The sequence below is a fragment of the Nocardia brasiliensis genome, assembly GCF_042691675.1.
In the GTDB taxonomy this organism is placed as follows: domain Bacteria; phylum Actinomycetota; class Actinomycetes; order Mycobacteriales; family Mycobacteriaceae; genus Nocardia; species Nocardia brasiliensis_D.
On record NZ_CP170507.1, the window covers coordinates 2556703 to 2614373 of the forward strand.

A 57671-nucleotide genomic window follows, 5' to 3' on the forward strand; every position below is an offset into this window, starting at 1 on the left:
GGTGTCGATCCGGCTATCACCGGGGAGCCTTCGGAAGAACAGCGCGTGCTACCCGCTCGGTGGCGCCGCTCAGTAGAACCGAACGGGTGAGCCCGTCACAGCTCGCAATGAGAGGTTCGGCAGCTCAGGCCGGACAAGCGGGGTGGTACCGCGGTTTCGGCGCACCGGGCGTCGGCATCGTCCCCGTGCCAACGAAGACGGCACGAGGAGACGCATCCGCGATGGCGGACCAAACTTCCAGCAACAGCGGGTACCCGCGGGTCGACCTTGGTGTCGGCTCGGGATCGTCGTTCCCCGATCTGGAGCGCCGCGTACTCGACGCGTGGGCGGCCGCCGACACCTTCCGCGCGAGCATCGAAAACCGTTCCGGGGCAGCGGAGTTCGTCTTCTACGACGGACCGCCCTTTGCCAACGGTCTGCCACATTATGGGCATTTGCTCACCGGATACGTCAAGGATCTGGTACCGCGTTTCCAGACGATGCGCGGCAAGCGTGTCGACCGGCGTTTCGGCTGGGACTGTCACGGATTGCCCGCGGAAATCGAGGCGGAAAAGCAGCTCGGTATCACGGACAAATCACAGATCGACGCAATGGGCCTCGCCGAATTCAACGCGGCCTGCAAATCTTCGGTACTGCGCTACACCGGTGAATGGCGCGATTACGTGACGCGTCAGGCCCGCTGGGTCGACTTCGACAACGACTACAAGACACTCGATCTCGACTTCATGGAGTCGGTGATGTGGGCGTTCAAGTCGCTGCACGAGAAGGGTTTGATCTACCAAGGCTTCCGGGTGCTGCCCTACAGCTGGTACGAGCAGACGCCGCTGTCGAATCAGGAAACCCGCCTCGATGATGCGTACAAGATGCGTCAGGACCCGGCGGTCACCGTCGACATGGTGCTGCGCGTGCCCGCCGAGCATCCGCTGCACGAGCTGGACGGCGCCAACGCGCTGATCTGGACCACCACCCCGTGGACCCTGCCGTCGAACCTGGCGATCGCGGTGCACCCCGACATCCGCTACGTGCAGCTGCGCGCCGCCGACGGTAAGCGCTATCTGCTGGCGGCCGAACGCGTGTCGCACTACACCCGCGAATTCGGCGAGCAGCCCGAGGTACTCGGCGAGTACGACGGCGCGGCGCTGACCGATCTGTCGTACGAGCCGCCGTTCGACTTCTTCGCTGGCCACCCCAACGCGCACCGCGTGCTGAACGCCGACTACGTGACCACCGACTCCGGTACCGGAATCGTCCACCTCGCACCGGCTTTCGGTGAGGAGGACATGGATGTCGCCACCGCGAACGGCATCGAGATCGTGCAACCGCTCGACGCGGGCGGCAAGTTCACCTCGATGGTGCCGCCGTACGAGGGCCTGATGGTGTTCGACGCGAACCCGGTGATCATCAAGGACCTCAAGGCCGCGGGAAAGCTGTTGCGGCACGAGACGATCGAGCACTCCTACCCGCACAGCTGGCGTTCCGGTCAGCCGCTGATCTACATGGCGGTGCCGTCCTGGTTCGTCGCGGTCACCAAGTTCCGCGACCGGATGGTCGAGCTGAACAAGCAGATCACCTGGGTGCCCGAACACATCCGCGACGGCCAGTTCGGCAAGTGGCTGGAAGGCGCGCGGGACTGGAACATCAGCCGGAACCGCTACTGGGGCAGCCCGATCCCGGTGTGGGTTTCCGACGACCCGGCCTACCCGCGGATGGACGTGTACGGCTCGCTCGACGAGCTGGAGCGCGACTTCGGCGTGCGCCCGGACGACCTGCACCGGCCGATGATCGATGAGCTGACCCGGCCGAATCCGGATGACCCGACCGGCAAGTCGACCATGCGCCGGGTGCCCGAGGTGCTCGACTGCTGGTTCGAGTCGGGCTCGATGCCGTATGCGCAGGTGCACTACCCGTTCGACAACAAGGAGTGGTTCGACAGCCACTTCCCGGGCGATTTCATCGTCGAGTACAACGGGCAGACCCGCGGCTGGTTCTACACCCTGCACGTGCTCGCCACCGCGCTGTTCGACAGCCCGGCCTTCAAAACCGTTGCCGCGCACGGCATCGTGCTCGGTGACGACGGCCTGAAGATGAGCAAGTCCAAGGGCAACTACCCGGACGTGAACCAGGTGTTCGACCGGGACGGCTCCGACGCCATGCGCTGGTTCCTGATGAGTTCGCCGATCCTGCGTGGTGGCAATCTCATCGTCACCGAGCGCGGCATCCGCGAGGGCGTCAGCCATGCGCTGCGGCCGCTGTGGAACGCGTGGACATTCCTGCAGCTGTATGCCTCGAAATCCGGTACCTGGCGCACGGATTCGCCGAATGTGCTGGATCGCTACATCTTGGCAAAGCTCGCGGAGACCCGGGACGCGATGACCGAGGCGCTCGAGGTCTACGACATCGCGGGCGCCTGCGAACAGCTGCGCGGGTTCGCCGACGCGCTCACCAATTGGTATGTGCGCCGGTCGCGTTCGCGCTTCTGGAGCGAGGACCCCGATGCGGTGGACACCCTGCACACCGTGCTCGAGGTGGTCACCAGGCTGGCCGCGCCGCTGCTGCCGCTGATCACCGAGGTGATCTGGCGTGGGCTCACCGGCGGCGAGTCGGTGCACCTGACCGACTGGCCGAAAGACGCCGAGCTGCCCGCCGATCCGGAGCTGGTCGCCGCGATGGACGAGGCCCGGGTGGTTTGCTCCACGGTGCTGAGCCTGCGCAAGGCGCAGAACCTGCGGGTGCGCCTGCCGCTGGCCGAGGTCACCATCGCCGCGGCCGACGCCGAGCGGTTGGCCCCGTACGCCGACATCATCGCCGACGAGGTCAACGTCAAGAAGGTCGATCTGACCACCGACGTCGCCGTGCACGGCCGCTTCGAACTGGTCGTCAACGCCCGTGCCGCGGGTCCGCGCCTCGGCAAGGACGTGCAGACGGTGATCAAGGCGGTCAAGGCGGGCGAATGGTCCGAGGACGCCGACGGCCTCGTCACCGCCGCCGGAATCGCCCTGCTCCCTGAGGAATACACCCAGCGCCTGGTCGCCGCCGAGCCCGAGTCCACCGCCGCGCTGCCCGGCAATGCGGGCCTGGTGGTGTTGAACTCGGTGGTCACCGAGGAACTGGAGGCCGAGGGCTGGGCCCGCGACCTGATCCGTGATCTGCAGGAAACTCGAAAGTCCTTGGGGCTGGACGTCTCCGACCGGATCACGGTGGTGCTCGAGGTGCCCGCCGATCGGGCCGGGTGGGCCGAAACCCACCGCGACCTGATCGCGGGCGAAATCCTCGCCACCACCCTCACCTTCGGCGACGCGGGCGCCGAGGCCGCCGAGCTGGTGGGTGGCGTGCGGGCACAGGTCACCAAGGCCTGACACCGCTGCGGGGCGGGACCAGCGGGTCCCGCCCCGATTCGGCTACCCCCGGACCCGGCTCTGTCCGTTCTGGCCGGTTCTCGCCGGTGTGGCCGACACGCAACTCCCGAGCGGCGGCAACAGATACTCCGCCGTGCCTTCTCGGCGCTCGTCGCGCCGCTCCCACCGCTCCGCCGCGGCCCCGCGCTTGGCCGCCTTGTAGGCCCCCATCAGACCGGCGCCGTCAACTGCTGGACGATCGAGGCCGTATCCAGCCAGACATTCTCCCGGCTGATCTTGTCGTCGCGGACCTCGCAGACGTGCAGTATCCGGAAGTCGATCGGCCGGTTGCCGCCGGGGATCCCGAGGAATGTGCCGGTCGCCCGGCCGTACCAATGGGATTCGTCGACGAAGAAGTCCTCGCCGTAGTACCGGTGCACGCTCTCCATCTTGTCTTCGCTGATCGCGTCGAAAAGGTCGCGGTAGCGCTGGGCGATCGCGACCGGGTCGCGCAGCGTGCCTTGTGGATCGCCGACCGCATCGTGCTCGACGTCGTCGGTCAGGGTCGCCATGATCGCGTCCACATCGTTGGCCGCCTCGGCCGCGCAGTGTCGCTCGAACAGCTCGTCCATCTCTTCGTGGGTCATCGCCACGCCCTCCTGAAAATGAGAATCTGCTATCGTGGTGAGATGACTTTCTCACGGCGAGACGAGATTCTCAATAGTGGTCGCGCGACGAATCAGAAGATGCGCACCAGGCAGGCGCTGATCAACGCCGGGCTCGAGCTCGCCCGCAACGGTCATGCGCCCTCGATCGCCGAGGTCGCCGAGGCCGCGAAGGTCTCCACCGCCACCGCCTACCGGTACTTCCCCAATCCGCAGTCGCTGTGGTCGGACATGGCCACCCGGCAGGCGAACTTCGTCGGCGGCTATCCGAATTTCCTGGACGACCTGCCCGAAGGCGCGGAGGAGCGCATCGACAAAGTGGTGCGCGAGTGCTGCGCCTTCCAGTTCGCGGACGAGGTGGTGTGGCGCGGTGTACTGCGGGCGACCCTCGAACGCTGGTTCAGTCAGGTCGATGTCGCTGAGGCGGATCGGGTTCCGGTGCGCGGGGTGACCCGGCTGGAGATGGCGCGGGTCGCGTTGGCGCCGCTGGCGGACACGCTCTCGCCGGAGCGGCTGGAACGTTTGGTGAATGCGGTCGTCCTGGTATTCGGTGTCGAGGCGCTGGTCTCCACCCGTGATACCTGCGGCCTCGATCCCGCCGCGGCCACCGAGACGATGAGCTGGGCGGCCCGCGCTTTGGTTCGGGCCGCCGTGGCCGAAGCCGAGACCGGCTAGTCGGTGTGTGATATAGATCACATGCTAGTTATTTGCTGAACCGTCTCCGGAGGTCCGGAGTGCGCGGCAGAATCGGCAGTGGTGCTGTTGTTGCGGAGATCGACTCCTGTGGCAGCAGTGAGTTCGTGGATTGTCCTAACTGCATTGAGCTGCGCTCGGGTATGCGTTCGCCGGGCGCGGCGGCTGCGGCTCCTTCTGGATGACGCTGCTCGAGCCGGGCGTCAGCCGGGGCCGCCGGATGGTTGCCCGGCTGCCGGGCAACCGGAAGGGACGAGCACGTGAACAGAAAACCCTTGCGCCGGATCGCCTTCGGATTTCTCCTGGCGACCGCCGCGACGCTGATTCTGGCGGGTCCCGTCTGGTCGGATACCGGTAGTGCCACCGGCAGCGCCGACTCCGCCTCGGCCGCCGGATCGGCCGCGATTCCCCTGCCCAGCTCACACGGTGTCGGTGCGCTGGCGGCGGCCGTCACCCAGACCGGCAAGCCGTACCAATGGGGCGGCACCGGACCATTCGCCTGGGACTGCTCCGGCCTGGTCCAGTGGGCGTTCCGGCAGGTCGGCGTCCACATTCCGCGCACGACCTGGGAGCAGGCCCGGGCCGGCGCGCCCGTCCCGTTCTACGCGCTCTCACCCGGCGACGTGGTGGTGTTGAACACCGACGGTTCGCATGTCGGGATCTACGCCGGTTTCGGCCAGATCTTCAACGCCTACGACTGGGGTGTCCCGGTCGGACTCAGCCCGCTGCGGCAGTTCGACATCTACGCCATCCGCCGCTTCTGACCCTGGGGCGCAAGCCGTTCGGCTGTCCCGGGTGGTTCAGTCGCCGGTCTCCTCGGCGAGGGTGCGCAGGAGCGGACCGTACTGCGGGTTCGCGAGCGCGGACGCGAACTGGGCGACCAGGTAGTCGGCCGGATTGCCGGTGTCGTACCAGCGGCCACGGATCACCTGGCCGAAGACCGGGTTGTCGGCGGCGTGCACGTTGATCGCGTCGGTCAGGTAGACCTCGCCGGTGCGGTGCTTGTACCAGGCCTTGGTCTGGGTGCGCAGCTCGTCGATGATGCCGGGGGTGACCACGTAGCCACCGATCGCGGCGAAGTTCGACGGAGCGTCTTCGGGCTTGGGCTTTTCCCGTAGGCCGGTGATGCGCAGCAGTCCGTTGCCCTGGTCGTCGGCGACCACCGGGACGCCGTAGCGCTGCGATTCGGCCGGGTCCATCGGCATCAGCGCGAGCACCGGAGCGCCGGTGGCCTCGTAGGCGTCGATCAACTGCTGGGCGCGCGGGATTTCGGCGACGAACACGTCGTCGGGCCACAGCACCAGCATCGACTCGTCGCCGAGATTGCGGGCCGCGTTCAGGACCGGGGTGCCGTTGCCGTACGGGCCGTGCTGGTCGAGGTAGGTGATGTGCCCGAGCCGGGACAGTTCGCCGACCTCTTCGACCGCGTCGGCGTATGCCGTCTTCCCATCCGAGCGCAGTTGCGCCACCAGGGCGGGGTTGGGTCGGAAGTGGTCCTGGATCAACGACTTTCCGCTGCTGACCACGATGGTGATGTCGGTGATGCCCGACGCGACGAGTTCGCGGACCGTGTGCTCGATGACCGGCTTGTCGCCGACCGGCAGCATCTCCTTCGGGATGGCCTTGGTCAGCGGGAGAAGCCGGGAACCGATACCGGCGGCCGGGATCACGGCCTTGCGGATCTTCATAGGTCCGATCATCACATATGAAGGCGGCCGGTAAGGCCGGTCCCCGCGCTTCGCCGACTGTTCACCGAAACCGTGTAGTGCGCGGATGCGGCTGATATTCGCCCAGCTCATCGCTGGTCGAGAGGTGCGAGGGACGCTCGCCGCCGGGCAGGGTGGGCCCGGCGACCCTCCCGGGAAACCAACAGCTAGTGGCCAGCGATCACCCAGCGTTCGGCAGCTGTCCGGATTTGTCGGTGGGCGGGCGTAGATTTCCCGTCGTGTGTACGGACGAGGCGACTGACGTGCTTCCGCCGCGGGTAGCCGAGTTCGGGGGACCCGCGGCGAAGTCACGGTGAGCGAACAGCATCCACTCGCGCGCGCCGACGCGCAGAGCACCGCCCGGCGCTGGGTGCTGCACATCGATATGGATGCGTTCTTCGCCTCCGCCGAACAGTTGACGCGTCCCACCTTGCGCGGTCGGCCGGTCCTGGTCGGCGGCATCGGCGGGCGCGGCGTCGTCGCGGGCGCCAGTTACGAGGCGCGGGTGTACGGCGCGCGTTCGGCGATGCCGATGCATCAGGCGCGCCGGCTGGTCGGCGTCAACGCGGTGGTGGTGCCGCCACGCGGCGCCGTGTACGGCGTGCTCAGCGGGCAGGTGTTCGACGCGCTGCGCAGCCGCATCCCGGTGCTGGAGACGCTGTCGTTCGACGAGGCATTCGGCGAACCCGCCGAACTGGCCGGCGCGACGGTGGCGCGAGTGCACGAATTCTGCGAGGAGCTGCGCACGATGGTGCGCGAACGCACCGGGCTCACCGCATCGGTCGGTGCGGGCACCGGCAAGCAGCTGGCCAAGATCGCCTCCGGGCTCGCCAAACCCGATGGGATACGGGTGGTTTCGCCGGTCGAGCAGCAACAGCTGCTGGCCGCGCTGCCGGTGCGCAAGCTGTGGGGGATCGGCCCGGTGGCGGAGCACAAGCTGCGCTCGCTCGGCATCGAGACCGTCGGCGCGTTCGCCGCGCTGCCCGAATCCGAGGCGGTGTCGACACTGGGCGGTGCGGTCGGCGCCGCGCTGCACCGGCTGGCGCGCGGCATCGATGAGCGCCCGGTCGCCGAACGCGCCGAGGCCAAGCAGATCAGCGCCGAGACCACCTACGAGACCGACATCGTCACGCTCGCGCAACTCCGTCCGGCCATCGAGGCGATGGCGGCGGCGGCACATCGCCGCCTGCTCGACGACGGGCGCGCCGCCCGCACCGTGGTACTCAAATTGAAGAAGTCCGACATGAGCATCGTGACGCGCTCCTTCACCCTGCCGTATGCGACCGAGGACCTCAGCACGCTGTCCACCGCCGCCCAGCGCTCCGCGATCGACCCGACCGAGCTCGGCCCGATCCGGCTGGTCGGTGTCGGCTACGGCGGGTTGTCCATGGTGCGACAAGAATCCCTGTTCCCCGAGCTGGATCAGGCGCCGGTCGGCGCGGACGGCGGGTGGGAAGGCGCCGAGCACGAACCGGCCGCCCCGCCGCCGGGCGAAGCCGAGCCGCCGGAAGGGGCGGCCGCACCCGCCCTCTCCATCCCGCTCTGGCACCGGGGCATGGATGTCGAACATCCCGACTACGGCCACGGCTGGGTGCAGGGCGGCGGATACGGCGTCGTGACGGTCCGATTCGAGACCCGCTCGACCGGTCCCGGCCCGGCCCGCACCTTCGCCGCCGACGACCCGAGCCTGACCAGAGCCGATCCGCTGCGCAGTCTGCGGTGACCACGCCCCGGCGAACGGCTCGACATCGCCGATTCCACCGCGTACGTTCGCTGCCGACGACATCAGTCAGTCCCGTGTGGGTCCACGCGGTGGTCTTCTGTGCCGGTAGCCTGGGAGCTCGTGCAGCGCCGCCGGCTCGGGTGGAGGCTGCCATTGCTGGACATGACACGGACCTACTCGAACGCAAAGGACGAGCAGTTGAAGCTTCGTAAGACTGGACGCATCGCGATCGCCGGCCTGGCCATCGTTGCCGCGCTGGGCATGACCGCGTGCGGCGACGACAAGGACAGCAAGCCGGCCGCCAAGACGACGACCAGCGCCGCGGCGTCGGCGTCGGCCAGCGCCGCGAACCTGCCGCCGGTCCCGACCGTCGCGGAGCTGAACACCGCTCTGGCCCGCGCGCTGGACCCGGCGGTCCCGGCGGCGGAGAAGCTGGACGGCGTCCAGGGCGCCGAGGCCGACCCGACCCTGCCGGACCGCCTCTCCCAGGCAGCCAAGGGTGCGGACGTGAAGATCGAGGTCACCGACGTCACCAGCTTCGGCGACAGCGTCAACGCCAAGGCCAAGTTCGTCGTCAACGGCCAGGAGAACATCGTCGACGTGCCCTTCGTCGCCGACAACGGCAAGTGGAAGATCCAGAAGTCCTGGGCCTGCGCCATGCTGACCAACCTCGGCCAGACCTCGACGGCCTGCAGCTGATTCGTACCGCCGCGGCCGGCTCCCCGCGAGTCGGCCGCGACGAACCACCCCGGCGCGGTGCTTCCGCGCCGGGTGCTCGAACGACGCAGTCGGCGTATGCGATTCGAGTGCCGATAGCTGGGACTCTGTGTCATCCAATGATTTCGCGCTAGCATCCACCGTCGTGACTGTCAGTGACGCTGTGCGCGAATCCGCTCAACCGCCGGCACAGCGGGGAGATCAGCACGATCCGGGCGTGCACCTCGCCGGGGTCGCTTCTCGTCGAATCAGGTTGCTGGCAGTCGTCAGTGGACTCCTCGCGTTCCTCACCGCGGTGTCGCTGCCGTTCCTGCCGGTCCGGCAGGACCAATCCAGTGTGGTGTGGCCGCAGACGGCCGCGGTGACATCGGTGACGGCGCCGCTGATCACCTACGCCCCGACGAATCTCACTGCCCAGATCCCGTGCACTGCCTTCGGCGCGCTCGCGGATTCGGGCGGTGTCGTGGTGTCGACGATTCCGCGGCAGTCACCCGATCTGGAGCGCTACGGCTTCGTGGTGAAGGTCGTCCCCGATACGGCGGATCGCGCGGGCCGGGTCGACGTGGTGTCGCGCAACACGCTGCTGTGGTCGGCGCCGCTGAGCGCCGTCCGCGATCGGTCCTGTTCGGTCGACATCGAGATGAACACGCAGCGCAGCACGGTATCGGCACCAGGTCTCGCGGATTCGGACAAGGTGTTCACGACCGATATCCGCCCGCAGGTGGTCGGTGTCTTCAGCGAGCTGTCCGGCGCGGCGCCGTCGGGGTTGCACGTGAATGTGCAAGTGGATTCCCGTTTTTCGACTTCGCCGACCCCGCTGAAGCTGGCCGCCATGGTGCTGGCCGCGCTGGCCACACTTGTCGCGCTGATCGCGCTGTATCGCTTGGACGGCCTGGACGGCCGGAAGTCGCGGCGGTTCCTGCCTGCCCGGTGGTGGCGGTTGCGACCGGCGGACTATCTGGTTTTCGCCACCCTGCTGGTGTGGCACTTCATCGGTGCCAACACCTCCGATGACGGCTATATCCTCGGGATGGCCCGCGCCGCGCGCAGTTCCGGGTTCATGTCGAATTACTACCGATGGTTCAGTGTCGACGAGGGGCCGTTCTACACGCCGTACACCGACATGATCGGGTTGCTCACCCACGTGTCGTCGGTGAGTCCCTGGGTTCGGCTGCCCACCTTGCTCGTCGGCGTCATCGCCTGGTGGGTGATCAGCCGCGAGCTACTACCCCGGCTCGGCGCCGCCCTGCGCGACAACGCGATTGTCGTATGGACCAGTGCGCTGGTGTTCCTCGCGTTCTGGCTGCCCTACAACAACGGCTTGCGCGCCGAACCCTTTGTGGCGGTGGGTGTGATCCTCACCTGGGCCTCGGTCGAACGGGCCATCGCGACCCGGCGGCTGCTGCCCTACGCATTCGCGATCATGATCGCGGCGCTGACCTTGACCGCCGCGCCCTCGGGCCTGATCTGTGTCGGCGCGTTGGCCGCCGGAGCACGCACGATGACCGCGGTGATCATGCAGCGGGCGAAGCGCACCGGATATCTGGCGCTGCTGTTGCCCCTACTGGCTTCCGGTGTGGCGGTGCTGACCGTGGTCTTCGCGGACCGGACCTTCGCCGGCGTGCGCGAGTTCTTCTACGTGCACAACCGGATCGGTCCCGGTGAGTCGTGGTTCTTCGAGTTCCTGCGCTACCAATATCTGCTACAGCCCAGCGGTGACGGCTGGCTCACCCGGCGTTTCGGCATGTTCCTGCTGCTGCTGACCTTGGTCGTCTGCGTGGTGACGATGCTGCGCCGCGGCGGGCACATTCCCGGTACCGCCGTCGGGCCGTCCCGACGACTCATCGGCATCACCTTCGCCGCCATGGTGTTGATGATGTTCTCGCCGACGAAGTGGATCCATCAGTTCGGCGTCTTCGCCGGACTTGCTGCCTGCGTCGCGGCGCTCACCGCCGTCGCGATCAGCCCCCGGGTCACCCGTCCGCTGCGCAACCGGGCACTGTTCGCCGCAGCCGTATTCTTCGTCCTGGCCCTGACTTTCATCGGCGCCAACGGCTACTGGTGGGTGTCGGCCTGGGGAGTCCCTTGGTGGGACAAGGCACCGATGATCGCCGGTTTCGGGTTCTCGACCTTCGCGGCGGGCCTGTCGGTTCTCGCGCTCGCCGTGGCGGCCTGGTTCCATATTCGCCCGGATACCCAGCCGCGTCCCGACTCGGTACCCGGTCGGGTCGCGCGCGTTCCCGTGCTGGTCGTCGTCGCGGCCGCCATGGTGCTGTTCGAAGTGCTGTCGATGGCGAAAGCGGCAGTGGCGCAGTATCCGTCGTATTCGGTCGCCCAATCGAACGTCACCGCGGCCTTCGCCGGTGGCTGCGGCCTCGCGGACCAAGTGCTGGTCGAGACCGATCCCAACGCATCGGTGCTGAGCCCGCTGACCGGCGATGCCGCCACGGCGCTGGCCGGTGCCGACTCGACCGGATTCACCCCGAACGGCGTGGCGGCCGACCTCACCTCCGATGAGATCGAATCCACTACGGGCAAGGCGAATTCGGTCGCCAGCACCGATACCGATGAGCCCGCGGATCCGAAGGCCGGATCGAAGTCACCGGGTTCGGAGACCGGCACATCCAAGGGCGCCGGAGTCAACGGCAGCAGTGTTCCGCTGCCCTTCGGCCTGGATCCGGCAACCATCCCCGTGCTCGGCAGCTATCGGGAAGGCACCCAGGAGCCCGCCGAACTCACGACCGGGTGGTATCGACTTCCCAAGGACAGCAATGGAAGTCGTGGCCCGATCATCTCGATCGCGGTCGCCGGTCGGATCCGGCACGTCGACAGCGACGGCATCGTCCACCCGGGTCAGGACTTGCGCCTGGAGTACGGCCGCGCGGCAGCCGACGGCACGGCCGTCGCGCTCGGCAGTGTCGACCCGATCGACATCGGCCCGTCCCCGTCGTGGCGCAATATGCGCGTTCCGTTCGACTGGTTGCCGGGCGACGCGGACGTGGTCCGGATCGTCGCGAGCGACAAGGATCTAGGCAAGGATCAGTGGCTCGCGGTGACCCCGCCGCGCGTGCCGCAGACGAAAACCCTGACCGACCTGGTCGGTTCGCGGACGCCGGTGCTGCTGGACTGGGAGGTCGCCATGACCTACCCCTGCCAGAACCTGGTCGCTACCCACGCCGGCGTCGGTGACCTGCCCGGCTACCGCATCCTGCCCGATCGCAACGGGGCGACCATCACCAACCTCTGGCAGGCGCACGACGGCGGCGGCCCGCTCGGCTGGACCCAGCTGCTGTTCACCGCCCGCGCCCTGCCCGCCTATCTGAACAACGACTGGGACCGCGATTGGGGATCGATCGAGCAATACCTGCCACTCGATCCGAACGCCCACCCTGCAACCGTCCGGATCGACCGAACCCAACGCTGGGGCACCTGGACCCCCGGCCACATCAACACCGCCTGGTAGCTCCAGCGGCGGCGCTGCGGGCGTCCAGGTGGGTGCGGCGGGCGCGGAGCAGGGCGTGGGTGGTGAAGATGGCGAGGGCGATCCAGATGAGGGCGAAGCCCGCCCAGCGGGATGCAGGCATCGGTTCGTGGGCGACGGCGACGCCCCAGGCCATCTGGAGTGCGGGGGTGAGGTATTGGAGCAGGCCCATGGTGGATAGCGGAACCCGTTGGGCGGCAACGGCGAACAGCAGCAGCGGGACGAGGGTGACCGGGCCGGTGGCCATCATGAGTGCGGCATGCCCTGCGCCGGAACCGAATTCGCTGCGCCCCGTGACGGCGAGCACGATGACGAAGGCGAGCGCGAACGGCGCGGCGACCACGCCCTCGGCGGCGATGCCGCGCAGCGCGTCCAGCGGGATCACCTTCTTCACCAGCCCGTAGGTCGCGAACGAGCAGGCGAGCACCAGCGCGATGACCGGCGGCCTGCCGTAGTCGATGGTGAGCACCGCCACAGCCGCGGCGCCGAGCCCGAGCGCGGCCCACTGCGCCTTCGCCAGCCGCTCACGGAAAATGAGCACCCCGAACGCCACAGTGACCAGCGGGTTGATGAAGTACCCCAGCGCGCACTCCACCACATGCCCCGAGGTGACGCCGTACACGTAGACGCCCCAGTTGATCGCGATCGCCGCCGAGGCCACCGCGGCCAGCCGCCAGATCCGCGCGCCGATGCCGAGCAACTCCCGTAGCCGCCCGCGCACCGCCAGGACCACGAGCACCACCACCAGGGTCCAGAGAATCCGCTGCGCTACCACCTCGGTCGCACTGGCGAACGCCAGCAAACCGAAGAACGCGGGGAACAACCCCCACAGGAAAAAGGCACTCGTACCGAACACAACACCCGGGATAGACCTGCTCTGCCGCACGCTTCCGACGCTACTTCTCACGTAGCCTTGCGGTCATGTCGACTACCGTGCAGGCATCGCGCGCCACCGGACTGACCACGGCGGAGGTCGAGCAACGTCGCCGCGACGGGCTCAGCAACGACGTGCCGGACCGGGCCAGCCGCTCGGTCCGCGACATCATCCGGGCGAACGTCTTCACCCGGATCAACGCCATCCTCGGCGTGCTGTTCATCCTGGTACTGGCCACCGGATCGATCATCGACGGCATGTTCGGCCTGCTGATCGTCGCCAACAGCGCCGTCGGCATCATCCAGGAGGTCCGCGCCAAGCGCACCCTGGACCAGCTGGCCATCGTCAGCCAGGCCAAGCCCACCGTGCGCCGTGACGGCAAGGCGGTCGAGGTGGCGCCGCGCGAGGTGGTGCTCGACGACCTGATCGAGCTCGGCCCCGGCGACCAGATCGTGGTCGACGGCGAGGTCGAGGAGGCCTCGCTGCTGGAGATCGACGAATCGCTGCTCACCGGCGAGGCCGATCCGATCGACAAGCAGATCGGCGACCAGGTGATGTCGGGCAGCTACGTGGTCTCCGGCGGCGGCTGCTACCGCGCCACCAAGGTCGGCAAGGACGCCTACGCCGCGAAGCTGGCCGAGGAGGCCAGCAAGTTCACGCTGGTGAAGTCGGAGCTGCGCAGCGGCATCGACACCATCCTCAAGGTGATCACCTACCTGCTGATCCCGGCGGGTCTGCTGAGCATCTACAACCAGCTGGTTTCCAGCAAGGAGTCGTGGCGGCCCGCGGTGACCGGCATGGTCGCGGCGCTGGTGCCGATGGTGCCGGAGGGTCTGGTGCTGATGACTTCGGTCGCCTTCGCGGTCGGTGTGGTCCGGCTCGGGCGACGCAAGTGCCTGGTGCAGGAGTTGCCCGCCATCGAGGGCCTGGCCCGGGTGGACGTGGTGTGCGCGGACAAGACCGGCACGCTCACCGAGAACGGCATGCGGGTCTCCGATATCAAGACGCTGAATTCCTTCGAGGACAACGAGGTTCGGCAGGCGCTCGCCGCGCTGGCGGCCGACGATCCACGGCCGAACGCGAGCGTGCAGGCGATCGCGGAGGCGCTGCCGGACGGTCCCGGCTGGCAGCGGACCGCCGTCGCGCCGTTCTCCTCGGCCAAGAAGTGGAGCGGGTGCTCCTACGGCGAGCACGGCGACTGGCTGCTCGGCGCGCCCGACGTGCTGCTCGACGCGCACTCCGACGACGCCAGGATGGCAGAGGAACTCGGCTCCTCGGGCCTGCGCATCCTGTTGCTCGCTCGCGGCGATCGGCCGGTCGACGCCGCGGACGCGCCGGGCACCGTCCGGCCCGCCGCGTTGGTCGTGCTCGAGCAACGCGTCCGGCCGGACGCCAAGGAGACCCTCGAATACTTTGCCAGTCAGCATGTTTCGATCAAGGTGATCTCCGGTGACAATGCCGTCTCGGTGGGTGCGGTGGCGTCCTCGCTCGACCTGACCGGCGGCGACCACGCGGTCGACGCGCGCGGATTGCCCGAGGACCGTGAGCAACTCGCCGATGTGCTCGACCACGAGACCACCTTCGGCCGGGTGCGCCCGGACCAGAAGCGGGCCATGGTGGCCGCACTGCAATCGCGCGGCCACACCGTCGCGATGACCGGTGACGGCGTGAACGATGTGCTCGCGCTCAAGGATGCCGACATCGGTGTGGCGATGGGCGCGGGCAGCCCGGCCACCCGCGCGGTGGCGCAAATCGTGTTGCTGGACAACAAGTTCGCCACTTTGCCGTATGTGGTGGGCGAGGGCCGCCGGGTCATCGGCAATATCGAGCGGGTCTCGAATCTGTTCCTCACCAAGACCGTCTACTCGGTGCTGCTCGCCTTCCTGGTCGGTATCGCGGGCGTCGGTTCGCAGATCTTCGGTTACGACCCGATCGGGTATCCGTTCCTGCCGCGGCACGTCACGATCGCCGCCTGGTTCACCATCGGCATCCCGGCGTTCATCCTCTCGCTCGCCCCCAACAACGAGCGCGCGCGTAGCGGATTCGTCCGGCGCGTCATGCGTTTGGCCATCCCGTCCGGCGTGGTGATCGGTATCGCCACCTTCGTGGCCTACCTGATCGCCTATGCCGGTCCCGAGGCGAGCGCGCAGCAGAAGGAGCAGGCGGGCACCACCGCGTTGATCACTTTGATCATGATCGCGGTGTGGGTGCTGGCCATCGTGGCGCGGCCGTACGTGTGGTGGAAGGTGGTGCTGATCGCGACGTCCGTCGCCGCCTACCTGCTGTTGTTTACCGTCCCGTTCACCAGGGAATTCTTCAAGCTCGACCCCTCCAACGTGGCACTCACCACCGCCGCGGTGATCTGTGGCGCCATCGGCATCGTGCTCGTGGAGGTCGCCTGGTGGATCAGCGCGTCGCTGCTCGGCGAGAAGGGGCAGCTGTTCCCGACGCCGGCGGGCGGCGCCGACGACGAACTGGACACCTGACCCGGCGCGCCGCGAGAAGCCTTGTGCGAGGCGATCATTCAGTGTTGGAGTACCTTCTCCGAATATGGAGGTACTGCTGCACCAGATCGACGCGTTTGCCGACGCACCGTTCTCGGGCAACCCGGCCGCGGTGATGCCGCTCCCGTCGTGGCTCCCGGATTCGTTGCTGCAACACCTGGCCGAGGAGAACAACCTGGCCGAAACCGCCTTCTACACCGCGGAATTACCGCCGGAGGCAGGTGCGCCGCCGGGAGACTGGCCCGCCTTCCACCTCCGCTGGTTCACCCCCCTGGTCGAGGTCGACATGTGCGGGCACGCCACGGTGGCCAGTGCCGCACAGATTTTGGAGGATATGCACCCCGGCGCGGACCGAGTGAGCTTCTTCACACGCAGCGGTTGGTTACACGTCGACCGCACCGATGACGACGAATTCGTCCTCGATCTGCCCGCGGTGCCCGCCACCGCGGTGGAACCCGACATCACGCTGGTCGCCGCGCTCGGCGTGCGCCCCGTCCGCGCCTACACCGGTGCCGACGAGGTCATCGTGGTGGCCACCGAACAGGAAGTCCGCGACACCGCGCCGATCTTCACCGCGTTCCCTCCGGTGGCCCGCGGCGTCATCGTTACCGCGCGCGGCGAAACCGCCGACTTCGTCTCGCGGTTCTTCGCCCCCGGTGTCGGCGTCCTGGAGGACCCGGTCACCGGATCGGCACATGCCCAACTGGTTCCGCTCTGGGCCGACGAACTCGGCCGTACCGAACTCACCGCTCGCCAGCTGTCCCGGCGGGGCGGCAGCCTGCGTTGCGAGCTCGCCGGTGACCGGGTGCTGCTCGTCGGCCGGTGCCGCCGCTATCTGGACGGCGTTGTGCGCCTTCCGGATTGACCCGAACCATCGCGACTCGCGCGTGCGGCCACAAGGTCTCGCGCGCCGAGTCGCGCTTTGTCACCGCGCCGCAACGAACCACCTGTGCGGCGTGGTGATCTCAGGCCTCCGCCGGGATGAAGCGGGGTTGAATCATCCCGGCGGAGGCCTGTCCCGCCGGCACCGCAACGGCGGGCGACGAGTGACGATGGTGTGCCACTCGTGCCCGCGCGTCCAGGGCTCGAGGATTACTGGTCGGGGATGGGGCCGTCGTCCGGTCCGGGGAGGACGACGTCGTGTTGATCCGGGGTGAGCGGGACTACGGCGAAGCGGCCCGCCACGGCGTCGGCGGGGAGGGCTTCTACCGCGCGGATGCCGGAGTGGGCGGCGAGGTTTCGGAGTCCGGTGAGTGGGCCGCGCAGTACCAGGCCGACGGTGCAGGCGCAGCCGGAGCGGAGGCGGGCGGCGGTGCGGGCGGCGATTCGGGCGGAGCGTTCGTCGGGGGTGGTGCGGGGGAGTGACCATGCGGCCGATTCCGCGGAGGAGATCGCGGCGGCGTCGCCCGCGGGCACCGGGACGGCGATCAACGGAGTTTGCACGCGGGGGATCGAAACCTGGTAGAGCACTTGGGATATCCGCATGCCACCGCTGTGTGGCGGGATCTGTTCCGGCACCAGGGGTTCGGTGAACGAGACGAGCGCCCAGTGGTCGGCGGTGTCCGTGCCGTTCAGTGAATCCTTGGCTCGCGCAAGGTAATCCGAAACCTGCTCGCCGCGCTCCGGACCGAGTCGGTCGGTGAAGACACCTGCCTTGCGCGGCGGGTTCAGTACCCCGAGCAGCACGATGACGACAACCAGCGCGACGGCCGCCGCCGCGAGGCCGAGCACCCGAGACAGCGCCCGCCGGTCAGGCATTGCGCAGGACGTCCAGCGCGTGCTTCAGGTCGTCCGGGTACTCGCTGGTGATCTCCAGCCAGCGGCCGTCCGCGGGGTGGTTGAAGCCGAGCGAACGGGCATGCAGCCATTGCCTTTCCAGCCCGAGCCGGTCGGCCAGCCGCGGGTCGGCGCCGTAGGTGAGATCGCCACAGCATGGGTGCCGGATCGCGGAGAAGTGCACCCGGATCTGGTGCGTGCGGCCGGTTTCCAGATGGATGTCGAGCAGGCTCGCGGCCTGGAACGCCTCGACGGTGTCGTAGTGCGTGATGCTCGGTCGCCCGTCCGCGGTGACCGCGAACTTCCAGTCGTTGCCGCGGGCCCGCCCGATCGGGGCATCGATCGTGCCGCTGCTCGGGTCCGGATGTCCTTGCACCAGCGCGTGATACCGCTTGTCCACGGTGCGCTGCTTGAACGCGCGCTTGAGCACCGTGTACGCGTGCTCGGACTGCGCGACCACCATTACCCCGGAGGTGCCCACGTCGAGCCGGTGCACGATGCCCTGTCGTTCGTGCGCGCCGGAGGTGGAGATGCGGTACCCGGCCGCGGCCAGTCCACCGATCACGGTCGGTCCGGACCAGCCGACGCCGGTGTGCGCCGCGACGCCGACCGGCTTGTCCACCGCGACGATGTCGTCGTCGGCGTAGAGGATCCGCATCCCCTCGACCGGTGCGACCTCGATGGACAGTTCCCGCTTCGGCTCCGGGAAAATCACCTCGAGCCAGGCGCCCGCGGCGAGCCGATCGGATTTGCCCGCAGCGACGCCGTCGAGCTGCACGGCGCCCTCCTCGGCGAGCGCGGCGACGGCGGTGCGGGACAGGCCGAGCAACCGGGACAGGCCCGCGTCGACCCGCATGCCATCGAGCCCGTCGGGAACGGGCATGGTTCGTGTTTCCCTCATGCCGCGTTCCCCTCGCTGGTGGACTTCTTGGCGGTGGTCTCGGCCGCGGCGTCGGTGCTGTCGGGCTCGCCACGCCCGGTGCGCGTCCCGTTCGGCTCGAAGCCGAACACGGTCAACACCACCAGCAGGATCGCGCCGCAGACGATCGACGAGTCCGCCACGTTGAACACCGGCCACCAGCCGATCGCGATGAAGTCGACCACGTGCCCCTGCAACGGTCCCGGCGCACGGAAGAGGCGGTCCACCAGATTGCCGAGCGCACCGCCGAGCACCATGCCGAGCCCGATGGCCCACCACAGCGACCGCAGCGTGCGCCCGATCCGCACCACGCCGATCACCACGGCCGTCGCGACCAGCGTCAGCAGCCAGGTCATGCCGGTCGCCATCGAGAAGGCGGCACCGGGATTGCGCACCAGGCTCAGCCGGGCGAAGTCGCCGATGATCGACACCGGCTGGCCCGGTTTCAGGTTCGCCACGACGATGCTCTTGGTGAGCAGGTCGAGTCCGAGCAGGATTACCGCGATGACGAGTAAGGTTCGCAGCCGCTGGGGCGGAGTCGCTGGTTTCGCCTCCTCGGCGGTGTTTGCTGGGTTCTCCTCGGGCGGCGGGTCATCACTCACACGCACCATCATCTCTCGAGCTACGCGACACCTTGTGCGGTGGTCACCCGCAAGTCCCAGCTGACACTCAGGAACCGGTCGTACTCTGTTGCTCGTGACGGTGTTGTCTTCCCACCACATCCCCAGGATCGCGCGCTCGGGTGTGTTGCTCTTAGTGCTCGCGGTCGGGCTGACCGCGTTCGGAACCGGTTGCAGCGACGGCGCCGAGTCGCGTTCGGAGTCCGACAGCACCGAGCCGCTCGGCATCGGCAAAGAGGTGACCGTGCCGATCCCGGCCGCGATCACCACCGTCGTGTCGCCGGGCGCCGACCCGCGCTCGCTGCTGCGGCCCGACTATCCGGCGGGCACCGTGCAGCAGGTGACGCTGCATACCTCGCATCGGATCGAGCAGCAGATCAACGATCAGCCCGCCCGCGACTTCTCCGCGCCCGACCTGTCGATCCCGATGACCGCGCACACCGACGCGGATGGCATCGATCTCACGCTCGGCACCGTCACCACCCCGGACCCGTCGCTGGCCAAGGCGCTCACCAAGACCGGTGGTTCGCATGCCGGATTCGATCTGAGCGACCTCGGCGCCATCACCGCGCTGCGGCTCGAACCTTCCCCGGACACCTCCAACCCGGCCAGGGCCGCGCTGGAACAGGCCTTCTATCAAGCGGTCTACCGCTCGATCGCGTTCCCCGACCAGCCGGTCGGCGAGGGCGCGGTGTGGACGGTGCGCCAGGAAGTCAGCGGCGGGGTCACCCTCGAGCAGATCACCACGGCGACGCTGACCAAGCGCGAGGGTGACCGGCTGACCATCGAATTGGACGTCACGCAGCAGCCGAAGTCCGCGGTGTGGAACCTGCCCAACAACGCGGGCAAGCTCGACATCCAGGATTACGTCATGCAGGGCACCGGCACCATCACCGTCGATCTCGGGTTGCCGCTGCCGGTCTCCGGGACCATCACGGTGGGCGGACATCAGGGCTATCGCGATCCGCGCAGCTCGAGCGTGCTGCAGCAGACGATCGACACGCAGGTGTCGTGGACGGAGTGACCCGCGGCCGCGGCCTGTTGCTGGCCGTCGCGACCGCCGCGTTCGCCGCGTTCGCCGCGGCATGCGGGTCGTCGGACTCGGCGGCCCCCGATTCGGCGGAGTTGCCGCCGCTCGGCCCGGTCACGGCCGCGGCGCCGGTGACCGGGACACCGATCGCCGACGCCGGTCGGTTACGCGAGCAACTGCTGATGGCAGCGAACCTGCCGCCGAACTTCACCGCGCTACCCGCCCGCGCCGATGCGCCCGCGGGTGTCCAGCAGGCAGCGCCGACCGATCCGGCGGAATGCGCGAAAGTGCTGACGCCGCTGGGCGCGCAGCGGTCCGGCGCGCTGGCCACGGCCGCCGTTCAGTACGCGGGGCCGAGTTTCTCCAGCATCGACATCGATGCGGCGAGTTTCCCGAATGACGCGGTGGCGTCCGTGTTTTCGGACGTGCAGGCGACATTGCGCCGCTGCACCCACTATTCCGGTGCCGACGCCACCGATATTCCGGTCGACTACCGCGTCGGTGGTTTCGCGCCACCCCAGGCCGGGGACGCGGTCACCGCCTTCGAGGTGCGCGCCAGCAGCGATGGGCTGACGCTGCATTCCGCGGTCGCGATCGTGCAGGTCGGCAGCACGCTGGCCCAGGTGGCGGTGACCGCGCCGGAACCGGTCGATGCCAAGGTGCTCAGCGATCTCACCGCCGCGCAGGTGCGTCGCTTGCACGGTGTTTCGGGGCCTTGATCAGGGCGGATTCGCCATGCTCGGCCATCCGGCGGGGCTACGCTCGACAAGGTCCGACACATCGCCTCGACGGAGGTTCCTCATGTCTGATGTCAAGCCCGTTCCCGACGGGTATCCGGTGGTGTCACCGGGACTCGCGATCGACGGCGCCGCGGCCGCGATCGATTTCTACAAGCACGTGTTCGGCGCATCGGAGCGGATGCGTATGCCGGGGCCGGACGGCAAGGTCGCGCACTGCGAGTTGATGTTCGGAAATTCGCTGGTCATGGTCGGCGATCCGTCCGAGGAGATGGATTTCCTCGACCCGAAGCGGTTCGGTGGGACTCCGGTCAACCTGTACGTGTACGTCGAGGACGCGGATGCCGCGTTTTCCGCCGCACTCAGCGCCGGGGCCAGGGAACTCACCCCGATGACCACGCAGTTCTACGGCGACCGCAGCGGCGCCTTCGAGGACCCGTGGGGTCATCGCTGGACCGTGGCCACCCACATCGAGGACGTCCCGCCGGACGAGATGGATCGGCGGATGGCGGAACTGTTCGGCTAGCCCGCCTGCACCGAATCACCCACGACTCGAACAGCTTTCGAGGGCAGCGGCTTGGTCGCCGGGCCGTTCGAGACCGAACCGTCCAGGCGGAACCTGCTGCCGTGGCAGGGACAGTTGACGGTGCCGTCGGACACCGAGGTCACCTTGCAACCGGCATGCGTGCAGACCGCGGACAGGCCGATGAACGTGCCTGCGTGCGGCTGGGTCACCACGGTGTCGCCGACGATCACCCCGCCACCGACCGGGATGTCGGCGGTCTTGGCGAGCGTTTTGCCGCCGGTCCGGTCGGTTGTCGCCGATGTGCCGTTCGGCGTGGGAGTCGCTGGGGCAGTGGAGTTCTCCTTGCCGTTGGTGGTGCAAGCGGCCAGCGCCGCCGCCGCGACAACGGCGCCCGCGCCTGCCGCGACCACACCGCGGCGGGTGCGAACCGATTCGTCGTGCGTCATGGGGTCTCCTCGATGTGCGGCCGTCGACCTACCGGCCGAAGCGATCCCCGAGCTCCACGCTGCGCCGGTACCGCTCTTCGCATTGTCGAACGGGGCAGCGCACCTATCGGTTCGAACCGACATTCCCGACACCCGCGAATCGGCGTGTCGACGCACGAATTCCGCGCGCGAATAATGCGGTGGACGAGCGGGCACACTCTCCGCTAGCGTCTGGCCCATGTCCAGTCCAGAGGCGTCCAGACACTAGCCACCGGTTCTTCGGTGGCTATTTGTGATCACATTCGCGCCGCCGAATCACCGTCGCACGGACTGTCTTTCCGCGATTTCCGCTATGCCGGTCTCGCGTTCCGCTATGCGGTTACCTCCGCACGCCCCGCCTGGATCCGCTGTGTAAGCAGCCGGTGCCCGGTCGTTGCGGCGTGCCAGTGATCGCACACCACTGCGACCGTGGAGTTCTGCTCATGCCTTTTGTCATCTATATCCTGGGACTGGCGGTATTCGCCCAGGGAACGTCCGAATTCATGCTGTCCGGCCTGGTGCCCGACATCGCCGCCGAACTGAATGTCTCCGTCCCCGCCGCGGGCGCGCTGACCTCGGCCTTCGCCGTGGGGATGATCGTCGGGGCGCCGCTGATGGCGGTGCTGTCCTTGCGCTGGCCGCGGCGACGAGCACTGCTCGTCTTCCTGCTCGGGTTTCTGATCGTGCACGTCGTCGGTGCGGTCAGCACCAGCTTCGCCGTGCTCGTCACGACCAGAGTCCTCGGCGCATTGGCCAACGCCGGCTTCCTCGCCGTCGGCCTGGCGACGGCGACCAGCATGGTCGAGCCGAACGCGAAGGGGCGGGCCACCTCGGTGCTGTTGAGCGGCATCACGCTCGCCTGTGTCGCCGGTGTGCCCGCGGGCGCCGTGCTCGGCCAGGCGTTCGGGTGGCGTTCGGCGTTCTGGGCGGTGGCCGTCGTCTCCGCACCGGCCGCCTACGGCATCCTGCGATCGGTGCCGAACACCGTCCCGGCCAGCGGCACCGCGGCAGCTCCCAGCGCACGCCGGGAATCACGGGTCCTGCGCCGTCCTCGACTGCTGGTCCTGCTGCTCTGCGGTGCCCTGGTCAATGCGGGCACCTTCTGCACGTTCACCTATCTGGCGCCACTCGTGACCGAGGTCAGTGGACTCACCCCGGCGTGGGTACCGGCCGCGCTGGCGCTGTTCGGGCTCGGGTCGTTCGCCGGTGTGACCGTCGGCGGTCGGATGGCGGACTCGCGGCCGCTGCGGCTGCTGATTCCCGGCGGCATCGTGCTGCTCGCCGGGTGGCTGCTCGGCACCGTGGCCGCGGGCAGCGCGAGTGTGGTGTTCCCGCTGGTCTTCGTTCAGGGAGCGCTGTCGTTCGCCGTCGGATCGACGCTCATCGCGCAGGTGCTGTATGCGGCGACCGAGGCGCCGTCGCTGGGTGGTGCCTTCGCGACCGCCGCGCTGAATGTCGGCGCGGCGGTCGGCCCCGCCCTCGGCGGTCTGGCCATCGGTGCCGGGTTGGGCTTCCGCTCTCCGTTGGGGGTCAGCGCGTTGCTGGTGGCGGCGGCATTCGTCGCGGCAGGCGCGGCCGAGGTGCTCCGGCGGATCAGGTCGAGTTCCGCTGACCAGGTGCTGATCTCGCGCTGAGCTACGCCGAGGCGGTGGTACCCGCTGACTCGGCGGCCAGCGTATGGGCTTCCAGCACCGTCATTTTCGATCCCGCGGTGTGTGCCGAGGCGAAGGCGGTGTCGCCGAGCGCCGCCCGGACAGCCGCGGTCGGGCGGTCGATGTCCGGGCGTTCCGCGGGCAGCAAGGGTATGCCATTGGCCGCACGGGCCGCCTCGGCCGCACCGAGCAACCGTGCGGCGGTGTCGAATTCGTCGAGTGCCGCGGCGGCTGCGGCAAGTCCGGCCAGGGCGAAGGCGGTATCGCGCGGTGCTTCGATGCGCAGGGCTCCGTCGAGGGCGGTCAGGTGCATGGCGAGGGCGGCGGCGGGCTCGCCGCGTTGTTCGAGGAGGTAGCCGAGTTCGACTTGGACCATGGGGAGGAACAGCGGGGTTTCCTCGGCCGCGGGCCCGACGAAGGCCAGTAGCTCGTGCAGGATCTGTTCGGCGACATCGGGATTGCCGGTGCGGCGAGCGGTGAAGGCGAGGACGACCGAGGCGAACAAGCGGGCGGGACCGTAGCCGTGTTCGGCGGCAACCTGCATGGCCTGTTCGCCGAGGGACTGAGCGCGATCGAACTCGGTGTGCTGCATGGCGATCCAGCCCAGCCAGCACAGGTGAGTGCACACCTGGCCCCACAGCTCCAGCTCCTGCGCCAAACCCAAGGCCTCGGCGTGGATGTCGGCGGCACCGGACAGATCGCCGATCAATTCGGCGAGGCCGCCGAGCCATTCGGCGGCTTGCAGTCGGCCCCAGCGGTCATCGATCTCGGCGAACAGTCGCGCGGCTGCGCGAGCGTGCTGCTCGAGCGCCACCAGATCGACCCGGCTGTGCGAAGCCTTCGCCAAAGCGACGTGCCCGAGCGCGACACCCCAGCGATCGCCGAGTCGCTCGCACACCGGAAGTGCCTGGCGCACCAGGGCTTCCAACTCGGGCAGGTCGCCGGACTCGAGCGCCGAGAAGGCGAGGAACAGCTCGGCCCGCGCCCGGCCTGCCGGATCGTCGACGGTGTCGTACATCGCCGCGATCTCGCTCCGCCTGGCCGCGCCGTCGGTGAATTCCCCCTGTTGAAATGTGAACCCGAGGCGCCAGGCGAAGGCGGGCGCGCGCCGCGACGGCGAACCACCCAGTGCCAGCGCGGCATCGAACCAGCGCCGCGCCTCGGTCAATCGGCCACGCAACAGCCAGTACCAGGCGAGCGCGTTCACCAGCCGCAAGGCCTCGTCGGCGGCACCGGCTCGGACGAATCCAGCCAGCGCCGCACGCAGATTCGCGGCCTCGGCATCCAGCCGACGCAACCACCGCTGCTGATCCGCCCCGTGCAGTTCGGGCGCTGCCCGCTCGGCCAGCCCCAGGTAATACCGATGATGCGCCCGATACACGGCCTCGAACTCACCCGCTTCGGCCAGCCGATCCAGACTGAACGCCGCCACCGACTCGAGCAGCCGATACCGTCGCCCCGCCGCCTGCACGAGGGACCGATCCACCAGCCGCGCAACAATATCGGCGACGGTGGACGAGTCCAGCTCCGCTGTGCCGCAGACGTCTTCAGCGGCCGCCAACGTGCAGCCACCCGCGTGCACCGCGAGTCTGCGCAGCACGACCTGCTCGGCCTCGTCGAGCAGACCCCAGCTCCAGTCGATCATCGCGGTCAGCGTCTGCTGGCGGGGCGGCGCGCCACGGTGACCGGTCGCGAGCAGCCGGAATCGGTCGTCGAGGCGGGCGACCATCTCGTGGACGCCGAGCGCGCGCACGCGAGTCGCCGCCAATTCCAGGGCGAGCGGGATGCCGTCGAGTCTGCGGCACAGGGTCGCGACCGGTTCCGCGGTGTCGGCGTCGAGGACGAAGTCGCGGGCGCTCGCGCGGGCGCGGGTGACGAAAAGCTGTACCGCGCTGGCCTGTTCGAGGGCGGCGACGTCCGCATCGGGGGGCGGTACCGCCAGTGGTCGCACCTCGACGACGTCCTCGCCCGGCAGCCGCAGCTGCTCCTGGCTGGTGGCCAGGATGTGCAGGTTCGGTGCCGCGCCGAGCAGCAATTCAGCGAGATCGGCGGCGTGCTCGACGACGTGTTCGCAGTTGTCCAGAACCAGCAGCACGTCCTGCTCGGCGAGCACCTCGCACAGCAACTCGGCCGGGTCGGCGCCGTCGGTGGCTCGGATACCGAGCACTTGCGACACCGCCTCGACGAGGAAGGTCGCCCCGTCGGCGGCGGTAGGTCGCAGTGGTGCCAGCTCGACTAGCCAGGTGCCCTGCGGGAATCGGTCGCTCGAGGCCGCGGCGGCGGCCAAGGCGAGCCGGGTCTTGCCGACGCCGCCGGGGCCGGTCAGCGTGACGAGCCGGGCCGCACCGATGGCACGACGGAGCTCGGCGAGATCCACCTCGCGGCCGATGAGTTCGGTGCGTTGCGCGGGAATGTTCGAACTACGCCGCCGCAGCACGGTTTCCGGTCGAGGCGCGGCCAGTTCCAGGTCCTGACCGAGGATCGACCGGTGCAACGCCACCAGCTCGGGACTCGGGTCGAGGCCGAGCTCGTCGGCCAGTTGCCTGCGCAGGTCTTCGTAGCTGTCGAGCGCCGCCGCCTGCCGGCCCGCGCCGTACAGCGCGCGCAATTGGGCGGCGCGAAGTCGTTCGCGCAGTGGATGTTCGGCGACTACGGTGGCGAGATCACTGGCGACGTCACGGTATTCACCCAACGAAAGGCGCGTCTCGGCGAGCTCTTCCACCGCGACGAGACGTTGTTCCTCCAGTTGCGCGATGGCGGGCTGAGCGAAGGCGGCGTCGCGGAAGTCGGCGAACGCGGGACCGCGCCACAGGCTCAACGCTTCGGTAAGTGCGCGGGCCCGGTCGGTCGGCTCGGGTGTCTCGCGTGCGGTCGCCACGAGTGCGCGAAACCGCAGCGCGTCGAGTTCGGTGGTGGCGAGCCGGTAGCCGGGCGGTGGCGAGACCACCAGATCGCGGCCGCCGGGTTCGGCGTCTTCCAGCGCCCGGCGCAGCTGGGATGCCTTGGCGGCGAGGGTGCCCGCCGGATTGCCGGGCGGATCGTCGGCCCAGATGTCATCGATGAGCCGGTCTCCCGATACCGGCTGCCCGGCGCTGACCAGCAGGTCGGCCAACAGCGCGCGCACCTTGGCGCCGGGGATCGGCACGACGGTGCCCGAGTCCGTCCAGACCGTCAACGGACCGAGCACACCGAAACGCATACGGGCAGCTTAGCGACGCTGCGACCGAGTGGAATCGGACCGTAAACAAACCGGAAGGTGCCCCGGCCAGAGTTGGTCACAACGCGGAACCAACCCCCCACAAGGAGCATCGACATGAAACTCACCACCGTCTTCGCCGCCGCCGCACTCGCCGCGACCGCCCTGCTGTCCGGCTGCGGATCCGCCGACGACACCACGCGGTCCGAGCCCGCCACGCCCGGCGCCTACGCCGACGTGAACGGCCTGCACATGTACTACGAGGTGCACGGCGGCCCGACCCAGCAGCCGCCGCTGGTTCTGCTGCACGGCGCGCTGTCCGGCATCGGCACCGACTTCGGCCAGCTCATCCCGGAACTGTCCAAGACCCGCCAGGTGATCGCCGTGGAACAGCAGGCGCACGGCCGCACCGCCGACATCGACCGACCGCTGCGCACCCCGCAGATGGCCGAGGACACCGTGGCGCTGCTGCGCACCCTCGGCGTGCAGCGCGCCGACGTGCTCGGCTACAGCATGGGGGCCGGTGTCGCCCTGCAGATTTCGCTCAACCATCCGGACCTGGTGCGCAAGCAGATCCTGGCCGCGGGTGGGCTCGACGCGAGCGCGATGCATCCCGGTCTGCTGGACGGCATCGCCGACCTGAAGCCCGAACACCTGCACGGGTCGCCGTTCCACGACGACTACCTGAAGAACGCGCCACGCCCGGAAGACTTCCCGCGCCTGGTCGAGCGGGTTCGAGAGCACGACCAGAACGCGATTCCGGCGGTGTCCGCGGATGCGGCGCGCCAGCTCGAGGCGCCGACGCTGACCGTGATCGGTGATTCCGACATCGTCCGGCCCGAGCACGCGGTCGAGATGTTCCGGCTGTTCGGCGGCGGCATCATGGGCGACACCCCGGAAGGCCTGCCGAATTCCCAACTGGCCATCCTGCCCGGCACCTCGCACATCACCCTGGTGCACCGTCCCGAATTGCTGCTGCCGATGATCCCGGCCTTCCTCGACGCCCCGATCAAGGACGCCCGATGACCGACGACCGATTGCGGGTGGCGCTGATCGTCGGCAGCACCCGCACCGGGCGGTTCGGGCCGACCGTGGCCGATTGGTTCGCCGGTCGGCTGCGGCGCCGCGATCTCGACCTGGACCGCATCGACCTCGCAACCGCCGGACTGCCCGACCAGCTGACCGGACACGACGAACCGGCCCCCGCCGCCGTGCGGGAACTCGGCGACCGGCTGATCGCGGCCGACGCTTTCGTCGTGGTCACCCCCGAATACAACCGCAGCTTCCCAGCGGCGGTGAAGAACGCCATCGACTGGTTCGACAACGAATGGGCAGCCAAACCGGTCACCGTCGTCGGCTACGGCAGCGACGCCGACGGTGGTCACGCCGCCGCCCAATTACGTCAGGTATTCGGCGAACTGAACGCCGTCCCCATCCGCCGCACCGTCACCATCGCCAAGGCCTGGCAGCGCTTCGCCGCCGACGGCAGCTGGCCCCGCCACGACCCCGAACTGGAAGAAGCCGTCAACGGCCTACTCGACCAACTCCTCTGGTGGGCCACAGCCCTACGCACCGCCCGCACCACCACCCCCTTCGTGCGGTAACGGAAGGCCTGGTAGGCCACGTCAGCCAGGTCATTGCTACACCTGTAGCGAAGCGCTACAGTCGTAGCATGACAGCTCTGCCCGCCCGTGATCTCCGCAATCACACAGCGGAGATCCTCCGACGGGTCGAAGCCGGAGAAGAGATCGAAATCCTGAAAGACAATCGTCCGGTGGCGAAGATCATCCCGCTACCTCGGCGGAGGCAATGGATTCCGGCGTCGGAAATAGTCAAGGAACTGGTCCGGCTCGGACCGGACAGCACAGGCCTCAGCGAAGAGTTGCGCGAAACCCTGACCGAGACGACGGATGACCTGCGGTGGTGAACACGGAACAGGCGCTGGCTGATACCTCTGTATTCATCGGCTTGGAAGCACAACGCTTCGATCCGGCGCTGATCGAGGGATATGAGTGGGGTGTCTCGGTGATCACCTTGGGTGAACTGCGCCTGGGCGTTCTGCATGCGACCGATCCGGAGTCGGCGGCGCGACGGCTGTCGACATATCAGCTGGCGCAACGGTTTCAGCCGTTGGAAGTCGACGAAACAGTCGCCGAGCACTGGGCGTTGCTCGTCTCGCGTTTGCGGGCCGCCGGACGCAAAGTGCCGATAAACGACAGCTGGATCGCGGCCACGGCAATGGCCTACAACATTCCCATCGTGACCCAGGACGGCGATTACGCTGCCATGACGGATTTGCGGATCATCAACCTCTGACAGGTGTTCGGCAGGCGGCGGACCCGGTCCCCCTCATCGTTGCGGTGGCCGGGTCCGCCGATGTGGGGTTACCCCTTGGTGATTGGTCGGGAAACCTCGGGGTGGGGCGGGGGATCTTGTGGGGCGCTGCGGGTTCGGTGCGGGGCTAGCAGGCTTGGTGGGGTGGGGTCATGCGGTGGGCGAGTAGGAATCGCATCAGGTTGCGTTGGATTTCGATGCCGATATCCCGCTGGACCAGGGCTGCGCCGATGGCGTGCTCGGCGAGCAGGGGGGTAGTGAACTGGGCCAGTTCACAGCCTCGCGGGCTGGCGTAGTGCTCGACGGTGAGTGGGATCGGTAAGCCCTCGCCGGGAACGAGAACCTGCACGCCGGTCGGCAGTGTCGGCGCCGAACCCGGATCGGCGAGATTGTCGGCCTCGAGCCACTGGTTGAGGTTCGCCCGCCCGATCACGATCGTGCTGATCTGGTCGAAGAGGGTTTGCAGGAAGTAGGTGGGCATCGGACGGGCGCGTGGGCCCATCGCGTCGATGATGACCTGGCCGTCGAGTTCGGTTCGGTACGGTGCGCCCGCCATCGGTGCGATCGCCGCGTACAGGTCCGGGTAGGTGGCGCCGAGGTTGGTCGTGGTCGCGCCGCCCGCGGAGTACCCACCGAGATAGACGCGGGAACGATCGAGTCCCAGCTCGTCGATCACCGTGCTGGTGATGCCCGCGATAATGGACGGCTCGCCCTGGCCGCGCTCGCGATGCTCGGGTTTGTCCCAGTTCCAGCACAGTTGCTTGTTCGACGCCCGGTCTTGCAGCGGATACGCGAGGACGAAACCCATCTCGTCGGCGACCCTGGTGAGCGAGAAGCCGGTTGGCTCGGGGTAGGCGATCAAATCGTCGCACCCGTGCAGGTACACCATCAAGGGTCTGCCCGCGGCCCCGCCGGGCGGCAGATGCAGGTAGTAGCAGCGGGTGCCCGCGGCATTGGTGTAGCAGCGCCTGTCGAGCTGCGCTTGCGCCTGCGGCGCGCCGGACAGCAGACAGGCGGCAATCAGCAGGGCAGCGCCGAGGACGGCGGAGAGGCGGAGCGCGGTGACTCGCACGCTGGCAGCATAACCGCCCATCGATCCGGCGGACATGCCCTCGATTCCCTGGGCGACGGACCCGTCCCCTCATCGCCATTACGGGTGGCCGGGTCCGTCGCGGGGCGGGAGTTACCCGCGGGCGATGGCCTCGAAGACCCTGGGATCCACCAGAGTCGAGGTATCGCCCAGTTCCCGGCCTTCGGCGATGTCGCGGAGCAGGCGGCGCATGATCTTGCCGCTGCGCGTTTTCGGCAGCTCCGGGACGATATGAATTTCGCGAGGACGGGCGATGGGGCTGATCTCCTGGGAGACAGCGGTTTTCAGCTCGGTGACGAGGGCGTCTCCGGTGTCCGACGCGCCTGCGGTAAGGATGACGAAGGCGACGATGGCCTGACCGGTGGTGGCATCGCTGGCACCCACGACCGCGGCCTCGGCGACCGCGCTGTGTCCGACTAGGGCGGATTCGACTTCGGCGGTGGAGATTCGGTGGCCGGACACGTTCATCACGTCGTCGACCCGGCCGAGTACCCACAGGTCGCCGTCGTCGTCGAGTTTGGCGCCGTCGCCGGCGAAATACCAGCCCGCACCGGCGAACCGGTCCCAGTAGGTCTCCCGGAACCGCTGCGGGTCGCCCCAGATGCCGCGCAGCATCGACGGCCACGGCTGGTCCAGCACCAGCAATCCGGCGGCGCCCCGGTCGAGTTCGGCGCCGTCGTCGTCGACCACCTTCGCCGAGATGCCGGGCAGCGCGGCCATGGCCGCCCCGGGCTTGGTCGCGGTGACACCCGGCAGCGGGGAGATCATGATGGCGCCGGTCTCGGTCTGCCACCAGGTATCGACGATCGGAGTGCGGTTGCCACCGATGACTTCTCGATACCAGCGCCAGGCTTCCGGGTTGATCGGCTCACCCACACTGCCGAGCAGACGCAGTGAGGACAGATCGTGGGCATCGGGGATCTCGCGGCCCCACTTCATGAACGTGCGCACCAGCGTCGGCGCGGTGTAATAGATGCTGACGCCGTACTTTTCGATGATCTGGAAGTGCCTGTGCTCGTCGGGCGCATTGGGCGTGCCCTCGTAGACGACCTGGGTGGCCCGATTGGCGAGCGGGCCGTAGACGATGTAGCTGTGCCCCGTCACCCAGCCGATGTCGGCGGTGCACCAGTAGACATCTTGTCCCGCTTTGTGATCGAAGACGTTGTGGTGCGTGTATGCGGCCTGCGTGAGGTAGCCGCCCGAAGTGTGCAGGATGCCCTTGGGCTTCCCGGTGGTGCCGGAGGTGTAGAGGATGAACAGCGGATGCTCGGCATCGAATGGCTGCGCCTGGTGCTCCGGCGAGGCGTCGGTGACGGTGTCGTGCCACCACAGGTCGCGGCCCTCGGTCCAGGGCACGTCGATATTGGTGCGGCGCACCACGAGTACGTGTTCGACGGTCGCGTGCACACCGCCCAGCGCCTCGTCGACGGCCGCCTTGAGCGGTGCCGCGGTGCCGCGCCGCCACTGCCCGTCGGTGGTGATCACCAGCCGCGCCCCGGCGTCGTCCACCCGCTGACGCAGGGCGGTGGGGGAGAAGCCGGCGAACACCACCGAATGGGTGAGCCCCAGCCGGGCGCAGGCCAGCATCGACACGATGGCCTCGGGCACCATCGGCATGTAGATGGCGACCCGGTCACCCGCTCGAAGTCCCAGCTCGGTCAGATAGTTTGCCGCCCTGGAGACTTCGTCCCGAAGTTCGCCGTAGGTGATATCGCGTGAATCGCCCGGCTCGCCTTCCCAGTGGATGGCGATCTGGTCGCCGTGCCCGTCGAGCACGTGCCGGTCCACACAGTTGTAGGCGACATTGAGCTTGCCGCCGACGAACCAGTTCGCCACCGGCGCGGTACTCCAGTCCAGCACCTGCGTCCACGGCTGTGCCCAGTGCAGCCTGCGCGCCTGCTCGGCCCAGAACGCCAGCCGATCGGCCGCCGCCAGGTCGTACAGTGTCGCATCGGCGTTCGCCATGGCGACGAAGGACTCGCCGGGCGGGTAGGCCACCGGTGCGGTGGTGTCGCGGGAATCGGTGGTTGCGCTGGTCACGCGATATCTCCTAACGAGAGAACAAAGGGACTGAAATCATCGGGGCGGGTGACTACCCGGCAGCGATCAGTGCACCACCGCCTTCTCGGCGCCGACACCGGTCAGCGAACGGACCTCCATCTCGGCGGCCTTGGCCGGGTTCACGTCGGCCTTGCCGAGCAGCGTTCCGACGATGCCGAGCGCGAAAGCCAGTGGAATGGACACGATTCCGGGGTTGGACAGCGGGAACCAGTCGAAATCGAAGCTGGACAGCATCGAGGTCTTGGTGCCCGACACCGCGGGGGAGAAGACGATCAGTACGATGGTGGAAATGAGCCCGCCGTACATGGAGAACAGCGCGCCGGTGGTGTTGAACCGCTTCCAGAACAGCGAGTACACGATCGTCGGCAGGTTCGCCGCCGCCGCCACCGCGAACGCCAGCGCCACCAGGAACGCGATGTTCTGGCCGTTGGCGAGGATGCCGAGGCCGATCGCGAGCGCGCCGATCACCAGCGCGGTGATCCGGGAAACCCGCACCTGTTTGGCGTCATCGACCTTGCCCCGCTTGATGACTCCGGCATAGATGTCGTGCGCGAACGAGGTCGCCGCGGTGATGGTGAGCCCGGCGACCACCGCGAGGATGGTCGCGAACGCGACCGCGGAAATGATGCCGAGCAGGATCACGCCGCCGAGTTCGAACGCCAGCAGCGGTGCCGCCGAGTTCTGTCCGCCTGCCGCGGCCAGAATCCGGTCCGGGCCGACGATCGCGGCGGCACCGTAGCCGAGCACCAGAGTGAACAGGTAGAACGCACCGATCAGCCCGATCGCCCACACAACTGATCGGCGCGCCTCCTTCGCGGTCGGCACGGTGTAGAAGCGCATCAGCACGTGCGGGAGACCCGCGGTGCCGAGCACCAGCGCCAGACCGAGAGACAGGAAGTTGATCTTCGAGGTGGCGCTGCCGCCGTACTGCGCGCCGGGCGCGAGCACATCACGGGCGGCCACGCCCTTGTTCGTCGACTCGGACACGTGCTGCTGCGCCGAGCCGAGAATGTCGGAGAGGTTGAAGCCGAATTTGGCGAACACCATGACCGTCATCAGTCCGGCCCCCGCGATCAGCAGCACGGCCTTGATGATCTGCACCCACGTGGTGCCCTTCATGCCGCCGACCAGCACATACACGATCATCAGCACGCCGACCACGGCGATCACGATGGACTGCCCGGTCTTGTCGGAGATGTCGAGCAGCAGCGCGACCAGGCCACCGGCGCCCGCCATCTGCGCCAGCAGATAGAACAGCGACACCGCGAGGGTGGTGAGCGCCGCGGCGGTGCGCACCGGCCCCTGCTTGAGCCGGAAGCTCAGCACATCGGCCATGGTGAATTTGCCGGTGTTCCTGAGCATTTCGGCGACGAGCAGCAACGCGACCAGCCAGGCGATCAGGAACCCGATGGAGTACAGGAACCCGTCGTAGCCGTACACCGCGATGGCGCCCGCGATGCCGAGAAAGCTTGCGGCGGAGAGGTAGTCGCCCGCGATGGCGATGCCGTTCTGCGGGCCGGAGAAGCCGCGTCCGCCGGTGAAGAAGTCGGCGGCGGTGGCATTGCTGCGGCTGGCCCGGATCACCACGACCATGGTGATCGCGACGAAGACGCCGAAGATGGCCATGTTGGCCACCGGATTGCCGACGGCCGCGCCCGCGGCGTAAATGCTGACGTGATTCACGCCTGGCCTCCCTCTAGCCGGTTACGAATGGCCGCCGCGCGCGGATCCAGCTCGCGATTGGCGAACCGGACGTAGAGCGCGGTGATGGCGAAGGTGGAGACGAACTGGCCGAGGCCGAGCAACAATCCGACATTGATGTTGCCGAAGACCTTGTGCGCCATGAAGTCGTGCGCGTAGGCGCCGAGCAGCACATAGCTGACGTACCACAGCAGGAACAGCGCGGTCATCGGAAATACGAAGCGGCGCAGCCGCGTTCGCAGCTCCTGAAACTCCGGGCTGGCCTGCACTTCGACGAATTCGTCGGCACTCGGCGTGCGCCGCGGGGCGCTGCCGTCGAGTTCTGTACTTGTCATGGTCGTCCTAGCTTGTGACATGGCTTACTTGCTGAGCACCGTAGCCAGGGCCGCATGCGGAAATGCTGCTGTGGTGTGGGTCACTCCGGGAAGGCCGCCGATTGTGCGGTGAACGGTCGGTGTGACGCGACGAGCGGTCGGGCCCGATCCGCATCGGAGCCCCGACGAGTCAGTTCGAGCGAAGGCTGCGTTCGCGGTCGGCGCCCATGCCGAGCCGCTCGGGTGCGTGCATCCGCACGAAGACGCGCCCTACCCGCCGGGTTCCCGGGCCGGGGGTCACCTTGCTGACCAGCATCATCGCGGCGAACGCGAGCGGGACGCTGATCGCCGCCGGGTAGCCGAGCAGTGCGGCGGGCCACCCGCCCGCCACCTCGTCGGAAAGCCCTCCGGTCACCGACACCACCGTCGCTCCGCCGGACGCCAGCCCGCCCGCGATCAGCCCGGCCGCCGCGCCCGCCGCGGTGAGTCCGCGCCACCAGATGCCGAGCACCAGCAGCGGGCACAGGGTCGAGGCGGCCACCGAAAACGCCAGGCCGACAGTGCGGGACAGATCCAGCGACGCCACCGTGAGCGAAAGGGCAAGCGGCACACCACCGGCGACCACGGCCGCCGCCCGGAAATCTCGAATCCGTCCGCGCAGCATGTCGGTACTCAGCACGCCCGCGATGCTCACCAGCAAGCCCGACGAGGTGGAGAGGAACGCCGCGATCGCGCCTGCCGCCACCAACGCGGCCAGTAACTGCCCTGGTAGTCCGCCGACCACCGAGCCGGGCATCAGCACCACTGCCGCGTCGGAGGTTCCGGTGATGAGCAACTGCGGCACATACAGTCGCGCGAATACCCCCAGCAGCACCGGGAACAGGTAGAACACCCCGACGAGCCCGATCACCGCCACCGCTGTCGCCCGCGCGGCCCGGCCGTCCGGATTCGTATAGAAGCGCACCAGCACATGCGGCAAGCCCATGGTGCCGAGGAATGTCGCGATGATCAGCGAATACACCTGGTAGGTCGGATGTGCGCCGCCGAAGCCGCCACCTGGTTCCAGCCATCCGGCGCCGTCCGCGGGCGCACCGGCCACCACCGGTACCGCGGCACCGGCCTCCAGCACCAGCTCGGTGCCCGCGGACAGCTGGTGGGCGCCCGGGGTCAGCAGCGTCTGGCCGTCCACCGGACGGTCGTCGAGCTTTCCGGCGATCGAAACCTGTTGTGTCGCACCGACCTGCACCACCACGTCGGTGCGGACATCCACTACGGTGCGCTCGGTGACCACCGGGGGAGCGGGCGCGCCGAGTGCCCGGTCCTCGGTGAGGAAATGGCCGAGTAGCACCAGTGCGGGAATAGCCACCGCCGTCAATTTCAACCAGTACTGGAACGCCTGCACCAGCGTGATCGACCGCATGCCGCCACCGGCCACATTCGCGATCACGATGGTGCCCACCGCCACCGCGCCCACCCAATCGGGCACGCCCAGCAATGTATGCAACGTCAGCCCGGCCCCTTGGAACTGCGGAATCAGATACACGGCACACACCAGCACCACCACGGTCGCGGCCAGCCTGCGCAATCGCACCGAGCCCAACCGGAATTCGGCGAAGTCGGGCACCGTGTACGCGCCGGACCGCCGCAGCGGCGCCGCCACGAACAACAGCAGCGACAGGTAGCCCGCGGTGAAACCCACCGGGTACCACAGCGCATCCGCACCGTACTTCGCGATCAACCCGGCGACACCCAGAAAGGAAGCGGCCGAAAGATACTCACCGGAGATCGCCGCGGCATTCCATCCGGACCGGACACTGCGCGAGGCGACAAGGAAGTCGGAGGTGGTGCGGGCCAACCGAACTCCGTAGGCCCCGATCGCGACCGTGGCCAGGGCGGCGAACAGCAGCGCGAGCACCGTCAACACCGGCACCGACCCCGCTGTCACCACAAGCTCCCTCGGCACGCCGCCGAACGCTCGAATCGCCCACTGTGCGTGCCGCGCCCGTTTTGTCCTGCTGCGCGAATGCTTGCCAGCAGTTTCGTGCGCGGCGAGCCGAGCGGTGCGCGGCGGCGAGCGAGGCCTACGGCAGTGGGGGGCAGGCGGGGGTGCATGTCAGTCCTCGGCCAGGTCGAGGAAGTCTTGCTCGTTGCGTTCGGCCAGGCGGACGTACAACCGGCCGACCAGATACAGCAGCGGGTACACCGCGACGCCGAGCAGCAGCCACGGTAGGCGCAGGCCGAACACGACCACCGAGCCCACCGAGCCGATCCCGAAAAGAACCGGCAGCGCGCACAATACGACGACGGTGATCAAGCCCAGCCGCAGCGCGAGTCCGAGTTGGGCGCGGATCAAGCCACCGATCAATGCTTCGCCGATCTCGGTTTGCTCGGCGACCTCCACTCGCGTGCGGACTCGTCGCGCACCGCGCCGTTCCGACAGCACCACGCGCTGCCGGACGGGTCGGTGCTGTGGTCCGGTCACTGGCCGGTCCACTGTTGCCGAGGCCCGTGCACCAGACGCTGTTTCAGCTCGCGTACCTGTCTGCGGCTCACCGGCAACTCCACGGCCGCGGCATTGCCGTCGGCGCGCAGGCACACCACCGTCCCGGTGCCGACCGTGCGCAGACCGGTCACCAATCGCAGCGCCACCAGGTACGACCGATGCACCCGCAGGAATCCCGCGTCCTCCCATCGGGACTCCAACGCGGACAACGGGATCCGCACCAGATGCGACCCACCGCTGGTGTGCAGCCTGGCGTAGTCGCCGTCCGCCTCCACCCAGCTCACGCTCGATCGCGGCACAAGCGTGGTCACCCCGCCGAGCTCGACGGGGATCACCTCACTCGGGTCGGCGCGCGGTCCGTCGGCGACCGGTGCCGGTGTGCCGCGGGTAGTGGCGATCCGGCGCACCGCCTCGGCCAGCCGCGCCTCGCGCAACGGCTTCAGCAGATAGTCCACCGCACCGAGATCGAAGGCCGAGACCGCCCGATCGTCGTGTGCCGTCACGAAAACCACCGCGGGCGGATTCGCGAACTCCGACAGGATGCCCGCCAGCTCCATGCCGTCCAGGCCGGGCATATTGATATCCAGGAACACCGCGTCGACCGGATGCGCGCGTAACACCCGCAGCGCGGTGGTCGCGTCCGCCGCATCGTGGATCTCGCCCACACCAGGCTGCGCACGCAACAGATACACCAGCTCGTCCAGAGCGGGCTTCTCGTCGTCGACGGCCAGCACCCGCAAGGTACCGGCCCCTTTGTCAGTGTCCCGGGTCACAACTGCTCCATCGTAAGCAGTCGGCCGCAGGTTGCCGCAGCCATGGGGCACTCACGACTCCACCTCGGTTATGCCTGGATGCCCGCGCGGAACTTGGGGACGCGGAGGGAGACCTTGGTGCCTGCCCCGGGGGCGGTTTCCACGATGAGGCCGTAGTCGTTGCCGAAGGCGGCGCGCAGGCGATCGTCGACATTGGCCAGGCCGACGTGCGCGGATTCGCCGGAACTCGCGGGGCCGCTGCCGGTTTCGACGGCGTCGAGGGCGCCGGAGCGGAGCAGTTCGGGGTCCATGCCGACGCCGTCGTCTTCGACGCTGATCAGGCAGTCGGTGCCCGCGTCGGCGGCGGTGATGCTCACCGTGCCGCCGCGGGTGGCGCCTGCCAGACCGTGCCGGACCGCGTTCTCCACCAGTGGTTGCAGTGCGAGGAAGGGCAGCACGACGCCGAGGACCTCGGGCGCGATCTGCAGGCGCACGTCGAGGGCGTCGCCGAAGCGGGCGCGTTCGAGCGCGAGATAGCGCTCGATATTGCGCAATTCGTCGGCCAGCACGGTGAATTCGCCCGCCGCCCGGAACGAGTAGCGGGTGAAGTCGGCGAATTCGAGGATCAGTTCGCGGGCCCGGTCCGGGTCGGTACGCACGAACGAGGCGATGGTATTCAGCGCGTTGTAGATGAAGTGCGGGCTGATCTGCGCCCGCAGTGCCCGCACCTCGGCCCGATCGAGCCGGGCCCGGGAAGCATCCAGTTCGGCCAATTCGAGTTGGCCGCAGGCATACCGGGCCACCTCGGCCACCGCGCCGAGCCAACCCGGCCCCGGCTGACCGGTGGTGACCACGCCGATGGCCCCGGCCACCCCGTTGCTTTCGATCAGCAGCGGTTGCGCGATGAGGGTCCGCCCCGCGTGCTCGCCACTGCCCGGCCCGGCGACCAGCACCGGCCGCTCACCGGCGACGGCGCGCTTGGCCGCCTCGGTGAAGTGCTCGGCGAGCTCGGCGTGCGGGCCGTCCCAGGCGAGCAGCGTGCCGTCCGGATCGGCAACGCCGAGCGCCTCGGCTCCGGTGAGCGCCCGCAGATGCGGGGCAGCTTCCTGCGCCGACTGGTCGGTGAGCCCGCGCCGCAACGGAATCGCCGCCAGCGACGCGGTGTGCAGTGCCGAATGCACTGCCCGTTCGGCCGGGGTGGTCACCACCCGGCGGGTCCGCGGCCAGATCACCAAGGCCCCGGCGATCAATGCCGCCGAGACGACGAGAGCGACCACCGTCGTCGTCATCGCGGACCCGAAAACCGGCACACGGGGAGTGCGTTCATCCGCCGATTATCGCGTCCGGGGGTCGTACCGCCGCGGATTCTCGCCTGATGGGCGCTGCCGGGCGTCAGTCCGTCCATAGACGCGCACGGCCGGAGCGAATGCGGAGGTACGCCTTATCCCTCGTAGCGGTCGACCCAGAACTCGGCCGAGCCGGGTTCCGGGATGTGTGGGGCGCCGACGGTCAATGTGGCGGTGAACCGGCCGATCCCGGGGCGGAACAGCGCGGAACGGCCGCTGTTGCTCCAATATCCGGGGCCCTGCGCGGTGACCGTGAACGTGCCTGTCGCACCGGTTTCCACGTTTCGCCAGTTCAGCGTGAGCGGCAGGCTGCAGCCGCCGACGCCGTACATGGTGGTCGCCACGGTGAATGCCGCGTGCTCCGGATAGGCGTTGCTGACGACCGAGGAGCTGACCTGCGCGACGCAGAGCCCCTGGGTCAGCGAGTAGACACTCTCGAACGGGTCGACGATCTGGGCCGCGGCCGGGGCCGCCGTGGCGACCATGGCCGCCACGGCGACGGCGGGTACGGCGGGGATGGCGAACAGTGCTCTGAGCGAATTCATCAATACCTCGGCAGGTTTGGGAACACTCGTCTGTCGTATGCCTGTGACTATGCTCCTTTTCGGGCGCTGATACCTCCGATTCGCCCCTTCGATTCAGCGGAATCACCAACCTGCCCGCAGCCGGTCCTCGGGGGCTGCCGCTTGCTCCCGGCTCGGCTGGCGGAGCGCTCGACAACGATTGGTCCGCGCCGAAATTCGTCCAGTGGGGAAACCGGGACCCACCTCTACTAGCGGAATTCGGACGCAAGTACGGTGGGTCGCGAGACGCGCCGGTGATCTTTGCCACCGACACGCCGAACACCAGCGATGGCGCAGCGCGCCTGTCCGAACCAGTCGGTGGGGACCCCTAGAATCGGTCCAGCCAACCCCCGTCGAGACCTTGGGAGGAAGGACCGTCTTGGCCGCCTCGTCCGGATCGTTCGTTCACCTGCACAACCACACCGAATACTCCATGCTCGACGGTGCGGCTAAGATTTCGCCCCTGTTCGCCGAGGCGAAACGGCTGGGGATGAACGCGGTGGGGATGACCGACCACGGCAATATGTACGGTGCCTCCGAGTTCTACAACTCGGCGAAGAAGGCGGACATCAAGCCGATCATCGGCATCGAGGCCTACATCGCACCCGCCTCCCGGTTCGACACCAAGCGCGTGCTGTGGGGCGACCCGAGCCAGAAGGGCGACGACGTCTCCGGCTCCGGCGCCTACACCCACATGACCATGGTCGCCGAGAACGCGACCGGCCTGCGCAACCTGTTCAAGCTGTCGTCGCTGGCGTCGCTGGAGGGTCAGCTCGGCAAGTGGGCGCGGATGGACGAGGAGATCATCGCCCAGTACGCCGAGGGCATCATCGCCACCACCGGCTGTCCGTCGGGTGAGGTACAGACCAGGTTGCGCCTCGGTCATGATCGCGAGGCGCTGGAGGCCGCGGCCAAGTGGCAGGAGATCTTCGGGAAGGAAAACTTCTTCCTGGAGATCATGGACCACGGGCTGTCCATCGAACGCCGGGTCCGCGAGGGACTCCTGGAGATCGGCAAGAAGCTCGGCATTCCGCCGATCGCGACGAACGACTGCCACTACGTCACCAAGGACCAGTCGACCAATCACGAAGCGCTGCTGTGTATTCAGACCGGCAAGACGCTCAGCGACCCGACCCGCTTCAAGTTCGACGGTGACGGTTACTACCTCAAGTCGGCCGAGGAGATGCGCGCGATCTGGGACGCCGAAGTGCCCGGCGCCTGCGACAACACCGTGGCCATCGGTGAACGCGTGCAGTCCTACGACGACGTGTGGGCGTTCCGCGACCGGATGCCGGTGTTCCCGGTGCCCGAGGGCGAGGACCAGAATTCGTTCCTGCGCAAGGAAGTCGAGCGCGGTCTCGCGCGTCGCTTCCCGGACGGTGTGCCCGACGAGTACTACACCCGCGCCTACTTCGAGCTCGACGTCATCAAGCAGAAGGGCTTCCCCGCCTACTTCCTCGTCGTCGGTGACCTCGTGTCGCACGCGAAAGAGGTCGGCATCCGGGTCGGCCCCGGCCGTGGTTCGGCGGCCGGTTCGCTGGTCGCCTACGCGCTCGGCATCACCAATATCGACCCGATTCCGCACGGCCTGCTGTTCGAGCGGTTCCTGAATCCGGAGCGGCCGTCCGCGCCCGATATCGATATCGACTTCGACGATCGCCGCCGCGGTGAAATGGTCCGCTACGCCACCGAGAAGTGGGGCAGCGACCGGGTCGCCCAGGTCATCACCTTCGGCACCATCAAGACCAAGGCCGCCATCAAGGACTCCGCGCGAGTGCTGTTCGGCCAGCCCGGTTTCGCGATCGCCGACCAGATCACCAAGGCGCTGCCGCCGCCGATCATGGCCAAGGACATCTCGGTGTCCGGCATCACCGATCCGGATCACGAGCGCTACAAGGAAGCGGCCGAGGTCCGCGAGCTCATCGCGAGCAACCCGGACGTCGCGAAGATCTACGAGACCGCGCGCGGCCTGGAGGGCCTGATCCGCAATGCGGGCGTGCACGCCTGCGCGGTGATCATGTCCTCCGAACCGCTGACCGACACCATCCCGGTCTGGAAGCGGGCCCAGGACGGCGCCATCATCACCGGCTGGGACTACCCGTCGTGTGAGGCCATCGGCCTGCTGAAGATGGACTTCCTCGGGCTGCGCAACCTCACCGTCATCGGTGACGCGATGGAGAACATCAAGGCCAACCGCGGCATCGACCTCGACCTGGACAATCTGCCGCTGGACGACCCGGCCACCTACGAATTGCTGTCGCGCGGTGACACTCTCGGCGTTTTCCAGCTCGACGGCGGCCCCATGCGCGACCTGCTGCGCCGCATGCAGCCGACCGGCTTCAACGACATCGTCGCGGTGCTCGCGCTGTACCGCCCCGGCCCGATGGGCATGAACGCGCACAACGACTACGCCGACCGCAAGAACGGTCGTCAGCCGATCACGCCGATCCATCCGGAGCTCGAGGAACCGCTGAAGGACATCCTCTCGGAGACCTACGGCCTGATCGTTTATCAAGAGCAGATCATGTTCATCGCGCAGAAGGTCGCCGGCTACTCGATGGGCAAGGCCGACGCGCTGCGAAAGGCCATGGGTAAGAAGAAGCTCGAGGTCCTGGAGGCCGAATACAAGGGCTTCCACGCGGGCATGACCGCCAACGGCTTCTCCGCGGCCGCGGTGAAAGCTCTGTGGGACACCATCCTTCCGTTCGCCGGTTACGCGTTCAACAAATCGCACGCCGCGGGCTACGGCCTGGTCTCGTTCTGGACCGCCTACCTCAAGGCCAACTATCCGGGCGAATACATGGCCGGACTGCTCACCTCCGTGGGCGACGACAAGGACAAGGCGGCGGTCTACCTGTCGGACTGCCGCCGCCTCGGCATCACGGTGCTGCCGCCGGACGTCAACGAGTCCGAGATGAACTTCGCCTCGGTCGGCAAGGACATCCGCTTCGGCCTCGGCGCGGTGCGCAACGTCGGCGCCAACGTGGTGTCCTCGATCATCGCCGCGCGCAAGGAGAAGTCGAAGTTCACCGACTTCTCCGACTATCTGAACAAGATCGACGCGGTCGCCTGCACCAAGAAGGTCACCGAATCCCTCATCAAGGCAGGCGGATTCGACTCGCTCGGGCATCCGCGCAAGGGTCTGCTGCTCATCCACTCCGACGCCATCGACGCGGTGATGTCCACCAAGAAGGCCGAGGCGATCGGGCAGTTCGACCTGTTCGGCGGGGTGGACGCCGACGAGTCGGTGTCCTCGGTGTTCAACGTGAAGGTGCCCGAGGACGAGTGGGAGGCCAAGCACAAGCTGGCGCTGGAGCGCGAGATGCTCGGCCTGTACGTGTCCGGCCATCCGCTCAACGGCGTCGAGCATGTTCTTGCGGCACAGTCGGATACGCAGATCCCGGCGATCCTCGAAGGTGACATCAAGGACGGCACCCAGGTGACCGTCGGCGGCATCCTCGCCTCGGTGAACCGGCGGATCAACAAGAACGGGCTGGCGTGGGCGTCGGCACAGCTGGAAGATCTGGCCGGTGGCATCGAGGTGCTGTTCTTCCCGCAGGCCTACTCGGTGTACGGGATGGACGTGGTCGAGGACGCGGTGGTGCTGGTGAAGGCCCGCGTCTCGGTGCGGGACGATCGGATCTCGTTGATCGCCAACGATCTCGCCGTGCCCGACCTGTCCTCCATCGGTGTCGCCAAGCCGCTCGCGGTCACCATCTCCACCCGCATGTGCACGCCCGACAAGATCGGCGAACTCAAGCGGGTGCTCTCCCGGCATCCCGGCACGGCCGACGTGCACGTCCGGCACGTGGGTGCCCGGGAGAAGACGACGCTGCTGAAACTCGATGACAGTCTGCGGGTTTCGCCGTCGTCGGCATTGATGGGTGACTTGAAGGCGCTCTTGGGACCCGGCTGCCTGGCAGGCTGAGCCCTCTCGATAGGTAGCGGAAGCGGCAGGATTCGAACCTGCATGGGCAATGCCCAGCCAGTCTTGGTATGGCCCCTTTTCCGTTCAGGCTCGCTTCCACATCCAGTATGCGAGCTGACAAGCCGCTCGGTGCCCCCTTCGCCCAACACGGTGCGTTAATGATCAACGGGACATGGTGGCGGGCCTTCTCGGACTTTGCCGCCACCATGTCCCGTTGATCATGGGATCAGTGGACTAGTTGGGGCTGTTTGGTGGGGGTTGGTGCGGGGCGGCGGTTCATTAGTTGTTCCCAGGTGACTGTGGCCAGGGCGGCGAGGCCGATGGCGGCGCCGATCCAGGCGACCGACGCGTAGCCGAGGTCGGCGCCGATGGCCAGGCCGCCGAGCCAGGGGCCGACGGTGATGCCGACGTTGAAGGACGAGACGTTGAATGCGGGGGCGAGGGTCGGTCCGTCGGCGGCCAAGTTGAAGACTCGGCTGTTGAGGGTGGGGTTGGTGCCGAAGCCGAAGGCGCCGAGCAGGAAGGTGAGTGCGACGACGGGGGCGGGGTGCTCGGCGGTGAGGGCTAGCAATACCGAGGTGATGATCAGGCCGGTGATGCCGACGTACAGTGTGCGGATCGGGTGGGCGTCGGCGGTGCGGCCGCCGACGACGATGCCGAGGAAACTGCCGATGCCGTACACCACCAGCACGATCGGGATCCAGCCGTCGGTCAGGCCGGTCGTTTGCGACAACAGCGCACCGAGGTAGGCGAAGCTGACCATCAGCGCGGCGGTGGCGAGTGCGGTGGTGCTGTAGGACAGCCACAGCCGCGGATTGATGATGCTGCGCAGTTCCTTTCGTAGATCCGGTGTCGCTGTCGCCCGCCCCGCCGGGATCTTGGCGAGCACGCCGAGCATGGCGAGCGCGGACATGATCGCGACGGTCCAGAAGGCGGCGCGCCAGCCGAGGTGCTGGCCGATCACGGTGCCTGCGGGCAGGCCGACGACAGTGGCGATGGTGAGTCCGCCCGCGACGATGCTCATCGCCTTGCCGCGCGCGTTCGCGGGCACCAGGCCGACGGCGGTGGTTGCCGCGACGGACCAGAATCCGGCGTAGACGAACGCGCCGACCGCCCGGGTGGCGAACAGGACCCAGTAGTCCGAAGTCAGTGCTCCGACGACGTGAGCGCCGACGAATACCGCGAGGAAGGCGAGCAGCGCATTGCGTCGCGGGAGTCGCAGCGTCGCGACCGCGAGGACCGGCGCACCTATCAGCATGCCCAGGGCGAACGCCGAAATGAGCAGTCCCGCTTGCGGAATGGAGACGCCGAGGTCGGCGGCCAGCTCGGTGAGCAGGCCGGAGAGCATCAGCTCCGAGGTGCCCTGGGCGAAAATGGACAAGCCCAGGATGTAGACGGCGAACGGCATCGAGGTACCTCTCTAGTTTTGGATCGTTCAGTTCAAAACTGGCGCACGAAAAGAGACTGTCGTCTCGGGTCGCATAGGTCAGAGGGCGTTCAGTGCCGTCGTGGCGACAGCTTCCAGCGCATCACGACCGGCACCGCCGCGGGCCGCCACGCGCATGCCCGCGATGGTGGCGTTCATGAAGTGCGCCAGCTCGCGGGCATCCTTGGCCTTGTCGATTTCTCCTGCGCGCCTGCCGCTTTCGAGTACCGCCGTCAGCGCGGCCAGTCGCAGCTCCTGATCGGCGCGCAGCGTCGCCGCCACCGCCGGATCGCGGGGGGCGAGTTCGATCATCGAGTTGACGACCAGGCAGCCGAGCGGGTCCGCATCCGGGGCCTCCACCACCTGCCACAGCAGTGCCCGCATCTTCGCCCTCGCGGATTCGTCGCCGTCGAGCAAGGCGAAGGTCGCGGCGTTCTTGGTCGCCATGTACCGGCGCAAGGCCCGCTCGAATAGATCGTGCTTGCTGGTGAAGGTGTTGTAGATGCTGCTGCGTCCCAGCCCGGTCGCATCGCACAGATCCTGGGTCGAGGTCGCCTCGTAACCGGCGCTCCAGAACGCCCGCATCGCGGCGTCCACTGCCCGCTCCTCGTCGAACTGTCTCGGTCGTGCCACGCGAACGACGCTAGCACAGTTTTGAACCGGTCGTTTCAAAAGTAAGTGATGAGAGGTTGTGCATCACTTTCTGATGATTGACCACGCATCGATACCGATGTACGATGTGATGCATGACCAGACGAACCACCTTGACCCTGACCGAGCGAGAGGAACGCACGCTGGCGACGCTCAGTGACCGAAAGGGTGCCGAGTGGGTGCTGTTCGAATCCATCGCCGCCCACCTCGGTTACTCCCTCACCCCCGACGCCTCGGAGGCAACCGTCATTCGCGTGTTGATGGCGATCGGCGCGCAGGTGCTGATCGATGAGGCGCTGGACCAGGGATATCAGCAGCTCGCCGAGATCTGGCCGGAGGTGCACGACGAAACCGAAGCTCGGGAGCGTGTGCGCAGGTACGCCGACGACGTCGATCAGGTGATGCCGGGATGACATTCGCCGCCGCAACCCGTGGTCAGATCTACCGCGCGGATATCGGTCACGGCCCCGAACCGTGGTTGATCGTGTCGAACAACCGGCGCAATCGGCAATTGCCGCGCCTACTGGCGGTGCGTATCACGACGGCGGACAAGTACGCGAGCTTGCCGACCGTGGTCCCGTTGTCAACTGCCGATCCGCTCGTGGGCTACATCGTCGCCGACGACCTGCAGCAATTGCATCGTGACGAACTCAAAGAATTACTGGGCACGGTAGCCCCAGCGACGATCATGGCTGTCAACACGGCGTTGAAGCTCGTGCTGGCCATTCCGTGACGTAAGGCAACACAAGTCACCTGCGGGAAGCAGGCCGAGGTTGTGGATCTCGAACTCGGCGGTTGGTGGCTGTCTGCGGATATCGCGGATCTGGCGGCAACCGTCGCAGAGGGTTTTGGGCTCTGGGTTGCGCCACGGGCAAGGGCATGGGGCCGGGTGAGGCGGCCCCATGGCCGAGGATCGGCCGGAGGAGATTCGGGGTGGTCACCACCGCAGAGGCTGGGTGATTCGGGTTACGGGGAGACCGCGACGCCGAGGGATTGGGCGGCGAAAACTCGGGGGGCGTCTTCGCCGTAGAAGATGTCGATGTCCTGGATTTCGAATCCGGCGGTGGTCAGCAGGCCGCGGATGTCACGGTTCAGGTTGCAGCCGCCGCACAGGGTTTTCTGGAGCGGATTCAGGCGGTTCTGCCACGTCTGTACGCCGCGGTCCGGAGCGAGTCCGTGCTCGACGAAATGCAGGGTGCCGCCGGGGGCGAGGACGCGGCGGACTTCGGCGAGCGCGGTGGAAACGTCCGGGATGGTGCACATGGTCCAGGTCGACACGGCGGAGTCGAAGGTGTTGTCCGCGAACGGAAGTGACTGCCCATCCAACCCGGCCCGCTCGATCGGCACCTTCGACGCGGCAACCCGCTTACTCGCCAGTTTCCACCCGAGATCCGCAGGCTCGACCGCACTGACCTTGTCCACCGTGTGCGGATAGAACGGCACATTCAGCCCCGACCCGAACCCGATCTCCACGACGCGCCCCCGCAACCCCGCACACACCCGCTCCCGCAGCGGCTCATTGAACCGCATCCCACAGGCAACATCCACAATCCGCGGCACAACCCGATCTCCATAAATACCCACCCCGCCCACTCTCCCACCCCCCACCCACCCGCGCCACAACTCCCCGCAGACGCCCCGCCACGCCCAACCACCCCGCGAATAGTCACCAAACCGCCGCACCCAACCCAGCGAGTCGCGCCGCGTCCGATCCAGCGTGCCGCGCCGCGCCCGATCCAGCGTGCCGTGTCCCGCCCGATCCAGCGTGCCGCGCCGCGCCCGATCCAGCGTGCCGCGCCGCGCCCGATCCAGCGTGCCGTGTCCCGCCCGATCCAGCGTGCTGTCGCGCCCGATCCAGCGTGCCGCGCCGCGCCCGATCCAGCGTGCCGTGTCCCGCCCGATCCAGCGTGCTGTCGCGCCCGATCCAGCGTGCCGTGTCCCGCACGATCCAGCGTGCTGTCGCGCCCGATCCAGCGAGTCGTGTCCCGCACGATCCAGCGAGTCGTGTCGCGTCCGATCCAGCGAGTCGTGTCCCGCACGATCCAGCGAGTCGTGTCGCGTCCGATCCAGCGAGTCGTGTCGCGTCCGATCCAGCGAGTCGTGTCGCGTCCGATCCAGCGAGTCGTGTCCCGCACGATCCAGCGTGCCGTGTCGCGTCCGATCCAGCGTGCCGCGCACGACCCAGCGTGCCCCGCACGATATTGCTGTCGAATTCGGGCGCGGGGCCGAGAACGGCGTGGGGCGGAGAACGGGGTGGGGCGGGGTTGCGGGGCGTGGAATGCTGGCGGGGTGACCTTGTTCGAGGTGTGGGCGCCGCGGCCGGAGCGGGTGCGGTTGGACCTGGATGGAGCTGTTCACCCGATGGAGCGGGTCGAGGGTGGGTGGTGGCGGGTGGTGGTTACTGCCGCGGAGGGGGCGCGGTATGGGTTTTTGCTCGATGATGATCCGACGGTGCTGCCGGATCCGCGGTCGGCGCGGCAGCCGGACGGGGTGCATGGGCGGTCGGCGCTGCACCGGCTCGACCGGTCGGTGTGGACGGATGCGGGCTGGACCGGGCGGCCGTTGGCGGGGGCGGTGTATTACGAGATGCACGTCGGGACCTTCACCCTGGAAGGCACCTTCGACTCGGCGATCGAGCGGCTCGATTACCTGGTCGACCTGGGTGTCACCGTGGTTGAGCTGATGCCGGTGAACGCGTTCGACGGGCCGCACAACTGGGGGTACGACGGCGTGCTCTGGTACGCGGTGCACGAACCCTACGGCGGGCCGGACGGGTTGCAGCGGTTCGTCGACGCCTGCCACGCGCGTGGGCTGGCGGTCGCGCTCGACGTCGTCTACAACCATCTCGGTCCCTCCGGCAACTACCTGCCCCGCTTCGCGCCCTACCTCACCGATGGCCGCAACACCTGGGGGCAGAGCCTCAACCTGGACGGCCCCGATTCCGACGAGGTGCGCGCACACATCATCGGCAACGCGCTGCGCTGGCTGCGCGATTTCCACATCGACGCACTGCGACTGGACGCAGTGCACGCCCTGGTCGACCGAACCGCCACCCACCTGCTCGCCGAACTCGCCACCGAGACAACACGTCTCGCCGCCCACCTGCGCAGACCACTCACCCTGATCGCGGAAAGCGACCTCAACGACCCCACCTTGATCACCCCGCGCGCCGCGGGCGGTTACGGGCTGACCGGGCAGTGGAACGACGACCTGCATCACGCGATCCACACCGCGGTCTCCGGCGAACGACAGGGCTACTACGCAGATTTCGGCTCACTGCGCTGCCTCGCCCACACACTGACGCACGGATTCTTCCACGCCGCAACATTTTCCAGCTTCCGCGGCCGCACCCACGGCCGTCCGATCGACACCAGGGTGACCCCGGCCAGCGCACTGCTCGCCTACACCTGCAACCACGATCAGATCGGCAACCGCGCCATCGGCGACCGCCCGAGCGCCTACCTCACCGACGGACAACTGGCGATCAAAGCCGCACTCGTGCTGTGCTCGCCGTACACGCCCATGCTGTTCATGGGGGAGGAGTGGGGCGCCCGCACCCCCTTCCTGTTCTTCACCTCGCACACCGACCCGGTGATCGCCGCCGCCACCGCGGCCGGCCGCAAGGCCGAGTTCGCCGAACACGGCTGGCACACCGACGACGTCCCCGATCCGCAGGACCCGTCGACATTCCTGCGCTCGAAGCTGGACTGGACCGAACTCGACGAAGCCCGCCACGTTCGGCTACTTTCCTGCTACCGCAAGCTGCTGGCCCTGCGCCGGGAAAGGCCGGAACTCACCGACCCGTGGCTGCCGCACGTCTCCGTCGACTACGACGCCGCGGCCGGTTGGATCGTGCTGCGCCGCGGCCCACTGCAGTTGGTGTGCAATCTGTCCGAAGACCAGGTCACGGTGCCGATCACCGGTTTTTCGCTGCTGTCCTGGGAACCGCCAACCGAAGGGCCGTCGGCGACAACGATTCCCGCCCACTCGTTCGCGATCCTCGAGGACCGGGTAACGGATCCGCCACGCGGTCACTGACATCCGCACATCGGCCGCCGAATCCGGTTGCGGGAAAGTCACGATAGAACTGCTGTCCGAGACAGATCCATTGCCGGGTGTGACGGACGCTATTACCGTGGAATCATGAGCAACGACGCTTCGGGGGATCTAGCGCCGATCCCAGCCGGAATGGGTGGCAGCGCCACCGCCGAATTCGCCCCACTGGTACGCGCTTTCGCCAGGACTTTCGGGCGTCGCCGGGGTGCGGGCGGCGCGCTGGCGGTGCATCTGCACGGCGAGCCACTGCTCGACATCTGGATCGGATCCGCGGGCACCAGCCCGTGGACCCAGGACACCGGGTCGATCATCTTCTCCGCGACGAAGGGCGTCACCGCCACCGTCATCCATCGCCTCGCCGACCGCGGACTGCTCGATTACACCGCACCGGTCGCCGAGTACTGGCCGGAATTCGGCGCCAACGGCAAGCACAAGATCACCGTGCGGCAGGCGATGACGCACAGTGCGGGCCTGTCCGCCCTCGCGCCGATCGCCACCGGTCTCGACGATGTGCTCGATCATCAGCTGATGGAGCAGCGCTTGGCCGCCGCGAAACCCGATCGGCTGCTGGGTGTTCCGGCCTATCACGCGCTCACCTACGGCTGGCTGATGGGCGGGCTTGCTCGCGCGATCACCGGCCGCGGGCTGGCGGAGTTGTTCCGCTCGGAGGTCGCCGAGCCGCTCGGCGTCGACGGCATCCATCTCGGCACCCCGCCCGCGCACGCGCCCACCAGCTACGCCCCGCTGGCGGGTTCACAGTTGAGCTTGATCGGAAAACCGGTCGGCTCACTGGTGTTGGGCCGCAGCCATCTGATCCCCGGTGCGCTGGGTGCCGCGACGCGCTGCCTGTTCCTGCCCGGCTTGGAGACCATCCTGGAAGGGCAGGATCCGCCGATCCTGCGGACCGAACTGGGTGCGGGCAACGGTGTCTGTACCGCGCCGGCCTTGGCCACCATGTACGGCGCGCTGGCGAACAATGGTGTCGCGGCGGGCCGTCCGTACCTCAGTCCGCGAACCATCAAGGCCATACGCCGAATTCAGACCTACCGGCTCGACAGCGCCCTGTTCTACGCGCCCATGATGTGGCGCCTCGGCTACCACTCGCTGCCGATGCCGGGGGCACGCGCCGGATTCGGTCACATCGGTCTCGGCGGTTCCTTCGGCTGGGCCGAACCGCGACTGGGCCTTTCGGTCGGCTTCGTGCACAACCGGCTCTCGGCCGGGCAGCTGTCCTACGACCAGTCGGCGGCGTTCTGGTTGCTACCGCTCGTGCTGAACTGCCTGCGCGCCACCAAGCGCGTCCCGATGGCGGAGACGCGCGAGGCGGCGGCGTGACTCAGGTCAGGTAGCGGTACGCGGGCGAGCCCGGCTCCAGCCGCTCGCACTGGATCGGCGACTCGTCCATCCGTACCAGCAACGGGCCCAACCCATCCGGGGTCCCGAGCTCGATACCGACCAGCGCCGAACCGGTTTCGCGGTTGTTCCGCTTGACGTATTCGAACATGGTGATGTCGTCGTCCGGCCCGAGTACCTCGTCCAGGAAGCGTCGCAGCGCGCCCGGCTCTTGCGGAAAGTCCACCAGGAAATAGTGTTTCAGGCCGCGGTGGACCAGTGAGCGCTCGATGATCTCGCCGTAGCGCGACACATCGTTGTTGCCGCCGGAGACCAGGCAGACCACCGTCGAGCCGGGCTCCACCGCGAGCTCGCTGAGCGCGGTGACCGCGAGCGCGCCCGCGGGTTCGGCGATGATGCCCTCGTTCTGGTACAGGTCGAGCATGGTCGTGCAGATCGCCCCTTCGTCGACCTGCATCATCCGGAAAGAGCCCGCGCCGCTAGGGGACTCGGTGGTGGTCAGTAACGGCAGCGAGGCGTGCGAGACCACCCGGCCGCCGAACTTGGCGACCGCCGCGAACGGCACCCTGCCGATCCGGCGCACCGCGGCACCGTCGACGAACGGATCGATTTCCGGCAGCGTCACCGGCCCGCCCGCGACCAACGCCGCGGTCATCGAGGCCGCGCCGGCCGGTTCCACGCCGAGAATCGCGGTGCGTGGCGATCGGTCCCGCAGGTAGGTGCCGACGCCGGCCAGGCAGCCGCCGCCACCCACCGGAACCACCACCAGGTCGGGCGAGCCACCGAGCTGCTCCAGGATCTCCGGTGCGATGGTGCCCTGTCCGGCCGCGGTGCGCGCGTCGTCGAACGGCGGCACCATGGTCGCGCCGGTGCGTTCGACATCGGCGGCGGCCGCCGCCGCGGCGGCATCGTAGGTTTCCCCGACGGCGATCAGCTGCACGAACTCGCCGCCGTGCACCCGGATCCGGTCACGCTTCTGCCTGGGGGTGGTGGTCGGCACGTAGATGCGGCCCTTGATGCCCATCGCGTGGCAGGCGAAGGCCACCCCCTGCGCGTGGTTGCCCGCGCTGGCGGCGACCACACCCGCGGCGCGCTCGCTCTCGGTCAGCTGCATCACCAGGTTGTAGGCGCCGCGCAGCTTGTAGGAGCGGACCGCGGACAGGTCCTCGCGCTTGAGGTAGACGTTCGCTCCGGTGAGCCGCGATAGCCGCTCGCTGCGCTGCAGCGGAGTCGGCTCGATAATGTCGGCAATTCGCTTGGCGGCAGCGTCGATCTCGTCCGCGCTCAGCGCGGGACGAGAAGCGGACAGTGCGTCGATGACATCAAGCGGATTGGACACCCGAAATATGCTGCCACCCGCCGCGTCGGGCGGACGCGGCGGGTAGCAGTGACAGGTTGGTTATCGCGGGGTCAGCACGAAGACCGGGATCTGGCGATCGGTCTTCTTCGTGTACTCCACGTAGTCCGGCCAGACCTCGACGGCCCGGTCCCACCACAGCTGGCGCTCGTCACCGAAGACTTCGCGCGCGGTGTAATCCTTGACCACGGTGCCGTCGCGCAACTCGACGTGCGGATCGGCCTTGATGTTGTAGTACCAGACGGGGTTCTTCGGCGCGCCGCCCAACGAGGCGACCACCGCGTATTCCCCGTCGTGCTCCACCCGCATCAGCGGGGTCTTGCGCAGCTTGCCGGACTTCGCACCCTTGGTGGTGAGCAGGATGACCGGCTTGCCCTGCATCGTGGTGCCCTCGGTGCCGCCGGAGTTCTCGATTGTCTCGACCTGTTCGCGGGCCATGGCGGACGGGCTCGGTTCGTACTCTCCTGTCAGTGGCATATCTGCGGAACGTGGGACGAATCGACTGTGTTCCCGGCGACACAAAGTTCGGTAGCCCGAACTTCGCAGTGCGTATATCCTTACTGGATGGCAGTTGTTCACCCGTCGGCCCGCTCCGCGACCATCGACATCGCGGGTAGTGCGTGGCCGGTCTACAAGCTGGAGGCACTCGCCGCCGGGCTGCTGACCTGCCTGATCCTGGCCGTGATCACCGGCTCCCCGCAGATCGCGGTGCTGGTCGCGGCCGCGGTGGGCGCAACCCGCTGGCTGGCCGGAGTGGCCGTCGCGCGTCGCGCGACCGACCGGACCGGCCGCTAGGCCGCGTCGAGCGGCAAATCCGCGAGCTCACCTCGCGACAACACACCCAGCTTCGGATACGCCTTGTAGAGGTGATGCCCGACCGTGCGCGGACTCAGGAACAGCTGCGCCGCGATATCTCGATTGGACATGCCTTGCGCGGCGAGCCGCACGATCTGTAGTTCCTGCGGCGTCAGCCTGGCCAGCACACCGTGCGCGGGCTTGGCCGCCGTGCCGACGCCGAGCGCCCCGAGTTCGGTGCGGGTTCGCTCCGCCCACGGTCCCGCGTCGAGCCGTTCGAAGGTTTCCAGCGCGGGTGAGAGCTGGGTCCGCGCGTCCGCCTTGCGGCGATTGCGGCGCAACCATTCGCCGTACAGCAGTTGGGTTCTCGCCTGTTCGAACGGACGGCCGCCGAGCCGCAGTGCCGCGAGATAGTGCTGTTCGGCTTCGGCGTCGGCGGCGGTGAGAGCGCGGCAGCGAGCGGCCAGCGCCGCGATCCAGTCCTGTCGCGCGGTCGCGGCCCACTCGGTCAGCCGGTCGAGCGCGTCGCCCGCACGGTTCGGATCGCCGAGCCGGACCGCCGCCTCGATCAGGTCGGGCAGCGCACGGAGCCCGCCCACCTGGTGACGCGCGGGTTCCACGGTGAGCAGTTCCAGTCGGGCCAGCGCACTGTCGACCTTGCCGAGCCCCAGGTCCAGCAGACCGAGGGCGAGCTGAGTCCATGTCGCACCGGGCGCCGCGCCGCCGCCGAACTCCTCGGCCAGTGCTCGATCGACCATTTCCCGGCATTCCTGCGCCCGCCCTTCCAACGCGGCCAGATACGCCAGGAACGCCGACAGCTGGCTGATCCACTGGCCGTGCCCGAGGTCGGTGGCGATCCGCAGTCCTTCGGTCGCGGCGACGCGGCCCTCACCCGGTCGACCGAGGAACGCCTCGGCCTCGGCGCGGAAGAACAGCAGCGTGGGCAGCAGCGCGATCCTGCCTTGCTCGCGGCATTCGGCGATGAGCTCGGCCGCCAGCTCGGCGACCTGGTCGTCCTGACCGACCACGAACCCCATCCCGCACATCTGCACCAGGTCTCGGGGACTGTCCGCGCCCGCGTCCCTGGCCGTGGCGGCGGCCACCCGCAGATCGATGGTGTACCTGCCGGTCATCGACGCGACGAGGCATCGCGCGATGGGCGCCATCGGAGTGGTGTCGGGCAGCGATAGCGCCGTCAGGGCAGCACCGACTTCCGCCACTTCCGGCGCACCGAGATACCAAGCGGTGTGCACGGCCTGGATGAGGATGCGGGCCGCCCGCAGCGGTTCGGACTCGCGCACCGCCGCCGCGGCGCCGAGCAACAGTCGATGCGCCGAAAGTGGCTTGCCCGCCCCGAATTCCGCGACGCCGCGGACCAGGTCGAGCCGTGCCAGCACCAGCGGATCGGTCGTCTGGGCGGCCGCGCGTTCGGCCAGTTGCCTGGCCAGATCGGGCAGGCCGGTCTCCCCGGCGGTCTCGGCGGCCAGCACCAGCCTGCGCACCCGGTCCGCCGCGTTGGTGCTGAGCCCGGCGGCGCGCTCGTAGGCCGCGACCGCACCGTGGTATCCGCTGCGCTGACGCACCCGATCGGCGGTGTCCTCCAGGGCGGCCGCGGTGGTGTCGTCCGGGCCGGTGGCCGCCGAGGCCAGATGCCAGGCGCGCAAATCGGCGTCCTCGGGCGCGGTGAGCGCGTCGGCGAGGGCGCGGTGCACGGCGAGCCGCTGGGCCAGCGGCGCACCCTGATACACCGCCGAGCGCAACAGCGGATGCCGGAAGGTCAGTGTTCGTCCGTCACTGTGCACCAGCGCCGCGTCCTCGGCGGGCTGCAGATCGGGTAGGTGCGCGTCGAGTGCCGCGCCCGCGCGCAGCACCGTGGCGAGTTCGGCGGTGCTCGCGGCGGCGGCGACCAGCAGCAGCAATCGGGTACGCGTCGGCAGCCTGCTCGCCTGACCGTGGAAGGCGACCTGGAGCCGCTGGGTCAGCGGCAGCGGATTCGGCCCCGTGCCAGCCGATTCCGCCGCGAGCACGGCGGGCAGCTCACGCAAGGCCAGTGGATTGCCACCGGCCTCGCTGAGCAACCGATATCTCAGCACCGGCGACAGGTCCGGGTCGCGACTGTCCACCATGGCGGCGGCCGCTTCCTGCGGCAGCCCGGTGAGCATCAGCTCGGGCAGGCCGGGCGCGGGGAAGTCGTCCGCGCCGGGACGGCTCGCGAAGATCATCACCACGCCTTCGGAGTCCAGGCGGCGCGCCGCGAACAGCAGGGTTTCCGCGGTCGCCCGGTCGAGCCAATGCGCGTCGTCGATCACGCAGAGCAGCGGCCCGTCGGCCGCCTCCTCGGCCAGCAGCGACAGCACGGCCAGGCCGATCAGCATGCGATCGCCCGGATCCTGTTGGGCCAGACCGAAAGCGCCGCGCAACGCCGCGCGCTGTCGCTCGGGCAGTGTGTCCAGCAGTGCCATGCCGGGACGTACCAGCAGATGCAGTCCGGCGAACGGCAATTCGGCCTCGGACTCGATGCCCGCGCTGCGCACCGTCGGAACGCCTTGGGCGGCGGCATAATCCAGCAGCGCCGTCTTGCCGATGCCCGGTTCGCCGCGCAGCACCAGCGCGCTGCTCCGGCCGTCCCTGGCCGCCGCGAGCAGCCGATCGATGTGTGCTTGTTCGGCTGCGCGTCCATGGAGCATGCCCACACCGTAGCGGTCTGCTGGACAAACGTTCAGCCCTTGCCGGGGCAGCGATCGGTTCGCGGTAAGCGTCGTGTCGTAAGCCGGATGTATAGCGATCGGCTACTAAGGTTCGAGACTATGGCGTCGAACGGGAAAAGGGCGGTCCAGGCACTGGCGGGCGTCGTCATGGCCTATGCGTCCGTGGCTGCCTTCGCGCCGGCGGTGGACGCCGAGATCATCAGCATGCCGCCGCACGAGAAGTCGTTCGTCCCGCCGGGTGGCGGCGGGAAGAAATTCACCGTCGGCAGCAGGGACGAGTACATCAACCGGCTGCCGCCGTTGAACTTCATGGGGACCACCCGGGAAGCGCTGGTCAGTTCGATCGCCTACGGCCGGGTCGAGGGCGCGACCGCGGGCAAGGTCCGGATCGGTTACCACGTCGGCTGCGCGGTGACCATCGGCGCGACCACGCTCGGCGCGACACCCGACGTCATCATCAGCCAGACGCCCGCCTTCAACCCGGACCCGGTCGCCACCCTGAACCTCGCCCCCGGCGACGTCGGCGAGGTCGCGATCGCCGAGAAGGAGATGGTCCCGGGCAAGCTGGTCTACCTCAGCTTCCGCGACTTCCACATCAAGGTGAACTCCTGCACCGGCCCGGTCACCATCCGGCAGTACGCCTACGTCGATTTCAAATCGCCGGAGGTCGACGATTCCGGCGCCGTGTTCGGCGACCCGACCTGGCTGTAAGCGCTTCCGTCCGGCCGCCCGTCGGAGCGGCTACCTGTTGAAACAGGCGTTTTTCATTAACGTCGGCCCGTGCGTGCTCGATGATTCGAGTAGTCGAGTACGCGGGTTTCAGCAGGATTCCGGCGGGAGGATGGGGGCCATGAAACGCCTGGTCGTGTGTTGTGACGGCACCTGGAAAGCAGAGTCGAGCAGCACGGTATCGAACATCATCAAGATCGCGCAGACGATCCGGTTCGACGCGCCGGGTCCGACGGGGGAGATGATCCAGCAGTGGGTCACCTATGTATCCGGGCCCGGTGCCCGCGGCTTCCTCGCCGACCGGCTGATGGGGGGCGCGTTCGGGCTCGGACTCGAGGCGAATCTGTCATCCGCGTACTGGCACCTGGCCCTGAACTGGGAGCCGGGCGACCAGATCTACATCTTCGGTTTCAGCCGCGGCGCGTTCACCGCGCGCAGCCTGGCCGGTTTGATCGACCGCATCGGGATCCTCACCCCGGAGGCCATGATCGGCGGGAAGTATCCGGAAGCGCTGGCGATCCATCAGGAGGTGCCGCCGGCCGACGGCACGATCCCGCAGCGCTGGACCGACTTCCGCACAAAGTATTGTCACCAGGACGTCCCCAAGATCGACTTCCTCGGCGTCTTCGACACCGTCGGCGCGCTCGGCGTGCCCGGGGTGACCTCGCTGCGGTACAAGTTCCACGACGTCAAGCTCGCGCCGACGGTGCACTGCGCCAGGCAGGCGCTGGCCATCGATGAGCGGCGGCGCAATTTCGAGCCGTGCCTCTGGGAGGTGCCGGTGGAGACGAAGGTGAAGTACCGCAGGGGATTCCAGCGGGTCAAGCAGGTGTGGTTCGAGGGGGTGCACAGCGATATCGGTGGCGGATACAAGGAATGCGGACTCTCCGACATCACCTTGCACTGGATGGTGCGGGAGGCCGAGTCGGTCGGGCTCGCCTTCGACCGGGAGCGGTTGGAGCAACTGTCCGAGAACTGCAAGGTCTGGGGCGATAAGCACATGCTTCGGCATCCCTCGCTCGGCGTCGGCTACCGCGTCCTGAACCTGTTGCGCACCATGCGCAATCCGCGCAGCCAGCGGTTCTACCTGGACTCCTGGCGGCAGCTGGCCAACGGGCACGAGCAGGGCATCCGGTTGGCCTCGCTGGTCAACGAGGCCGACGATTACGATCCGCCGAACCTGCAACGGTGGCGCGAGCGGCTCGGCGGCATGTTCCCCGAGGAACTGCTCGAGAAGGTCAGCCGGGTCTCAGCGCACCAGTAGGGCGACGGGCAGCCGAGCGAACAGCTTCTCCAGCCGAGCCCGGCCCTGGAAAGTGTGTCCGGTGAGCCGGTCCGTCCAGTTCCCTTGTGGGAGATCGAGAGTCGTATCACCCCAGCCGGTTT

49 protein-coding genes and 1 tRNA gene (1 of these 50 running past the window's edge) are annotated in these 57671 nt (G+C 68.1%); 24 read left to right on the top strand and 26 right to left on the bottom strand.

Annotation, left to right across the window (positions count from 1 at the left end):
* The first annotated feature begins 221 nt into the window (after positions 1-221).
* Positions 222-3356: an isoleucine--tRNA ligase gene (ileS, locus tag ACFK0J_RS11960; RefSeq protein ID WP_378739376.1), complete on the top strand. Its 3135-nt coding sequence runs from the start codon at positions 222-224 to the stop codon at positions 3354-3356.
* 209 nt (positions 3357-3565) lie between these two features.
* On the opposite strand, the gene ACFK0J_RS11965 is transcribed toward ileS, so the two are convergent.
* The gene (locus ACFK0J_RS11965) at positions 3566-3982 is read right to left on the bottom strand and encodes an ester cyclase (RefSeq protein WP_378739378.1); all 417 of its coding nucleotides are present in this window, start codon (positions 3980-3982) and stop codon (positions 3566-3568) included.
* Positions 3983-4024: 42 nt separating this feature from the next.
* On the opposite strand from ACFK0J_RS11965, the gene ACFK0J_RS11970 reads away from it, so the two are divergent.
* Together ACFK0J_RS11970 and ACFK0J_RS11975 are read left to right on the top strand one after the other, a co-directional pair.
* A complete protein-coding gene (locus ACFK0J_RS11970) occupies positions 4025-4675 on the top strand; it encodes a TetR/AcrR family transcriptional regulator (RefSeq protein ID WP_378739381.1) in 651 nt (216 codons plus the stop codon).
* 278 nt (positions 4676-4953) lie between these two features.
* Positions 4954-5457: an NlpC/P60 family protein gene (locus ACFK0J_RS11975; RefSeq protein WP_378739383.1), complete on the top strand. Its 504-nt coding sequence runs from the start codon at positions 4954-4956 to the stop codon at positions 5455-5457.
* A gap of 36 nt (positions 5458-5493) precedes the next feature.
* On the opposite strand, the gene ACFK0J_RS11980 is transcribed toward ACFK0J_RS11975, so the two are convergent.
* Entirely contained in the window at positions 5494-6381 is an 888-nt protein-coding gene (locus tag ACFK0J_RS11980) for a UTP--glucose-1-phosphate uridylyltransferase (protein ID WP_378739385.1), read from the bottom strand.
* Positions 6382-6712: 331 nt separating this feature from the next.
* On the opposite strand from ACFK0J_RS11980, the gene ACFK0J_RS11985 reads away from it, so the two are divergent.
* The 3 genes from ACFK0J_RS11985 (at position 6713) to ACFK0J_RS11995 (ending at position 12302) form a co-directional block, all read left to right on the top strand.
* Positions 6713-8122, top strand: coding sequence for a DNA polymerase IV (locus ACFK0J_RS11985; protein WP_378739387.1), 1410 nt, complete (start codon positions 6713-6715; stop codon positions 8120-8122).
* A 99-nt stretch (positions 8123-8221) separates the two neighbouring features.
* Entirely contained in the window at positions 8222-8821 is a 600-nt protein-coding gene (locus tag ACFK0J_RS11990; RefSeq protein ID WP_378739390.1) for a hypothetical protein, read from the top strand.
* Between the two features lie 235 nt (positions 8822-9056).
* Positions 9057-12302 carry an arabinosyltransferase domain-containing protein gene (locus ACFK0J_RS11995; RefSeq protein WP_378742777.1) on the top strand — a complete coding sequence of 1082 codons (3246 nt, stop codon included), beginning with the start codon at positions 9057-9059 and terminating at the stop codon, positions 12300-12302.
* Here the strand turns inward: ACFK0J_RS11995 and rarD are convergent.
* Positions 12286-13206 carry an EamA family transporter RarD gene (rarD, locus tag ACFK0J_RS12000; protein ID WP_378739392.1) on the bottom strand — a complete coding sequence of 307 codons (921 nt, stop codon included), beginning with the start codon at positions 13204-13206 and terminating at the stop codon, positions 12286-12288. The two genes, ACFK0J_RS11995 and rarD, sit on opposite strands and share 17 nt — an antisense overlap.
* Positions 13207-13241: 35 nt before the next feature.
* Here rarD and ACFK0J_RS12005 point away from each other — a divergent pair, with 35 nt between their 5' ends.
* Both ACFK0J_RS12005 and ACFK0J_RS12010 read left to right on the top strand, forming a co-directional pair.
* Positions 13242-15680 (top strand): HAD-IC family P-type ATPase, encoded by a 2439-nt coding sequence (locus tag ACFK0J_RS12005; RefSeq protein WP_378739394.1) that lies wholly within the window; start codon positions 13242-13244, stop codon positions 15678-15680.
* Positions 15681-15744: 64 nt separating this feature from the next.
* Entirely contained in the window at positions 15745-16563 is an 819-nt protein-coding gene (locus ACFK0J_RS12010) for a PhzF family phenazine biosynthesis protein (RefSeq protein WP_378739397.1), read from the top strand.
* A 227-nt stretch (positions 16564-16790) separates the two neighbouring features.
* Here the strand turns inward: ACFK0J_RS12010 and ACFK0J_RS12015 are convergent, their stop codons facing one another.
* Genes ACFK0J_RS12015 through lspA form a run of 3 tightly spaced genes read right to left on the bottom strand, consistent with a single transcriptional unit; the run spans position 16791 to position 19007 of the window.
* Positions 16791-17456 (bottom strand): hypothetical protein, encoded by a 666-nt coding sequence (locus ACFK0J_RS12015; protein ID WP_378739399.1) that lies wholly within the window; start codon positions 17454-17456, stop codon positions 16791-16793.
* On the bottom strand, positions 17449-18375 hold the full coding sequence (locus ACFK0J_RS12020; RefSeq protein ID WP_378739401.1) for an RluA family pseudouridine synthase: 927 nt from the start codon (positions 18373-18375) through the stop codon (positions 17449-17451). Before ACFK0J_RS12020 ends, ACFK0J_RS12015 begins: the two co-directional genes overlap by 8 nt.
* Complete coding sequence (gene lspA, locus ACFK0J_RS12025) at positions 18372-19007, bottom strand: signal peptidase II (protein ID WP_378739403.1); 636 nt, start codon at positions 19005-19007, stop codon at positions 18372-18374. The genes ACFK0J_RS12020 and lspA overlap by 4 nt, the downstream gene beginning before the upstream one ends.
* A 76-nt stretch (positions 19008-19083) precedes the next feature.
* On the opposite strand from lspA, the gene ACFK0J_RS12030 reads away from it, so the two are divergent.
* The 3 genes from ACFK0J_RS12030 to ACFK0J_RS12040 all read left to right on the top strand — a co-directional run bounded on the left by ACFK0J_RS12030 (position 19084) and on the right by ACFK0J_RS12040 (position 21306).
* Positions 19084-20037, top strand: a complete 954-nt coding sequence (locus tag ACFK0J_RS12030) for a hypothetical protein (RefSeq protein WP_378739405.1) — start codon at positions 19084-19086, stop codon at positions 20035-20037.
* Positions 20025-20762, top strand: coding sequence for a hypothetical protein (locus tag ACFK0J_RS12035; protein WP_378739407.1), 738 nt, complete (start codon positions 20025-20027; stop codon positions 20760-20762). Before ACFK0J_RS12030 ends, ACFK0J_RS12035 begins: the two co-directional genes overlap by 13 nt.
* 82 nt (positions 20763-20844) lie before the next feature.
* Positions 20845-21306: a VOC family protein gene (locus ACFK0J_RS12040; RefSeq protein WP_378739409.1), complete on the top strand. Its 462-nt coding sequence runs from the start codon at positions 20845-20847 to the stop codon at positions 21304-21306.
* On the opposite strand, the gene ACFK0J_RS12045 is transcribed toward ACFK0J_RS12040, so the two are convergent.
* On the bottom strand, positions 21303-21752 hold the full coding sequence (locus ACFK0J_RS12045) for a ubiquinol-cytochrome c reductase iron-sulfur subunit (RefSeq protein ID WP_378739411.1): 450 nt from the start codon (positions 21750-21752) through the stop codon (positions 21303-21305). The genes ACFK0J_RS12040 and ACFK0J_RS12045 overlap by 4 nt on opposite strands.
* Before the next feature lie 461 nt (positions 21753-22213).
* On the opposite strand from ACFK0J_RS12045, the gene ACFK0J_RS12050 reads away from it, so the two are divergent.
* On the top strand, positions 22214-23404 hold the full coding sequence (locus tag ACFK0J_RS12050; protein ID WP_378739413.1) for a Cmx/CmrA family chloramphenicol efflux MFS transporter: 1191 nt from the start codon (positions 22214-22216) through the stop codon (positions 23402-23404).
* 1 nt (position 23405) lies between these two features.
* On the opposite strand, the gene ACFK0J_RS12055 is transcribed toward ACFK0J_RS12050, so the two are convergent.
* Complete coding sequence (locus tag ACFK0J_RS12055) at positions 23406-26621, bottom strand: BTAD domain-containing putative transcriptional regulator (protein ID WP_378739415.1); 3216 nt, start codon at positions 26619-26621, stop codon at positions 23406-23408.
* A gap of 114 nt (positions 26622-26735) precedes the next feature.
* On the opposite strand from ACFK0J_RS12055, the gene ACFK0J_RS12060 reads away from it, so the two are divergent.
* The 4 genes from ACFK0J_RS12060 (at position 26736) to ACFK0J_RS12075 (ending at position 28934) form a co-directional block, all read left to right on the top strand.
* Positions 26736-27644, top strand: coding sequence for an alpha/beta fold hydrolase (locus tag ACFK0J_RS12060; RefSeq protein WP_378739417.1), 909 nt, complete (start codon positions 26736-26738; stop codon positions 27642-27644).
* Positions 27641-28222: an NADPH-dependent FMN reductase gene (locus tag ACFK0J_RS12065; RefSeq protein ID WP_378739419.1), complete on the top strand. Its 582-nt coding sequence runs from the start codon at positions 27641-27643 to the stop codon at positions 28220-28222. The genes ACFK0J_RS12060 and ACFK0J_RS12065 overlap by 4 nt, the downstream gene beginning before the upstream one ends.
* A 68-nt stretch (positions 28223-28290) precedes the next feature.
* Complete coding sequence (locus tag ACFK0J_RS12070; RefSeq protein WP_218475914.1) at positions 28291-28545, top strand: type II toxin-antitoxin system Phd/YefM family antitoxin; 255 nt, start codon at positions 28291-28293, stop codon at positions 28543-28545.
* Positions 28542-28934 (top strand): type II toxin-antitoxin system VapC family toxin, encoded by a 393-nt coding sequence (locus ACFK0J_RS12075; protein ID WP_378742779.1) that lies wholly within the window; start codon positions 28542-28544, stop codon positions 28932-28934. Before ACFK0J_RS12070 ends, ACFK0J_RS12075 begins: the two co-directional genes overlap by 4 nt.
* Before the next feature lie 145 nt (positions 28935-29079).
* Here ACFK0J_RS12075 and ACFK0J_RS12080 read toward each other — a convergent pair whose 3' ends face one another.
* From ACFK0J_RS12080 to ACFK0J_RS12120, 9 genes are all read right to left on the bottom strand, one after another.
* Entirely contained in the window at positions 29080-30024 is a 945-nt protein-coding gene (locus tag ACFK0J_RS12080; protein ID WP_378739421.1) for an alpha/beta hydrolase family esterase, read from the bottom strand.
* 111 nt (positions 30025-30135) lie between these two features.
* Positions 30136-32082: an acetate--CoA ligase gene (gene acs, locus ACFK0J_RS12085; RefSeq protein WP_378739423.1), complete on the bottom strand. Its 1947-nt coding sequence runs from the start codon at positions 32080-32082 to the stop codon at positions 30136-30138.
* Between the two features lie 66 nt (positions 32083-32148).
* Positions 32149-33729: a cation acetate symporter gene (locus ACFK0J_RS12090; RefSeq protein WP_378742781.1), complete on the bottom strand. Its 1581-nt coding sequence runs from the start codon at positions 33727-33729 to the stop codon at positions 32149-32151.
* Between the two features lie 53 nt (positions 33730-33782).
* Positions 33783-34139, bottom strand: coding sequence for a DUF485 domain-containing protein (locus ACFK0J_RS12095; protein WP_218475922.1), 357 nt, complete (start codon positions 34137-34139; stop codon positions 33783-33785).
* Positions 34140-34308: 169 nt separating this feature from the next.
* On the bottom strand, positions 34309-36063 hold the full coding sequence (locus ACFK0J_RS12100) for a cation acetate symporter (RefSeq protein WP_378739426.1): 1755 nt from the start codon (positions 36061-36063) through the stop codon (positions 34309-34311).
* A gap of 168 nt (positions 36064-36231) precedes the next feature.
* Positions 36232-36600: a hypothetical protein gene (locus tag ACFK0J_RS12105; protein WP_378739429.1), complete on the bottom strand. Its 369-nt coding sequence runs from the start codon at positions 36598-36600 to the stop codon at positions 36232-36234.
* Positions 36597-37394 carry a LytR/AlgR family response regulator transcription factor gene (locus tag ACFK0J_RS12110; RefSeq protein WP_378739432.1) on the bottom strand — a complete coding sequence of 266 codons (798 nt, stop codon included), beginning with the start codon at positions 37392-37394 and terminating at the stop codon, positions 36597-36599. Before ACFK0J_RS12110 ends, ACFK0J_RS12105 begins: the two co-directional genes overlap by 4 nt.
* A gap of 68 nt (positions 37395-37462) precedes the next feature.
* On the bottom strand, positions 37463-38662 hold the full coding sequence (locus ACFK0J_RS12115; RefSeq protein WP_378739435.1) for a sensor histidine kinase: 1200 nt from the start codon (positions 38660-38662) through the stop codon (positions 37463-37465).
* Positions 38663-38814: 152 nt separating this feature from the next.
* Complete coding sequence (locus ACFK0J_RS12120; protein ID WP_378739438.1) at positions 38815-39264, bottom strand: hypothetical protein; 450 nt, start codon at positions 39262-39264, stop codon at positions 38815-38817.
* A gap of 397 nt (positions 39265-39661) precedes the next feature.
* On the opposite strand from ACFK0J_RS12120, the gene dnaE reads away from it, so the two are divergent.
* Positions 39662-43210, top strand: a complete 3549-nt coding sequence (gene dnaE, locus ACFK0J_RS12125) for a DNA polymerase III subunit alpha (protein WP_378739441.1) — start codon at positions 39662-39664, stop codon at positions 43208-43210.
* A 17-nt stretch (positions 43211-43227) separates the two neighbouring features.
* Here the strand turns inward: dnaE and ACFK0J_RS12130 are convergent.
* From ACFK0J_RS12130 to ACFK0J_RS12140, 3 genes are all read right to left on the bottom strand, one after another.
* Positions 43228-43308, bottom strand: a tRNA-OTHER gene (locus ACFK0J_RS12130).
* A 128-nt stretch (positions 43309-43436) separates the two neighbouring features.
* Positions 43437-44618 (bottom strand): Cmx/CmrA family chloramphenicol efflux MFS transporter, encoded by a 1182-nt coding sequence (locus tag ACFK0J_RS12135; RefSeq protein ID WP_378739443.1) that lies wholly within the window; start codon positions 44616-44618, stop codon positions 43437-43439.
* A 78-nt stretch (positions 44619-44696) separates the two neighbouring features.
* Positions 44697-45269, bottom strand: coding sequence for a TetR/AcrR family transcriptional regulator (locus tag ACFK0J_RS12140; RefSeq protein ID WP_378739446.1), 573 nt, complete (start codon positions 45267-45269; stop codon positions 44697-44699).
* Between the two features lie 113 nt (positions 45270-45382).
* On the opposite strand from ACFK0J_RS12140, the gene ACFK0J_RS12145 reads away from it, so the two are divergent.
* Both ACFK0J_RS12145 and ACFK0J_RS12150 read left to right on the top strand, forming a co-directional pair.
* Positions 45383-45700: a hypothetical protein gene (locus ACFK0J_RS12145; RefSeq protein ID WP_378739448.1), complete on the top strand. Its 318-nt coding sequence runs from the start codon at positions 45383-45385 to the stop codon at positions 45698-45700.
* The gene (locus ACFK0J_RS12150) at positions 45697-46020 is read left to right on the top strand and encodes a type II toxin-antitoxin system PemK/MazF family toxin (RefSeq protein ID WP_378739451.1); all 324 of its coding nucleotides are present in this window, start codon (positions 45697-45699) and stop codon (positions 46018-46020) included. The genes ACFK0J_RS12145 and ACFK0J_RS12150 overlap by 4 nt, the downstream gene beginning before the upstream one ends.
* A 233-nt stretch (positions 46021-46253) precedes the next feature.
* On the opposite strand, the gene ACFK0J_RS12155 is transcribed toward ACFK0J_RS12150, so the two are convergent.
* The gene (locus tag ACFK0J_RS12155) at positions 46254-46817 is read right to left on the bottom strand and encodes a class I SAM-dependent methyltransferase (RefSeq protein ID WP_378739452.1); all 564 of its coding nucleotides are present in this window, start codon (positions 46815-46817) and stop codon (positions 46254-46256) included.
* Positions 46733-47422, bottom strand: a complete 690-nt coding sequence (locus ACFK0J_RS12160; protein ID WP_378739454.1) for a hypothetical protein — start codon at positions 47420-47422, stop codon at positions 46733-46735. Before ACFK0J_RS12160 ends, ACFK0J_RS12155 begins: the two co-directional genes overlap by 85 nt.
* Positions 47423-47576: 154 nt before the next feature.
* Between ACFK0J_RS12160 and treZ the strand changes: the two genes are divergently transcribed.
* Positions 47577-49325: a malto-oligosyltrehalose trehalohydrolase gene (treZ, locus tag ACFK0J_RS12165; RefSeq protein WP_378739456.1), complete on the top strand. Its 1749-nt coding sequence runs from the start codon at positions 47577-47579 to the stop codon at positions 49323-49325.
* A gap of 105 nt (positions 49326-49430) precedes the next feature.
* Positions 49431-50678 (top strand): serine hydrolase domain-containing protein, encoded by a 1248-nt coding sequence (locus tag ACFK0J_RS12170; RefSeq protein ID WP_378739458.1) that lies wholly within the window; start codon positions 49431-49433, stop codon positions 50676-50678.
* A 1-nt stretch (position 50679) separates the two neighbouring features.
* Here ACFK0J_RS12170 and ilvA read toward each other — a convergent pair whose 3' ends face one another.
* Together ilvA and ACFK0J_RS12180 are read right to left on the bottom strand one after the other, a co-directional pair.
* Complete coding sequence (ilvA, locus tag ACFK0J_RS12175; RefSeq protein WP_378739460.1) at positions 50680-52035, bottom strand: threonine ammonia-lyase IlvA; 1356 nt, start codon at positions 52033-52035, stop codon at positions 50680-50682.
* A gap of 60 nt (positions 52036-52095) precedes the next feature.
* Positions 52096-52530 carry a nitroreductase family deazaflavin-dependent oxidoreductase gene (locus tag ACFK0J_RS12180; protein ID WP_378739462.1) on the bottom strand — a complete coding sequence of 145 codons (435 nt, stop codon included), beginning with the start codon at positions 52528-52530 and terminating at the stop codon, positions 52096-52098.
* A gap of 87 nt (positions 52531-52617) precedes the next feature.
* Here ACFK0J_RS12180 and ACFK0J_RS12185 point away from each other — a divergent pair, with 87 nt between their 5' ends.
* Positions 52618-52848, top strand: coding sequence for a hypothetical protein (locus ACFK0J_RS12185; RefSeq protein ID WP_378739465.1), 231 nt, complete (start codon positions 52618-52620; stop codon positions 52846-52848).
* Here the strand turns inward: ACFK0J_RS12185 and ACFK0J_RS12190 are convergent.
* Positions 52845-55535: an AAA family ATPase gene (locus ACFK0J_RS12190; protein WP_378739467.1), complete on the bottom strand. Its 2691-nt coding sequence runs from the start codon at positions 55533-55535 to the stop codon at positions 52845-52847. The two genes, ACFK0J_RS12185 and ACFK0J_RS12190, sit on opposite strands and share 4 nt — an antisense overlap.
* A gap of 120 nt (positions 55536-55655) precedes the next feature.
* Between ACFK0J_RS12190 and ACFK0J_RS12195 the strand changes: the two genes are divergently transcribed.
* Positions 55656-56267 carry an MspA family porin gene (locus ACFK0J_RS12195; RefSeq protein ID WP_378739469.1) on the top strand — a complete coding sequence of 204 codons (612 nt, stop codon included), beginning with the start codon at positions 55656-55658 and terminating at the stop codon, positions 56265-56267.
* Positions 56268-56406: 139 nt separating this feature from the next.
* Positions 56407-57549, top strand: a complete 1143-nt coding sequence (locus ACFK0J_RS12200; protein ID WP_378739472.1) for a DUF2235 domain-containing protein — start codon at positions 56407-56409, stop codon at positions 57547-57549.
* Here the strand turns inward: ACFK0J_RS12200 and treY are convergent.
* A protein-coding gene (gene treY, locus ACFK0J_RS12205; RefSeq protein ID WP_378739474.1) for a malto-oligosyltrehalose synthase crosses the window boundary here: on the bottom strand, positions 57535-57671 show its 3' portion. It continues 2296 nt past the right edge of the window; the window shows 137 of its 2433 coding nt (coding positions 2297-2433); the start codon falls outside the window, past its right edge; its stop codon occupies positions 57535-57537. The two genes, ACFK0J_RS12200 and treY, sit on opposite strands and share 15 nt — an antisense overlap.

Coding starts and splice junctions, on each gene's coding strand:
- ACFK0J_RS12020 (WP_378739401.1), bottom strand. CDS start 18,375: ATGAGGGAAACACGAACCATGCCCGTTCCCGACGGGCTCGATGGCATG.
- ACFK0J_RS11980 (WP_378739385.1), bottom strand. CDS start 6,381: ATGAAGATCCGCAAGGCCGTGATCCCGGCCGCCGGTATCGGTTCCCGG.
- ACFK0J_RS12005 (WP_378739394.1), top strand. CDS start 13,242: ATGTCGACTACCGTGCAGGCATCGCGCGCCACCGGACTGACCACGGCG.
- ACFK0J_RS12070 (WP_218475914.1), top strand. CDS start 28,291: ATGACAGCTCTGCCCGCCCGTGATCTCCGCAATCACACAGCGGAGATC.
- ACFK0J_RS12115 (WP_378739435.1), bottom strand. CDS start 38,662: ATGACGACGACGGTGGTCGCTCTCGTCGTCTCGGCGGCATTGATCGCC.
- ACFK0J_RS12180 (WP_378739462.1), bottom strand. CDS start 52,530: ATGCCACTGACAGGAGAGTACGAACCGAGCCCGTCCGCCATGGCCCGC.
- ACFK0J_RS12055 (WP_378739415.1), bottom strand. CDS start 26,621: ATGCGTTTCGGTGTGCTCGGTCCGTTGACGGTCTGGACGGACTCGGGC.
- ACFK0J_RS12065 (WP_378739419.1), top strand. CDS start 27,641: ATGACCGACGACCGATTGCGGGTGGCGCTGATCGTCGGCAGCACCCGC.
- ACFK0J_RS12135 (WP_378739443.1), bottom strand. CDS start 44,618: ATGCCGTTCGCCGTCTACATCCTGGGCTTGTCCATTTTCGCCCAGGGC.
- ACFK0J_RS12200 (WP_378739472.1), top strand. CDS start 56,407: ATGAAACGCCTGGTCGTGTGTTGTGACGGCACCTGGAAAGCAGAGTCG.
- ACFK0J_RS12015 (WP_378739399.1), bottom strand. CDS start 17,456: ATGCCTGACCGGCGGGCGCTGTCTCGGGTGCTCGGCCTCGCGGCGGCG.
- ACFK0J_RS12190 (WP_378739467.1), bottom strand. CDS start 55,535: ATGCTCCATGGACGCGCAGCCGAACAAGCACACATCGATCGGCTGCTC.
- ACFK0J_RS12155 (WP_378739452.1), bottom strand. CDS start 46,817: ATGCGGTTCAATGAGCCGCTGCGGGAGCGGGTGTGTGCGGGGTTGCGG.
- ileS (WP_378739376.1), top strand. CDS start 222: ATGGCGGACCAAACTTCCAGCAACAGCGGGTACCCGCGGGTCGACCTT.
- lspA (WP_378739403.1), bottom strand. CDS start 19,007: ATGATGGTGCGTGTGAGTGATGACCCGCCGCCCGAGGAGAACCCAGCA.
- ACFK0J_RS12060 (WP_378739417.1), top strand. CDS start 26,736: ATGAAACTCACCACCGTCTTCGCCGCCGCCGCACTCGCCGCGACCGCC.
- ACFK0J_RS12145 (WP_378739448.1), top strand. CDS start 45,383: ATGACCAGACGAACCACCTTGACCCTGACCGAGCGAGAGGAACGCACG.
- ACFK0J_RS12050 (WP_378739413.1), top strand. CDS start 22,214: ATGCCTTTTGTCATCTATATCCTGGGACTGGCGGTATTCGCCCAGGGA.
- ACFK0J_RS12170 (WP_378739458.1), top strand. CDS start 49,431: ATGAGCAACGACGCTTCGGGGGATCTAGCGCCGATCCCAGCCGGAATG.
- ACFK0J_RS12040 (WP_378739409.1), top strand. CDS start 20,845: ATGTCTGATGTCAAGCCCGTTCCCGACGGGTATCCGGTGGTGTCACCG.
- ACFK0J_RS12010 (WP_378739397.1), top strand. CDS start 15,745: ATGGAGGTACTGCTGCACCAGATCGACGCGTTTGCCGACGCACCGTTC.
- ACFK0J_RS12195 (WP_378739469.1), top strand. CDS start 55,656: ATGGCGTCGAACGGGAAAAGGGCGGTCCAGGCACTGGCGGGCGTCGTC.
- ACFK0J_RS12090 (WP_378742781.1), bottom strand. CDS start 33,729: ATGGCCATCTTCGGCGTCTTCGTCGCGATCACCATGGTCGTGGTGATC.
- ACFK0J_RS12120 (WP_378739438.1), bottom strand. CDS start 39,264: ATGAATTCGCTCAGAGCACTGTTCGCCATCCCCGCCGTACCCGCCGTC.
- ACFK0J_RS12095 (WP_218475922.1), bottom strand. CDS start 34,139: ATGACAAGTACAGAACTCGACGGCAGCGCCCCGCGGCGCACGCCGAGT.
- ACFK0J_RS12185 (WP_378739465.1), top strand. CDS start 52,618: ATGGCAGTTGTTCACCCGTCGGCCCGCTCCGCGACCATCGACATCGCG.
- ACFK0J_RS12150 (WP_378739451.1), top strand. CDS start 45,697: ATGACATTCGCCGCCGCAACCCGTGGTCAGATCTACCGCGCGGATATC.
- ACFK0J_RS11970 (WP_378739381.1), top strand. CDS start 4,025: ATGACTTTCTCACGGCGAGACGAGATTCTCAATAGTGGTCGCGCGACG.
- ACFK0J_RS12045 (WP_378739411.1), bottom strand. CDS start 21,752: ATGACGCACGACGAATCGGTTCGCACCCGCCGCGGTGTGGTCGCGGCA.
- ACFK0J_RS11965 (WP_378739378.1), bottom strand. CDS start 3,982: ATGACCCACGAAGAGATGGACGAGCTGTTCGAGCGACACTGCGCGGCC.